General features: G+C 62.3%; 50 protein-coding genes, 4 tRNA genes, 1 rRNA gene and 1 pseudogene (1 of these 56 cut by a window edge). 18 read left to right on the top strand and 38 right to left on the bottom strand.

The genetic code is table 11. The features are described from left to right. From ACF8Q6_RS12495 to ACF8Q6_RS12485, 3 genes are all read right to left on the bottom strand, one after another. A protein-coding gene (locus ACF8Q6_RS12495) for a L,D-transpeptidase family protein (protein ID WP_110159754.1) crosses the window boundary here: on the bottom strand, positions 1-522 show its 5' portion. The gene continues 456 nt to the left of window position 1, outside the view; 522 of the gene's 978 nt are visible here — the first part of the coding sequence; its start codon is at positions 520-522; its stop codon lies beyond the left edge, outside the window. A 113-nt stretch (positions 523-635) separates the two neighbouring features. After that, positions 636-926, bottom strand: a complete 291-nt coding sequence (locus ACF8Q6_RS12490) for a hypothetical protein (RefSeq protein ID WP_003250283.1) — start codon at positions 924-926, stop codon at positions 636-638. 58 nt (positions 927-984) lie between these two features. Further along, positions 985-1,590: an arylesterase gene (locus ACF8Q6_RS12485; protein ID WP_003250280.1), complete on the bottom strand. Its 606-nt coding sequence runs from the start codon at positions 1,588-1,590 to the stop codon at positions 985-987. A gap of 10 nt (positions 1,591-1,600) precedes the next feature. Between ACF8Q6_RS12485 and ACF8Q6_RS12480 the strand changes: the two genes are divergently transcribed. Beyond that, complete coding sequence (locus ACF8Q6_RS12480; protein WP_014753835.1) at positions 1,601-2,287, top strand: ABC transporter ATP-binding protein; 687 nt, start codon at positions 1,601-1,603, stop codon at positions 2,285-2,287. Beyond that, positions 2,284-4,791 (top strand): ABC transporter permease, encoded by a 2,508-nt coding sequence (locus tag ACF8Q6_RS12475; protein ID WP_004576792.1) that lies wholly within the window; start codon positions 2,284-2,286, stop codon positions 4,789-4,791. Before ACF8Q6_RS12480 ends, ACF8Q6_RS12475 begins: the two co-directional genes overlap by 4 nt. A 63-nt stretch (positions 4,792-4,854) precedes the next feature. On the opposite strand, the gene greB is transcribed toward ACF8Q6_RS12475, so the two are convergent. The 4 genes from greB to ACF8Q6_RS12455 form a co-directional block, all read right to left on the bottom strand. Continuing rightward, complete coding sequence (gene greB / locus ACF8Q6_RS12470) at positions 4,855-5,343, bottom strand: transcription elongation factor GreB (protein WP_392491256.1); 489 nt, start codon at positions 5,341-5,343, stop codon at positions 4,855-4,857. 11 nt (positions 5,344-5,354) lie between these two features. After that, the gene (locus ACF8Q6_RS12465) at positions 5,355-5,663 is read right to left on the bottom strand and encodes a hypothetical protein (protein WP_003250272.1); all 309 of its coding nucleotides are present in this window, start codon (positions 5,661-5,663) and stop codon (positions 5,355-5,357) included. Positions 5,664-5,911: 248 nt separating this feature from the next. Continuing rightward, positions 5,912-6,349 carry a DoxX family protein gene (locus ACF8Q6_RS12460; protein ID WP_014861840.1) on the bottom strand — a complete coding sequence of 146 codons (438 nt, stop codon included), beginning with the start codon at positions 6,347-6,349 and terminating at the stop codon, positions 5,912-5,914. A 112-nt stretch (positions 6,350-6,461) separates the two neighbouring features. After that, a complete protein-coding gene (locus ACF8Q6_RS12455) occupies positions 6,462-7,868 on the bottom strand; it encodes a transglycosylase SLT domain-containing protein (protein WP_392491255.1) in 1,407 nt (468 codons plus the stop codon). 157 nt (positions 7,869-8,025) lie between these two features. Here ACF8Q6_RS12455 and ACF8Q6_RS12450 point away from each other — a divergent pair, with 157 nt between their 5' ends. From ACF8Q6_RS12450 to ACF8Q6_RS12440, 3 genes are all read left to right on the top strand, one after another. Then, positions 8,026-8,823, top strand: coding sequence for a TatD family hydrolase (locus ACF8Q6_RS12450; RefSeq protein ID WP_392491254.1), 798 nt, complete (start codon positions 8,026-8,028; stop codon positions 8,821-8,823). A 126-nt stretch (positions 8,824-8,949) separates the two neighbouring features. Further along, complete coding sequence (locus ACF8Q6_RS12445) at positions 8,950-10,428, top strand: methyl-accepting chemotaxis protein (RefSeq protein ID WP_003250263.1); 1,479 nt, start codon at positions 8,950-8,952, stop codon at positions 10,426-10,428. 75 nt (positions 10,429-10,503) lie between these two features. Then, positions 10,504-10,872, top strand: coding sequence for an Mpo1-like protein (locus tag ACF8Q6_RS12440; protein WP_004576795.1), 369 nt, complete (start codon positions 10,504-10,506; stop codon positions 10,870-10,872). A gap of 41 nt (positions 10,873-10,913) precedes the next feature. Here the strand turns inward: ACF8Q6_RS12440 and ACF8Q6_RS12435 are convergent, their stop codons facing one another. The 3 genes from ACF8Q6_RS12435 to ACF8Q6_RS12425 form a co-directional block, all read right to left on the bottom strand. Then, a complete protein-coding gene (locus tag ACF8Q6_RS12435; protein WP_392491253.1) occupies positions 10,914-11,711 on the bottom strand; it encodes an acyl-CoA thioesterase in 798 nt (265 codons plus the stop codon). A gap of 76 nt (positions 11,712-11,787) precedes the next feature. Further along, positions 11,788-12,567 (bottom strand): CHAD domain-containing protein, encoded by a 780-nt coding sequence (locus ACF8Q6_RS12430; RefSeq protein ID WP_392491252.1) that lies wholly within the window; start codon positions 12,565-12,567, stop codon positions 11,788-11,790. A gap of 14 nt (positions 12,568-12,581) precedes the next feature. Beyond that, complete coding sequence (locus ACF8Q6_RS12425; RefSeq protein ID WP_012053067.1) at positions 12,582-12,860, bottom strand: hypothetical protein; 279 nt, start codon at positions 12,858-12,860, stop codon at positions 12,582-12,584. Positions 12,861-13,037: 177 nt separating this feature from the next. Here ACF8Q6_RS12425 and ACF8Q6_RS12420 point away from each other — a divergent pair, with 177 nt between their 5' ends. Continuing rightward, a complete protein-coding gene (locus ACF8Q6_RS12420) occupies positions 13,038-14,078 on the top strand; it encodes a patatin-like phospholipase family protein (RefSeq protein WP_003250250.1) in 1,041 nt (346 codons plus the stop codon). A gap of 116 nt (positions 14,079-14,194) precedes the next feature. On the opposite strand, the gene ACF8Q6_RS12415 is transcribed toward ACF8Q6_RS12420, so the two are convergent. From ACF8Q6_RS12415 to ACF8Q6_RS12365, 11 genes are all read right to left on the bottom strand, one after another. After that, complete coding sequence (locus tag ACF8Q6_RS12415) at positions 14,195-16,066, bottom strand: SurA N-terminal domain-containing protein (protein ID WP_392491251.1); 1,872 nt, start codon at positions 16,064-16,066, stop codon at positions 14,195-14,197. A gap of 181 nt (positions 16,067-16,247) precedes the next feature. Next, on the bottom strand, positions 16,248-16,520 hold the full coding sequence (hupB, locus tag ACF8Q6_RS12410; RefSeq protein ID WP_003250246.1) for a nucleoid-associated protein HU-beta: 273 nt from the start codon (positions 16,518-16,520) through the stop codon (positions 16,248-16,250). Positions 16,521-16,672: 152 nt separating this feature from the next. Continuing rightward, positions 16,673-19,069 (bottom strand): endopeptidase La, encoded by a 2,397-nt coding sequence (gene lon / locus ACF8Q6_RS12405; RefSeq protein ID WP_392491250.1) that lies wholly within the window; start codon positions 19,067-19,069, stop codon positions 16,673-16,675. A gap of 164 nt (positions 19,070-19,233) precedes the next feature. Further along, the gene (gene clpX, locus ACF8Q6_RS12400; protein ID WP_003250242.1) at positions 19,234-20,517 is read right to left on the bottom strand and encodes an ATP-dependent Clp protease ATP-binding subunit ClpX; all 1,284 of its coding nucleotides are present in this window, start codon (positions 20,515-20,517) and stop codon (positions 19,234-19,236) included. Between the two features lie 108 nt (positions 20,518-20,625). Further along, a complete protein-coding gene (clpP, locus tag ACF8Q6_RS12395) occupies positions 20,626-21,267 on the bottom strand; it encodes an ATP-dependent Clp endopeptidase proteolytic subunit ClpP (RefSeq protein WP_003259400.1) in 642 nt (213 codons plus the stop codon). A 91-nt stretch (positions 21,268-21,358) separates the two neighbouring features. Continuing rightward, positions 21,359-22,672 (bottom strand): trigger factor, encoded by a 1,314-nt coding sequence (tig, locus tag ACF8Q6_RS12390; RefSeq protein ID WP_014753846.1) that lies wholly within the window; start codon positions 22,670-22,672, stop codon positions 21,359-21,361. 249 nt (positions 22,673-22,921) lie between these two features. Continuing rightward, positions 22,922-23,221 carry a DUF6388 family protein gene (locus ACF8Q6_RS12385; RefSeq protein ID WP_392491249.1) on the bottom strand — a complete coding sequence of 100 codons (300 nt, stop codon included), beginning with the start codon at positions 23,219-23,221 and terminating at the stop codon, positions 22,922-22,924. A gap of 188 nt (positions 23,222-23,409) precedes the next feature. After that, positions 23,410-23,485 (bottom strand) — tRNA-His (locus ACF8Q6_RS12380). Positions 23,486-23,521: 36 nt separating this feature from the next. Continuing rightward, a tRNA-Leu gene (locus ACF8Q6_RS12375) sits at positions 23,522-23,606 on the bottom strand. Positions 23,607-23,658: 52 nt separating this feature from the next. Continuing rightward, positions 23,659-23,734: transfer RNA gene (locus tag ACF8Q6_RS12370), tRNA-His, on the bottom strand. Between the two features lie 41 nt (positions 23,735-23,775). Further along, positions 23,776-23,852: transfer RNA gene (locus tag ACF8Q6_RS12365), tRNA-Arg, on the bottom strand. A 269-nt stretch (positions 23,853-24,121) separates the two neighbouring features. Here ACF8Q6_RS12365 and folD point away from each other — a divergent pair. Beyond that, positions 24,122-24,976, top strand: coding sequence for a bifunctional methylenetetrahydrofolate dehydrogenase/methenyltetrahydrofolate cyclohydrolase FolD (folD, locus tag ACF8Q6_RS12360; RefSeq protein WP_003250234.1), 855 nt, complete (start codon positions 24,122-24,124; stop codon positions 24,974-24,976). A gap of 142 nt (positions 24,977-25,118) precedes the next feature. On the opposite strand, the gene ACF8Q6_RS12355 is transcribed toward folD, so the two are convergent. The 6 genes from ACF8Q6_RS12355 to ACF8Q6_RS12330 are packed head-to-tail and all read right to left on the bottom strand — an operon-like array spanning position 25,119 to position 31,041. Beyond that, positions 25,119-26,858 carry a carbohydrate ABC transporter substrate-binding protein gene (locus tag ACF8Q6_RS12355; RefSeq protein ID WP_392491315.1) on the bottom strand — a complete coding sequence of 580 codons (1,740 nt, stop codon included), beginning with the start codon at positions 26,856-26,858 and terminating at the stop codon, positions 25,119-25,121. Between the two features lie 39 nt (positions 26,859-26,897). Next, positions 26,898-27,170: a DUF2160 domain-containing protein gene (locus tag ACF8Q6_RS12350; protein WP_392491314.1), complete on the bottom strand. Its 273-nt coding sequence runs from the start codon at positions 27,168-27,170 to the stop codon at positions 26,898-26,900. Positions 27,171-27,182: 12 nt separating this feature from the next. Beyond that, on the bottom strand, positions 27,183-27,983 hold the full coding sequence (locus ACF8Q6_RS12345; RefSeq protein ID WP_003250228.1) for a carbohydrate ABC transporter permease: 801 nt from the start codon (positions 27,981-27,983) through the stop codon (positions 27,183-27,185). Between the two features lie 3 nt (positions 27,984-27,986). After that, a complete protein-coding gene (locus ACF8Q6_RS12340) occupies positions 27,987-28,853 on the bottom strand; it encodes a carbohydrate ABC transporter permease (protein WP_392491313.1) in 867 nt (288 codons plus the stop codon). Beyond that, entirely contained in the window at positions 28,850-29,947 is a 1,098-nt protein-coding gene (locus ACF8Q6_RS12335; RefSeq protein ID WP_392491312.1) for an ABC transporter ATP-binding protein, read from the bottom strand. The genes ACF8Q6_RS12340 and ACF8Q6_RS12335 overlap by 4 nt, the downstream gene beginning before the upstream one ends. Continuing rightward, positions 29,947-31,041 (bottom strand): ABC transporter ATP-binding protein, encoded by a 1,095-nt coding sequence (locus ACF8Q6_RS12330; RefSeq protein ID WP_392491311.1) that lies wholly within the window; start codon positions 31,039-31,041, stop codon positions 29,947-29,949. The genes ACF8Q6_RS12335 and ACF8Q6_RS12330 overlap by 1 nt, the downstream gene beginning before the upstream one ends. Before the next feature lie 223 nt (positions 31,042-31,264). Between ACF8Q6_RS12330 and ACF8Q6_RS12325 the strand changes: the two genes are divergently transcribed. Beyond that, a complete protein-coding gene (locus ACF8Q6_RS12325) occupies positions 31,265-33,013 on the top strand; it encodes a sigma-54-dependent Fis family transcriptional regulator (protein WP_392491310.1) in 1,749 nt (582 codons plus the stop codon). A 106-nt stretch (positions 33,014-33,119) separates the two neighbouring features. Here ACF8Q6_RS12325 and ACF8Q6_RS12320 read toward each other — a convergent pair whose 3' ends face one another. The 3 genes and pseudogenes from ACF8Q6_RS12320 to ACF8Q6_RS12310 form a co-directional block, all read right to left on the bottom strand. Continuing rightward, positions 33,120-34,808, bottom strand: coding sequence for a bifunctional diguanylate cyclase/phosphodiesterase (locus ACF8Q6_RS12320; RefSeq protein ID WP_161773469.1), 1,689 nt, complete (start codon positions 34,806-34,808; stop codon positions 33,120-33,122). A 13-nt stretch (positions 34,809-34,821) separates the two neighbouring features. Next, entirely contained in the window at positions 34,822-35,898 is a 1,077-nt protein-coding gene (locus ACF8Q6_RS12315; RefSeq protein ID WP_370626957.1) for a methyl-accepting chemotaxis protein, read from the bottom strand. 159 nt (positions 35,899-36,057) lie between these two features. Further along, positions 36,058-36,387: pseudogene (locus ACF8Q6_RS12310) on the bottom strand (PAS domain-containing protein); the annotation flags it as partial. A gap of 266 nt (positions 36,388-36,653) precedes the next feature. On the opposite strand from ACF8Q6_RS12310, the gene ACF8Q6_RS12305 reads away from it, so the two are divergent. From ACF8Q6_RS12305 to ACF8Q6_RS12285, 5 genes are all read left to right on the top strand, one after another. After that, complete coding sequence (locus ACF8Q6_RS12305; protein ID WP_003250216.1) at positions 36,654-36,968, top strand: helix-turn-helix domain-containing protein; 315 nt, start codon at positions 36,654-36,656, stop codon at positions 36,966-36,968. A 227-nt stretch (positions 36,969-37,195) separates the two neighbouring features. After that, a complete protein-coding gene (locus ACF8Q6_RS12300; protein WP_012053078.1) occupies positions 37,196-38,506 on the top strand; it encodes a C4-dicarboxylate transporter DctA in 1,311 nt (436 codons plus the stop codon). A 44-nt stretch (positions 38,507-38,550) separates the two neighbouring features. Then, on the top strand, positions 38,551-39,249 hold the full coding sequence (locus ACF8Q6_RS12295) for a FadR/GntR family transcriptional regulator (protein ID WP_003250211.1): 699 nt from the start codon (positions 38,551-38,553) through the stop codon (positions 39,247-39,249). Between the two features lie 16 nt (positions 39,250-39,265). Next, on the top strand, positions 39,266-39,934 hold the full coding sequence (locus ACF8Q6_RS12290) for a GntR family transcriptional regulator (RefSeq protein WP_003250210.1): 669 nt from the start codon (positions 39,266-39,268) through the stop codon (positions 39,932-39,934). A gap of 152 nt (positions 39,935-40,086) precedes the next feature. After that, complete coding sequence (locus ACF8Q6_RS12285; protein WP_392491309.1) at positions 40,087-41,136, top strand: hypothetical protein; 1,050 nt, start codon at positions 40,087-40,089, stop codon at positions 41,134-41,136. 39 nt (positions 41,137-41,175) lie between these two features. Here the strand turns inward: ACF8Q6_RS12285 and ACF8Q6_RS12280 are convergent, their stop codons facing one another. Then, a complete protein-coding gene (locus tag ACF8Q6_RS12280) occupies positions 41,176-41,604 on the bottom strand; it encodes a PACE efflux transporter (RefSeq protein WP_392491308.1) in 429 nt (142 codons plus the stop codon). A 100-nt stretch (positions 41,605-41,704) separates the two neighbouring features. On the opposite strand from ACF8Q6_RS12280, the gene ACF8Q6_RS12275 reads away from it, so the two are divergent. Both ACF8Q6_RS12275 and mcpA read left to right on the top strand, forming a co-directional pair. After that, complete coding sequence (locus ACF8Q6_RS12275; RefSeq protein ID WP_014753854.1) at positions 41,705-42,583, top strand: LysR family transcriptional regulator; 879 nt, start codon at positions 41,705-41,707, stop codon at positions 42,581-42,583. A gap of 142 nt (positions 42,584-42,725) precedes the next feature. Next, entirely contained in the window at positions 42,726-44,612 is a 1,887-nt protein-coding gene (gene mcpA, locus ACF8Q6_RS12270; protein ID WP_392491307.1) for a methyl-accepting chemotaxis protein McpA, read from the top strand. Positions 44,613-44,665: 53 nt separating this feature from the next. Here the strand turns inward: mcpA and ACF8Q6_RS12265 are convergent, their stop codons facing one another. From ACF8Q6_RS12265 to ACF8Q6_RS12255, 3 genes are all read right to left on the bottom strand, one after another. Then, positions 44,666-45,730 (bottom strand): hypothetical protein, encoded by a 1,065-nt coding sequence (locus ACF8Q6_RS12265; protein WP_161773471.1) that lies wholly within the window; start codon positions 45,728-45,730, stop codon positions 44,666-44,668. Between the two features lie 112 nt (positions 45,731-45,842). Continuing rightward, positions 45,843-46,220, bottom strand: coding sequence for a RidA family protein (locus ACF8Q6_RS12260; protein ID WP_003250199.1), 378 nt, complete (start codon positions 46,218-46,220; stop codon positions 45,843-45,845). Between the two features lie 12 nt (positions 46,221-46,232). Next, positions 46,233-47,369 (bottom strand): FAD-binding oxidoreductase, encoded by a 1,137-nt coding sequence (locus tag ACF8Q6_RS12255; protein WP_019752059.1) that lies wholly within the window; start codon positions 47,367-47,369, stop codon positions 46,233-46,235. A gap of 115 nt (positions 47,370-47,484) precedes the next feature. On the opposite strand from ACF8Q6_RS12255, the gene ACF8Q6_RS12250 reads away from it, so the two are divergent. Together ACF8Q6_RS12250 and ACF8Q6_RS12245 are read left to right on the top strand one after the other, a co-directional pair. Further along, on the top strand, positions 47,485-48,078 hold the full coding sequence (locus ACF8Q6_RS12250) for a helix-turn-helix domain-containing protein (RefSeq protein WP_012053085.1): 594 nt from the start codon (positions 47,485-47,487) through the stop codon (positions 48,076-48,078). Between the two features lie 125 nt (positions 48,079-48,203). Further along, positions 48,204-48,989 (top strand): sulfite exporter TauE/SafE family protein, encoded by a 786-nt coding sequence (locus tag ACF8Q6_RS12245; protein ID WP_003250191.1) that lies wholly within the window; start codon positions 48,204-48,206, stop codon positions 48,987-48,989. 3 nt (positions 48,990-48,992) lie between these two features. Here ACF8Q6_RS12245 and ACF8Q6_RS12240 read toward each other — a convergent pair whose 3' ends face one another. Both ACF8Q6_RS12240 and ACF8Q6_RS12235 read right to left on the bottom strand, forming a co-directional pair. Next, positions 48,993-49,532, bottom strand: a complete 540-nt coding sequence (locus ACF8Q6_RS12240; RefSeq protein ID WP_392491306.1) for a histidine phosphatase family protein — start codon at positions 49,530-49,532, stop codon at positions 48,993-48,995. Positions 49,533-49,657: 125 nt separating this feature from the next. Beyond that, entirely contained in the window at positions 49,658-51,892 is a 2,235-nt protein-coding gene (locus ACF8Q6_RS12235; RefSeq protein WP_392491305.1) for a TonB-dependent siderophore receptor, read from the bottom strand. Between the two features lie 440 nt (positions 51,893-52,332). Between ACF8Q6_RS12235 and ACF8Q6_RS12230 the strand changes: the two genes are divergently transcribed. Continuing rightward, on the top strand, positions 52,333-53,532 hold the full coding sequence (locus ACF8Q6_RS12230; RefSeq protein ID WP_392491304.1) for an MFS transporter: 1,200 nt from the start codon (positions 52,333-52,335) through the stop codon (positions 53,530-53,532). Positions 53,533-53,755: 223 nt separating this feature from the next. On the opposite strand, the gene ACF8Q6_RS12225 is transcribed toward ACF8Q6_RS12230, so the two are convergent. Both ACF8Q6_RS12225 and rrf read right to left on the bottom strand, forming a co-directional pair. After that, complete coding sequence (locus ACF8Q6_RS12225; RefSeq protein WP_392491303.1) at positions 53,756-55,564, bottom strand: ABC transporter ATP-binding protein/permease; 1,809 nt, start codon at positions 55,562-55,564, stop codon at positions 53,756-53,758. A 230-nt stretch (positions 55,565-55,794) separates the two neighbouring features. Then, positions 55,795-55,910: ribosomal RNA gene (gene rrf, locus ACF8Q6_RS12220) — 5S ribosomal RNA — on the bottom strand. Between the last annotated feature and the right edge of the window lie 107 nt (positions 55,911-56,017).

The following is a 56,017-nucleotide window of genomic DNA, read 5'->3' as shown; positions in this document are numbered from 1 at the left end:
CGGGCCAGCCGGCACCACCGTCGGCAGGATGTCACCGTCCTCGGCGTGCTCTTTGCGAATCGAAGCGGGCGGCGTCCAGGTTGGGTTGGGCGTCTTGGCGGTGATCTTGGTGTTGGCGATCGGCGACCCCCATCCCTCGCGACCAATGCCCAGCGGGAAGGTGTACACCACGCTCTCCCCCTTGGGGAAGTAGTACATGCGGTACTCGGCCAGGTTGATGACGATGCCTTCGCGCGGGCCCGGCGGCAGAACAAAACGGGTCGGTAGGATGATCTCGGTGCCGGCGCCCGGCAGCCAAGGGTCCACGCCGGGGTTGGCGGCAATCATTTCCAGGTAGCCGAGGTCGTTTGCGGTGCCGATATCGGCGAACGTGTCCTCGTACTTTGCCTTGATCACATGCACCTGGCCGACGATGTCTTCACCGGGCGGTGGCAGTGGCAGCTCCAGCGCAGCAGCGGGGCCCGCTACCAACAGGGCGGCCAGGGACAGGCTACGGGTGACGGCAGGAAAGCGCGGCAACATCCGGTAAATCCTTCGAAAGATGGGTCAAGAGGATCGATTGTACACCCGCGCCGATGCAAGCGGGAGGCATTGGCACGTTGCAAGCGTTTCAGATGATGAAAGGCGCCTGTCGTTCAGCTGCCATGCAGCTCAGGCCACACCGGGCGCATGCCGCGTCGCTGGGCATCGAGGATGGCACGGCACAGCTCACACAGGCGGCCATCGCGGTAGATCGATCGCGGCACCCCCGACCAACGCGGCTGGGCTGGCAGCAGGCCGCCACACAAGGTACGGTCGACCGGCACGCCCAGCTCAAGCTGGCGGGCCACGAGGTGGACGCGGATTTCCTGGCAGGCGAACAGGTCGAGCTGCTCGTCGGGCTCGATCAGTTGGTAGGCATACAGGGACCAGGCAGGGCGCGGCATTTGGAGCACTCGAAACGGGGGGCGCAACATTAGCCGAAAGGCGCCCCCGTTTAAAGCTTCACAGCAAGGGTTTTATCGCTGGCCAGGCATTTTCCAGCAGGCGCTGCTGAGCCCCCTGGGCCGGATGGATGCCATCAGCCTGCATCAGTTCAGGTACGCCCCCTACCCCTTCGAGGAAAAACGGCACCAAGGGAACCTGTTTGTCCGCTGCCAGCTGTTCATACACCTTGGCAAAGGCGGTGGTGTAACGCACACCATAATTGGGCGGCAGGCGCATGCCCAATAGCAGCACCTTGGCCCCTGCCTGACGCGAACGCTCGATCATCGAGGCAAGATTTTGTTGCAATTGTGCAGGCGGCTGCCCGCGCAGGCCATCGTTGCCGCCCAGCTCCAGCACCACCAGGCTCGGTTTATGTGCTGCAAGCAGCGCCGGCAGCCGCGCCTGGCCACCTGCGCTGGTATCGCCACTGATCGAAGCATTGACCACTTTGTCGTCAAAACCTTCGTCCCTGAGGCGGGCCTGCAAGAGAGACACCCAGCCCTGACGGCTATCCAGGCCAAAACCGGCGCTGATACTATCGCCAACAACCAGCAGTGTTCCTGCCGCTGCGCTCTGGGCCAGGCAATACAGGGCCAGACCGGCACTCAACCACCACACTCGCATCGGATTCTCCATGAGCCCCAGCATTCTCGTTGCGCAGAACCTTAGCAAAGTGGTCCCCAGCGCGGAAGGTGACCTTACCATCCTCCACGCACTGTCTCTCGACCTGGCCCAAGGCGACAGCCTGGCCATCGTCGGCGCCTCGGGCTCTGGCAAGTCGACCCTGCTCGGTTTGCTCGCCGGCCTCGACCGCCCCAGCGCTGGCAATGTCGTGCTCGCCGGCCACGACCTGGGGCCACTGGATGAAGACCAACGCGCCCGTGTGCGCGCCGAACATGTGGGTTTCGTGTTCCAGTCGTTCCAGCTGCTCGACAGCCTCAATGCACTGGAAAACGTCATGCTGCCACTGGAGCTGGACGGCCGCCGCGATGCCCGCGAACAGGCTCGCACTTTGCTGGAGCGGGTCGGCCTGGGCAAGCGCCTGAGCCACACACCTCGACAGCTGTCGGGCGGCGAGCAGCAGCGCGTGGCAATCGCCCGCGCCTTCGCCGCGCAGCCTGCGGTGCTGTTCGCCGATGAGCCCACCGGCAACCTCGACAGCCACACCGGCGAACGCATCAGCGACTTGTTGTTCGAGCTGAACAAGGAGCGCGGCACTACCTTGGTGCTGGTCACCCATGACGAACGCCTGGCCCGCCGTTGCCGGCGCCAGATCCGCCTGGACGCGGGCCGCCTTGTGGCGCCGACGGAGGCCCGGTGAGCCGTATGCCGCTGTCCCGCCTGTGTGGCCTGGCACTGCGCCAGTTGCTGCGCGATGTTCGCGCCAGTGAAGTGCGCGTGCTGTTCTTTGCCCTGTTGGTGGCGGTAGCTGCCAGCACCGCCATCGGCTATTTCGGCGCCCGCCTAAACGGCGCCATGCAGCTGCGCGCCAGCGAGTTCCTGGGCGCCGATCTGGTCCTGCAGGGCAGCGCCCCGGCCCGCGAGCAACAACTCGATGCCGGCAAGGCACTGGGCTTGCGCCATGCACGCGTGGTCGAGTTCACCAGCGTGGTCGGCGGCGACAATGGCATCCAGCTGTCCAGCGTAAAGGCCGCCGACGGCGCCTACCCCTTGCGCGGGCAAGTACGCAGCGCTCCGGCACCTTATGCCGAAGAAACACCCGGCGGCGGCCCTGCCCCTGGCGAAGTGTGGGTCGAACCACGCCTGTTGGCAGCACTGGGGCTGGCAATCGGCGACAGCATCGACGTGGGCATGAAAACCCTGCGCATGAGCCGTGTGCTTACCTACGAACCGGACCGCGCCAACAACTTCTACAGCCTTACCCCGCGCGTGATGATGAACCTGGCCGACCTGGAGGCCACCGGCGTGATCCAGCCGGGCAGCCGGGTCACCTACCGTGACCTGTGGCGCGGCGATGCCGAGGCACTGGCGCAATACCGTCACACCGTGGAAAAAGACCTGGCCGCCAACCAGCGCCTGCGTGACACCCGTGATGGCAACCAACAGATCGGCGGTGCGCTGGGCAAAGCCGAACGCTACCTGAACATGGCCAGCCTGGTAGCTGTGCTGCTGGCAGGCGTGGCCGTGGCACTGTCGGCCAGTCGCTATGCCGCACGCCGACTGGACGCCAGCGCCCTGCTGCGCTGCCTGGGCCTGTCGCGCCACCAGGCATTGGGCTTGTATTGCTTGCAACTGGCCATGCTCGGCCTGGTCGCTGCCCTGGCCGGCGCCTTGCTCGGCTGGCTGGCTCAGCTGGGCCTGTTCCGCCTGCTGCACGGCTTGCTGCCGAGCGTGGTGCCCGCTGGCGGCATCGTCCCTGCGCTGGCAGGTATCGGTACCGGGCTGGTGGCACTGGCTGGCTTTGCCCTGCCGCCGATTGCGGCGCTGGGCCAGGTGCCGCCACTGCGCGTGCTGCGCCGTGACCTGCTGCCGATACCTGCGAGCAGTTGGCTGGTGTACGGTGCCGCCCTGCTCGCCCTGGGCCTGATCATGTGGCGCCTGAGCCTCGATCTGCTGCTCACCTTCGCCCTGCTCGGTGGCGGCCTGGTCGCTGCACTTCTGCTCGGCGGCCTGCTGTTGCTCGGTTTACGCAGCCTGCGCCAGCTGCTGGCCGGTGCGCCACTCACCTGGCGTCTGGGGCTGGGCCAGCTATTGCGCCACCCCATGGCGGCAGCAGGCCAGGCCCTGGCATTCGGCCTGATACTGCTGGCCATGGCCTTGGTCGCCCTGTTGCGCGCAGAGCTGCTCGATACCTGGCAGGCACAACTACCCAAGGATGCGCCCAACCACTTCGCCCTGAACATCCTGCCAGATGACCGTGAGCCGTTCATTCAACACCTGCATCAGGTCAATGCCGCTTCAGCGCCGCTGTACCCGGTGACGCCCGGGCGCCTGGTGCAAATCAACGAAAAACCGGTACAGCAGGTGGTCAGCAAGGACTCGGCAGGCGAGCGCGCCGTGCAGCGCGACCTCAGCCTGACCTGGGCCGCCGAGTTGCCCGAAGGCAACGTGCTGACCGCAGGCAGTTGGTGGCAAGCCTTGCCAGCCGACAACGATATCCCCGGGGTTTCGGTGGAGGCGGAACTGGCCAGCAGCCTGAAACTACAGATGGGCGACCTGCTGACGTTCGATATTGGCGGCCAGCAGCGCCAGGCCCGCGTCAGCAGCCTGCGCAACGTGCATTGGGACAGCTTCCAGCCGAACTTCTACATGATCTTCCAGCCTGGCACGCTGCAGGGGCTGCCGACCACTTACCTGACCAGCTTCTACCTGGCACCGGGGCATGACCTGGATGTCGTCGCGCTGTCACGGGCGTTTCCGGCGGTGACCATCCTGCAGGTGGATGCCTTGCTCGACCAGCTGCGCAGCATTCTCGCCCAGGTAACCCTGGCGGTGGAGTATGTGCTGCTGTTCGTGCTGGCCGCGGGGCTGGCAGTGCTGTTCGCCGGCTTGCAGGCCACGCTGGACGAGCGCATTCGCCAAGGGGCACTGTTGCGCGCACTGGGCGCGGCGCGGCCCTTGCTGGTCAAGGCCCGGCGGATCGAGTTCGGCCTGCTGGGTGCGGCCAGCGGGCTATTGGCGGCCGTGGGCTGCGAACTGATTACCTGGGTGCTGTACCGCTATGCCTTCGACTTGCAGTGGAGCCCGCACCCGTGGCTGCTGGTGTTGCCGCTGACAGGGGCACTGCTGGTAGGGGGTGCGGGGGTGCTGGGAACGCGGCGTGCGTTGAATGCCAGCCCGCTGGCGGTGTTGCGCGAGGCTTGAGGCCTGGCTGTCAGCGCTTCTGCCGGGACAGCACATGCCTCAAGCTGACGCAAGACGGGCCAGTCAGTCCGTCGAGACTGACTGGCCGTAACGGATGCTGCTCACATACCAGGTCGCTTCACCGGTAGGTGTATGCACCACCACCTCATCACCCTCCTCCTTCTTCAGCAAGGCACGGGCCATGGGCGAATCGATCGAGATGTAATCGTTGCGCCCGTAGATCTCGTCGTAGCCGACAATGCGAAACTTCATGGTCTCGCCCTCGTCGTTCTCGATCTCAACCCAGGCACCGAAAAACACTCTGCCTTCCTGCTCGGGCGAGTACGCCACCACTTTCACATCTTCAAGCCGCTTGCGCAGGTATCGCACCCTGCGGTCGATTTCGCGCAGCAGCTTCTTGTTGTACTGGTAGTCCGCGTTCTCGCTGCGGTCACCCAACGAAGCGGCCCAGGCAACCTTTTGGGTGATTTCCGGACGATACACCCGCCACAGGTGGTCCAGCTCTTTCTTCAGCGCCTCATGGCCTTCTGTGGTGATGATATTGGTGCTCAATAGCGCATTCCTCAGCGGCGGGTAATCAGGCCTTGACGCGCGATGCGGGTGAGATGGCCGATGACTTCGGCGGCCTCGTCCGGTGCCGGCGCCTGGATCACAGCCAGGTCGAAACGGTCATTGCCATACTGCGCGAGGTGGCAGCCACTGTCGGCGAACTGGATCAGAAAGGCACGCGCCTGCCCCTTGCGCCGTGACAGGCCTTCAAGATGACGCAAAAGGGTGGGTTGATGCCGGCCGCCGAGCAGGATGCGCGGTGTGCGGGACGCCTGGCTGGCAGGCAAAGGGCTCAAACAGACACTGGTACGTGGGCAACTCATGGAGCTTCTCTCCGCCTCGCGAATCCCGCTGGGCAGCGGTGGGAGGCGTCACCGAACCAGCGCTTTAGCGGTATTTCGGACGGCCCGGAGGTGGGGCTTTCCTGCGCCCCGCAAGTAGCTGTTTAAATCGGCGCAGGCGGTATGCTAGAGCGATGAGCCCCAAGTTGCAAGCGACAAGCCGCAAGCAAGAACACGCCGAGTATTGGCCCGCGCTTGCCTGCGGCTCGTAGCTCACAGCGTGCAGCTGATTACCGGGCGATCAGGCGGTCGAGCGAGAAGCGGCCAGCGCCTTCGATCATGACTGCAACAGTGCCGGCCAACAGCGCCAGAGCGAACTCATAGCCGTTGTTGGACATGAACAGGCCGTTGCCGATGTGCACCGAAACGATCGCCACTACCAAGGTCACCGTCAGCGCCAGGGCCGCCGGGCGAGCCAGCAGGCCGACCACCAAGGCCAGGCCGCCGAAGAATTCGGCACTGCCGGACAGCAGGGCCATCAGATAACCCGGCGCCAGGCCGATGCTTTCCATCCATTGGCCGGTGCCTTCCAGGCCGTAGCCACCGAACAGGCCGAAGAGTTTTTGCGCACCATGAGCCATGAAGATGATGCCGACCAGGATGCGGATAACGCTCAAGCCAGCGCCAGCACGTGTAGAGAACAGCGCGTTGAGGGTAGTGTTGTTCATGTCGAAGCGTCCTTGAAGTGGAGCAGTTGTGTGGGTATGGGCGCCATCATAATCAATTCTATTGATATGAAAATCGCAAAAAACCCAACATAACAATCGATAAAATCGATGCTTAACGCTTCACCACGCGCTCCAGTGCCGCGCGTTCGCGGTTGAACGCCAGGTAGTACTTGTTGATGCTATTGACGAAATTGACCGGTCCCATCCCCACTTGCTCCATGGCGATACGTTCGGTCTGGAAAAACCACTGGTTGCCGTTGAGGCCCCGTCGTCGAGCCTCTGCACGCATGGCCTGAACCCGCTCGGGGCCGAGGTTGTAGGCTGCCAGCACAAAGGCCATACGCTCACGCTCGTTGATCTTGGCACTGGCAAAAAACTTGCGCCGGATAAGCGCCAGGTAACGGGCACTGGCCAGGACATTGCCATCTACCGTCGCAGTATTGCTCACCCCCACCCGCTGGGCCGCCGAAGGGGTAATCTGCATCAGGCCATGGGCACCGCCAGTACCGCGTGCAGCCGGGTTGAGCGTCGACTCCTTGAAGGCCAGCGCAGCCAGGTTGAGCCAGTCGATCTGTTGCGCCTGGCCATGCTTCTGCAACACCGCCCGTACCGATGCCAGACGCTGGCGGTCCTTGCTGGCCAACGGGTTGTGTACCCGGTACTGGCGGCGGTAGATGCGCTCGAACGCCGCATCCTGGTTATCTGGCGCGCGGTAGCCTTGCAGAAAGTGATCAACTGCGGCCAACAATTGCGGGGCATCACGCCCGACATACCAGCGCATGGCTTGCGGCGCACCCAGGCGCACCCGGCTGTCCAGGCGCAGGCGCGGCATAACCCGGGCCCAACGCCGGGCAATGGGCTGCTCGACCACGGTCAGGTGGTAGATGCCTGCCTGTACCATCTCCAGCACATCCTCCACCGCCAGCGTCGAATCGACCCACTCCACTTTGATCGGCGGCCGCTTGCGCAGTGCCAGTTGCTGGTTGACCTGCTGGATCAATGGTCCGGCGGCACTGGCGCTGGTCAACGCCACGGTACGCCCTGACAGCTGTTCGACCTTGCTGAAACTTCGCTCGCCTTTGCGCCCGACCAGCATCAGCGGCACTTGGTCGAGTATCGGCGCGCTGCTACGAACACCATTCACGGTAGTGGGGTCAAGCAGCTCGCCTGGCGCGGCCAGGTCACCCTCGCCGCGGGCCAGGGCGCCCAGCAACTGTTCCTTGGCCCGCGGGATGAGCTTTAGCTGGATCTGCTGGTCGTCAGCGGTGCGAGCATTGAGGAAATGCTCCAGGGCACGCAGGCGATAATACTCGATGCCGACTGGCTCGCCCTTGACCTCACCAGAGCTGTTGCGGCTCTGGTTGACCAGCACTCGCAGTACTTTGCTGGTGCGAATCTGCGGCAGGTCACGCACCTTGGCAGGCGGTATGTTTTGCTGCGGCCCCGGCGAGCGCGCCTGGGCGGGACCGGCAAAGGCCAACCCCAGCGTCAGCAGAAAAATGAGCCAGCATCGCTGCATGCGAAAACGTGTCCGTGGTCGGTGAGCGGCATTCATGGGTTGCACCGCCAAGTGATAAACGACGGTAAATGACCACGGCAACAGCATGAAGTTCTTGGTTTTTTCAGAAAAACGCGCTTTTTGCTATGCTGGCCGCCCCGCGGCACGAGATAGCACCATGCAACTGATCGATATCGGCGTCAACCTGACCAACAGCAGTTTCCACGACCAACAGGCCGCAATCGTCGAGCGCGCGCTGGAGGCCGGCGTTACGCAAATGCTGCTGACAGGCACCAGCCTGGCGGTCAGCGAACAAGCCCTGGAACTGTGCCAACAACTGGATGCAAGCGGCGCGCACCTGTTCGCCACGGCCGGCGTGCACCCTCACGATGCCAAGGCCTGGGATGCCGACAGCGAGCGCCAGCTGCGACGGTTGCTGAGTGAACCGCGCGTATGCGCGGTGGGCGAATGCGGCCTGGATTTCAACCGCGACTTTTCCCCTCGCCCGCTGCAGGAAAAAGCCTTGGAAGCCCATCTGACACTGGCTGCGGAGCTGCGCCTGCCGGTGTTCCTGCACGAGCGCGATGCCAGCGAGCGCTTGCTGGCGATTCTCAAGGACTACCGCGACCACCTGACCGGCGCGGTGGTGCACTGCTTCACCGGTGAGCGTGAGGCGCTGTTCGCTTACCTGGACCTGGACCTGCACATCGGCATTACCGGCTGGATCTGCGACGAACGCCGCGGCACCCACCTGCACCCGCTGGTGGGCAACATTCCTCAAGGCCGGCTGATGCTGGAAAGCGACGCGCCCTACCTGCTGCCGCGCAGCTTGCGGCCCAAGCCCAAGAGCGGGCGCAACGAGCCGGCGTTCTTGCCGGAGGTACTGCGCGAGGTGGCCTCGCATCGCGGTGAATCAGCCGAGCACACGGCGGCGCATACGACGGCAACGGCGCGGGCTTTCTTCCAGCTCCCCTGAGTCTCGCGTGTTTCTGCGGGGCGGGTGAGCACAGTTGATATGCATCAACACATGTCTAGGAGGATGAGGGCACAATGATGGCACCTTGCCAATATTGTTTCCGCTCAACTCAGAGAAGACCTGCCCATGGGTGCCTGGCTTAGCAATGTTTCCCTGAAGTACAAGTTCTGGGCCGTCAACGCAGTGGCCTTTGTCACCACCTTGCTGCTGGTGCTGTACGCCGTGCACCTGGAGCAACGCGCACGTGCCGAGGCGGCTCAGAGCCAGGCGGTCGCACAAGCCCAGTTGCTGGCCGCCTGGCCAGCCGGGCAAGCCCTGCCACGCCCGGCCAACGTCATCAGTTGGTCAACCGGGCAAACGCCAACCTACGCCGGGGAGGCGCTCGATGCCCTGCGCAACGCCCAAGGCTGGGTAGCATTGCCGAGCGCCTGGGTCCTCGGCGAAAACCCACTGCGTGGCGCACAGGTGCTGCGCAGTGGCGACCAGCAGTTAGCTGTGCTGGCCCAGTCACCCAGTTTGCGCCAGGTCTTCTTCGATCGTTTCAGCAATTACGCGGTGTGTGTGCTGATCCTGATGCTGGCCATGCTCGGCGCCTCCCAACTGCTGATCCGCTTCCTGCTCAGCCAACTCAACACCCTCAAGGACGTGATGCTGCACGTGGAAAAGACCGGCGACCTGTCGGCCCGCGTACCGCTAGCCAGTGGCGACGAGGTCGGCCAGATGGCTGGGGCCTTCAACGCCATGCAGTCCACCTATCACCGCGTGGTCAGCACCGTCGCCCACAGCGCAGCACAGTTGGACTCGGGCGCTGCACGCCTGGCCGCCAGCATGAGCGACGTACGCCATGGCATGCTCGGCCAGCAGAGTGAAACCGACCAGGCCGCCACTGCCATCAACGAAATGTCGGCGACCGTGCACCACATTGCCCAGCACGCCGGTGCCACCCGCGATTTGTCACAAACCGCCGACACCTTGGCCGGCAGCGGTCAAGCGGTGGTCAGCCGAGTGCAGGATTCGATTTCCGGGCTTTCCAGCGGCGTGCAACAAACTGCCGAGATGATTCGACAACTAGCCGAGGACAGCCAGAAGATCAACGGTGTAGTCAGTGTGATCCACAGTATTGCCGAACAGACCAACTTGCTGGCGCTTAACGCTGCCATCGAAGCCGCGCGCGCCGGCGACCTGGGCCGTGGCTTTGCCGTGGTGGCCGATGAAGTGCGCAACTTGGCCAAACGCGTGCAAACCTCCACGGATGAGATCACCACCATGGTTTCGGCCCTGCAGTCGGGCACCCGCGATGCGGTGGAGTTCATGCAGGAGAGCTCGTACAAGGCCGACGACTGTGTGCGTCAGGCACAGGAAGCCGGTGAGGCGCTGGCTGAAATCACCGGTGCCGTGGCGCAGATGCGCGAAAGCAATACCCAGATCGCTGTAGCGGCCGAGCAGCAAAGCCAGGTAGCCGAGGAAATGAACCGCGCGGTGGTCAGCATCCGCGATGTCACCGAGCGGACCGTGCAGCAGACGGTCGGCTCGGCGACCACCAGCAGCGAACTGGCGACCCTGGCCGGCGAACTGAACAAGGCCATTGGCCAGCTCAAGCTATAGTCACCATAGCCAGCTTCGATTGGCCCCCGCGTGGGGGCCGCACTAAGCTTTGGGCATGACCGAGAGGAAATCCCCATGAGCAAACGCCTGCCCAATCTTCCCGCCTGGCAATGGCGCGGCTACCACCATAATCACCGCCACCCGGCCAACCTGGTGCTGCACCTGATTGCTGTGCCGTTGTTCATTCTAGGGACACTACTGGTGCTGTCCGGCCTGTTCGGTTTCGACCTCGGCCAGATCGCGGTGGGCGTGATTGCCCTGGTCGCCGCGCTGGGCCTGCAGCGCCAAGGCCACCGCCTTGAAGCCCAGCAGCCCGAGCCGTTCGCCAACCGCCAGGATGCCGTGCAGCGCTTACTGACCGAGCAGTTCATCACCTTTCCGCGCTTTGTGGTGAGCGGGGCCTGGTGGAGGGCCTGGCGCGAACGGCACAAGCACCGCCACTGAGCCAGCTGCCGGAGCGCTCCTTGTGAGCCGCCTGGTAAGGATCAGGCGAAAACGGTGACGGTCTGCCGACTCAAGGCCAACAACTCGCCCTGCGCCGTCCACAACGCCGCGGCAGCATGACCATAGCCATCCCGCGCATGCTCGGTTTCCACGCAGTACCGACACCATTCCTGGGTCGAAAGCTTCGCCGTTGGCTGGATGAACTCGATGGTCCAGGTCAGCGTACTGCCCGCAGCAGGCTGCTTGAGAAACGGCATAAGGCTGGGCGGCCACGCATCCACCAACGCCAGCAAGTGCGCCTCGTTCACCGGCTCGTCAGCCACATCCCGCAAACGCACCCAGCCGCCCATCTTGCGCGACTGATTGCCACTGAACGGCAGCCCGCCTATTGCCCAGCGCAGGGCCACGTGGCGCATGAACTCCGGGGTAACGCCTTTGATATAGGGCAACTCCGGGGCCGCCTCTTCGAGCGCAGGCATTTCAATGGCCGGTAACGCCGGCACTTCGACCACCGAAGGGCGGCCTGCACCGAAATTGCCCTGCACCAAAGTCACCACCTGGCCATCCTGAACAGCGCGGCCCAGCAACGTGCTAACCGCCTTGCCTTCGCGCAAAACCTCCACCTCGAAGCGGATGGGCACATCCGCCGCCGCTGGCGCCACGAAGCTGATGGCCAATGAGCGTACCGGGCGGCTGTCGCAGAGCCTAAGGCGCATGGTTTCATACACCATGGCCGCCATCAAGCCGCCAAAGGCAGCGCGCCCCTGGGCCCAGCTGGGCGGAATGCTGACGGAATCCGGGTTGGCGCGCACGGCGTCGAGCAGTTGGTTGAAATTCATTGGCCGGCTCCTGCCTGCAAAGAAAAGGTCCGCTCATCCTAGCCAGCAAACGCTGGCCAATCAGCCCGCATATCGGTCATTTTCCGTGATAACGCCGCGCCAGCGCCTCTTGCAGGGCATCCAGCGTCACATCTGACTGGCGCTCCGCCTCATGCAACTCCTGCTCCCAATCAGCCTTGCAGGGGAGCAGGTCGGCATGATCGCGGGCTTGCAGCAGCCATTGCAGGCGGTCGTGCCAATCCCCCAGGTTGCCCTGTGCCTTTTTCAACAGACGTTGCAGTTTCTTCCCTGCGTGATCGAGTTGCGGGTAGGCCTCGTCGCCATAGCGTGCACGCTTGATCAACAAACGCAGGCGGTGGCGATCGTGAGCCGGGTCCTGCAACGCTTTGTGCAACTTGCGCCACTGCTTGACCAAGCGCTTGTCGATGCGTTTGCCCAGCGACTTGACCAGCCCCTCCCGGCCCGCCGCTCGCAGGAACAATGGAAAGGCGTCGAGAATTGCCAATACCCTGGCCAGCTGTGGGCTGGCAGCGACACTGGCGAAAGTCCTGTCTCGCCCCTCCAGACGCCGCTGGCCGGCTGCCGCATGACCGCGCCTGATCAGCTCGGCCGCCAGCACCTCGCGATCACGCAGCGGCGTGGTAAGGGTCCCCAGCGAACGTGCAGCATCCTCCAGCTGCTCCACGCCAGGCAGCCCACGCAGCGGCCTCAGCAGACTGCGCAGGCGCCGCAAGGTGATACGCAGGTCGTGCAAGGCTTCGCTGTCAGTATTGGCAGCCAGGCGTTCACGACAGGCCAGCAAGCGCACCTGCAAGGTCAGTATCTGGGCAACGACATGGTCGAGCATGGCAGACATACGATGCTCCCTGTTCAGCGCCCGGCGCGAGATTCACGAATGTAGAATCGCGCCTTTTCAGCTTTGCGGGTACAGCTTTCGTAGCCTTCGAACTGCTGCTGGGTCTTGGCCCCCGTCAGCAGTGACAAGGCCTTGGAATAACTTACAGCACCGGCAAAGCCTTCGGCCTTGGCCAGGTCCAGCTCCTTCCAGGCGGCATCCAGCTGGGTCGCGCAGCTGTCACGGTAGGCCGTCTTGCCCGCGCAGCCAGCTAGGGCCAAGACAATCAGTGGAAGGCAGATCCAGGCTTTCATCAGTAATACCTCTATGGAAAAACGGTGGCTGTTCGACGCTCCGACAGCTGGAAAGTGCCATGCCCAGCCGGCTTTGCCTGGCCAGTTTTATTACAGTAGCTCAGCACGATCTACATTGAAGCACAGGCAGCGATGGGTGCATTGTAGGACCATGATGGCACTGGCCGGGGAAAGTTCATGAGCAAACGTGTGGCACTGGTACTGGGATCGGGCGGCGCCCGAGGGTATGCGCACATCGGCGTGATTGAGGAAATCGAGCGCCGCGGCTACGACATAGCCTGCGTCGCAGGGTGTTCCATGGGCGCGGTGATTGGCGGTATCTATGCCGCCGGCAAGCTGGACGAGTATCGCAACTGGATCGAAAGCCTCGACTACCTGGATGTGCTGCGCCTGGTCGACGTCAGCTTTCGCCTCGGTGCGATTCGCGGCGACAAGGTGTTCGGGCAGATCCGCAAGATCGTCGGCGAGATAAACATCGAGCAACTGCGCATACCCTACACCGCAGTGGCCGCCGACCTTACCAACCAGCAGGAAATCTGGTTCCAGGAGGGTTGCCTGCATCAGGCCATGCGCGCCTCAGCGGCCATTCCCAGCCTGTTCACGCCAGTGATGCAAGGCAACCGCATGCTTGTCGACGGTGGCATCCTCAACCCGCTGCCAATCGTGCCGGTGGTGTCCAGCCATTGCGACCTGATCATCGCGGTCAACCTCAACGCCACCAACCAGAAGCAGTACCAGTTGCCGGTGATCGAGCGCCCGGCGGCATTCAAGATGCGCTTTGACGCCTTGTTGAGCTCGCTGGGTTCCCGCTTGCCATTCCGGCGCAAACCGGCGGAAGAGCTGATCCGCATCGAAAAGGAAATCGTCGCCGAGGGGTTGGCACCGCCAAGCCCGTGGCTTGCCGACAGCGCCGACCCGGAAAACCAGCAACCGGCAGCGGCCCCGGAGCGCGAGGGCGCACCGAAGTCGGCCACCGGCTCTTTCATCATCGACAACGTGGGGCCAGCCTCGCTGTTGGACTTGATCAACCAGAGCTTCGAGGTCATGCAGACTTCGTTGGCACAGTACAAGATTGCCGGCTATCCACCGGATGTGCTGATCAACGTGCCCAAGCGGGTGTGCCGGTTTTTCGAGTTCTACAAAGCGCCGGAGCTCATCGCCCTGGGGCGAGAGATTGCACGCGATACGCTGGACAGTTATGAAGGGGTGAAGCGGTAGCACCTGGTTGGCGTCGCCCCTGAAGGCGGTGTGGTCTTCGACAATGACCGTGCTCGCGGCTGGCGAAAACGAAACAGGCCGCACGAGGCGGCCTGTTTCTTCATGCAACGAACACCTTAGTATCGGGTGATGTCTGCATTGGCTTCCAGCTGCTTGCGGTAAGCCGCAAAGTCCTGCTGGCCAGCACGGGACGCGAGGTAGCGGCGAATCTGCTGCTTCTCTTCGTCGGTGGCGGTAGCGCCGTCGTTCACACCCTTGAGCTGCAACACCACCAGGCTTCCGTCACGCAGCACCACACTGCCATACACAGGCTTGTCCTTGGCTTGCGGCTTGCCCAGACGGAACAGTGCCTGCAGTTCGGCCGGATCTATACCGTCCTCGCCACGGGTGACTGCTTCATAGGCTTTCCAGCCTTGGCCTTCGTGAACGCTGCCTGCTGCGATGGAACCGTCACGCAGGCCGGCAATCAGCTTGTCTGCCTTGGCCTTGAGTTCGGCAGTTGCCTTCTCTTTGGCCAGGTGCTCCCTGATGTTCTTGGCGACAGCGTCCAGCGGCAGTTGCTCTGGTTTGCGGTGTTCCTTGACGCGCAGCACCACGGTGGTCTCAGGGTCAAGCTCGATGGCGGTGCTGTTGGCACCCTCATCCAGCACTTCTTCAGAGAACGCCGCCTGCACCACCGCACGGTTGGCGGTAATGCCTTCACCGCCCTCACGGCCGAAGGCCGCGGAGGTGTGTACCTTGAGGTTCAGGTCCTGGGCCGGCTGGGCCAGGTCGGAAGCCTCGTAGGCAGCATCCTGCAGTTGCTTGCTGGCGTCGACATAACGCTGCTCGACCAGCGGCATCTTCAGATCGCGGGTCAGTTTGTCCTTCAGGCTGGCGAAGCTCGGTACTTCTGGCGCCTGGACGCCCAGCAGCTTGATCAGATGGTAGCCAAACTCGGTGCGCACCGGAGCAGATACCTGCCCATCCTGCAGCTGGTACAGCGCCTCTTCGAAGGCCGGGTCGTATACGCCCGGGCCGGCAAAGCCGAGGTCACCACCGCTGGTGGCGGAGCCTGGGTCCTGAGAGAACTCCTTGGCCAAAGCGGCAAAGTCCTCACCCTTGGCCAGACGCTGCTCGATCTCTTCGGCGCGGGCCTTGGCCTGGGCGTCGGTGACCTTGTCGTTGACCTCGATGAGGATGTGCGCGGCATGACGCTGCTCGGCCAGGTTGGCGATTTCCTTCTCGTACTGGGCCTTGAGCTCTTCGTCGGTCACTTTGACCTGATCGAAGAACGCCGACTTCTTCAGCTCGATGTAGTCGATCACGACCTGGTCAGGCGACATGAACTCCTTGGCGCGCTGGTCGTAGTGCGCCTTGACCTCTTCGTCGCTGACCTTGACTGCGGCCGGGTCGGCCTTGAACGTCAGGGAGGCGAAGTCGCGGGTCTGCTTCTCCAGGCGAGCGAAGGCATCGACCTGTTGATCGGTGACGAAGCTGCTGCCGGCCAGGCCGGTGCGCAGTTGGCCGATGAGCATTTCCTCGCCGAGCATCTCGCGGAACTGCATACGGCCGTAGCCCATCTGGCGGATCACCTGGTCGAAACGGTCAGCGCTGAACTTGCCGTCCACCTGGAACTCAGGGGTCTGCAAGATCACCTGATCCAGCGCAGCGTCGGAGAATGCGAACTTGGCATCCTCAGCACCTTGCAGCAGCAGCTTGCGGCTGATCAGCCCCTTGAGTGCCTCCTCACGCAGCAACTTGTCATCCAGCAGCGCCGGGTCGAAATCCTTGCCCAACTGTTGCATCAGTTGACGGCGCTGCATGTCGGCCGCCTGGCTCAGTTCGTTCTGGCTGATGGTCTGGCCGTTCACCTTGGCGGCGTCCTGGCTATGAGTGGCGGCCTGGAAAATGGCTTCGAAACCGGTCAATGCCATCAACACGACGATAAGGCCGATGATGGTCTTGGCAATCCAACCTTGTGAATTGTCCCTGATATTTTGCAGCATGCGTCCCCCAGAAACGGCTGTACCACTGCGTCGACAACCGCGGAGCGTGGGTAGAATCCTGATAAAAGAAAGGCGCATCCGAGGATGCGCCTTTTCTTAGCAAACGTGTCAGGCGGGAACGTTTGCGCCCCGCCTTCACCGTGCTCGGACCAGGCCAGGCCGGGTCCGGCTGAAAGACGACTTAGTTGACGGCGTCTTTCAGGCCTTTGCCTGCCTTGAAACCTGGAACCTTGGCGGCTTCGATCTTGATTGCCTTGCCGGTTTGCGGGTTGCGGCCGGTACGCTCGGCGCGCTCCTTGACCGAGAAGGTACCAAAGCCAACCAGTACCACATCGTCACCTTGCTTCAGGGCGCCGGTGACGGATTCGATGACTGCGTCCAGCGCACGGCCGGCTACAGCTTTCGGGATGTCTGCAGATGCGGCGATAGCGTCAATCAGTTCCGACTTGTTCACTCTAAGTCCCCTTATTTCTCTATTGAGTTTGTTTCTAAGTATGTAATGAAAAGCTTATGAAACGTGTGCTGGGAGGCATGGCGACAATAACGTGCCGCTTTATAGCAAGGCGCCGAAAATACTGTCAAGGAAAGCCCCCCAGCCAAAAACTACTAATGCGTGCTGATTCTTTCCTTAGCATCGCCGTCGCGCTTCTCGTCTTTCGCGACAATCTCCGGAGCCACATCTGGCAAGGGCTCCGGGGCGTATTGCAGCGCAATTTGCAGGACTTCGTCAATCCATTTGACCGGTTTGATCTGAAGATCCTGTTTGATATTTTCAGGAATCTCCTTGAGATCGCGAACATTCTCCTCGGGAATGATCACCGTCTTGATCCCGCCACGGTGTGCCGCCAGCAGTTTTTCCTTCAGCCCGCCAATGGCCAATACCTGGCCACGCAAGGTGATTTCGCCGGTCATGGCCACGTCGGCACGTACCGGAATCTGCGTCAGCGCCGACACCAGTGCGGTGCACATTCCGATACCGGCACTTGGGCCGTCCTTCGGCGTGGCGCCCTCAGGCATGTGAATGTGCACGTCATGCTTCTCGTGGAAGTCGGCGGCAATCCCCAGGCTGCGGGCGCGGCTGCGTACCACGGTCTGCGCGGCGGTAATCGACTCGACCATGACATCGCCCAGCGAGCCGGTCTTGATCAACTGGCCCTTGCCGGGGATGACCACGGCCTCGATGGTGAGCAACTCGCCACCCACCTGGGTCCACGCCAGGCCGGTTACCTGGCCGATCTGATCCTGCTGCTCGGCCAGGCCATAGCGGAACTTGCGCACGCCCAGCAGGTGCTCCAGCTGCTCGCTGGCCACCTTGACCTTGACCTGCTTCTGCCCGGTATGTTCCTTGACCACCTTGCGGCAGACCTTGGCAATTTGCCGCTCCAGGCCCCGCACACCGGCTTCACGGGTGTAGTAGCGGATGATGTCGCGAATCGCCGAGATGTCGACTTCCAGCTCTTCCTTCTTCAAGCCGTTGGCCTTGACCTGCTTGGGCACCAGGTACTTGACCGCGATGTTGATCTTTTCGTCCTCGGTGTAGCCAGGCAGACGGATGACTTCCATCCGGTCCAGCAGCGCCGGCGGGATGTTCATCGAGTTCGAGGTGCACAGGAACATCACGTCCGAGAGGTCGTAGTCGACCTCCAGGTAGTGGTCGTTGAAGTTGTGGTTCTGTTCAGGGTCGAGCACTTCCAGCAGTGCCGAAGCGGGGTCACCGCGCATGTCGCTGCCCATCTTGTCGATCTCGTCGAGCAGGAACAACGGGTTGCGCACGCCCACCTTGGTCATCTTCTGGATCAGGCGACCCGGCATGGAGCCGATGTAGGTACGGCGGTGGCCACGGATCTCGGCCTCGTCACGCACGCCACCCAGGGCCATGCGCACGAACTTGCGGTTGGTGGCGGCAGCGATCGACTCGGCCAGCGAGGTCTTGCCGACACCGGGTGGCCCGACCAGGCACAGCACCGGACCGCGGATCTTCTTGACGCGCTTCTGCACGGCAAGGTATTCGAGGATGCGTTCCTTGACCTCTTCCAGGCCATAGTGGTCGGCATCGAGGATTTCCTCGGCCTTGGTCAGGTCCAGGCGCACCTTGCTCTGAGCCTTCCACGGCACCTGCACCAACCAGTCGAGGTACGAGCGCACCACGGTAGCTTCGGCCGACATCGGAGACATTTGCTTGAGCTTGTTCAGCTCCGCCTGAGCCTTGGCCAAGGCATCTTTAGGCAGACCTGCGGCTTCGATGCGCTTTTTCAGCTCTTCGACTTCATTGTGGCCTTCATCACCATCGCCAAGTTCTTTCTGAATGGCCTTCATCTGCTCATTCAGGTAGTACTCGCGCTGGCTGCGCTCCATCTGCTTCTTGACCCGGCCGCGAATGCGCTTTTCGACCTGCAGGAGGTCGATTTCGGCATCCAGCAGTGCCAGCACGTGCTCGACACGGGTAGTCAAGTCGACGATTTCAAGAATTTCCTGCTTCTGCTCGATCTTCAGGGCCATGTGCGCGGCCATGGTGTCGACCAGGCGCCCTGGCTCGTCGATGCTGTTCAGCGAAGACAGCACTTCGGCAGGCACCTTCTTGCCCAGCTGAACGTATTGTTCGAACTGCGACAGCAGCGTGCGCACGAACACTTCCGACTCGCGCTCGGCAGTGTCGGTTTCGTCGATCAGGGAGACTTCGGCACGGATGTGCCCTTCAACTTCGGAGAAGCGCTCGACCGCACCGCGCTGTTCGCCTTCGACCAGCACCTTGACGGTGCCATCAGGCAGCTTCAGCAGTTGCAGCACGGTGGCAACGGTACCGACGCGGTACAGGGCGTCCTCACCCGGATCGTCGTCGGCTGGGTTCTTCTGGGCCAGCAGAAGGATCTGCTTTTCGCCCGTCATCGCCGCCTCGAGGGCTTCGATGGACTTTTCGCGCCCCACGAACAGCGGGATAACCATGTGCGGGTAAACAACGACATCGCGCAATGGCAAAAGAGGCAAGTCGAGGGTGGTCTTCATGATTTCGCCTCTACAGCGGCCTTATGGCCGGAAACCGGTGGAAATGATGCTTGGACCTAATGTGGGGGCACGCTTGAGAAATTACAAGCGCTTGCACAGGAAAAGCAGAAAGGGGCCCGTAGGCCCCCTTCTTGCTTGCAATCGAGAACCGGCCATTGCCTGAATCAGGCGTCTGGCGCGGCTTTGGCTTGCGGTTCGCTGTTTTCGTAAATCATCAGCGGCTGCGAGGTACCTTCAATGACGCTCTCGTCGATAACCACCTTGCTGACATCCTTTTTCGAAGGAATCTCATACATGGTATCGAGCAGCACGCCTTCGAGGATCGAACGCAGGCCACGAGCGCCAGTCTTGCGCTCCAGGGCCTTGCGTGCAACGGCCTTGAGCGCATCGCTGCGGAACTCGAGGTCGACGCTTTCCATCTCGAACAGCTTGGCATACTGCTTGGTCAGGGCATTCTTCGGCTCGGTGAGGATCTGCATCAACGCAGCCTCATCCAGCTCGTCGAGGGTAGCCAGTACCGGCAGGCGGCCGACGAATTCCGGAATCAGGCCAAACTTGACCAGATCGTCCGGCTCGACCTCACGCAGGGACTCACCAACCTTCTTGCCCTCTTCCTTGCTGCGCACTTCGGCACCAAAACCGATGCCGCCTTTGGTGGAGCGGTTCTGGATGACCTTTTCCAGGCCCGAGAACGCACCACCGCAGATGAACAGGATGTTGCGGGTATCAACCTGCAGGAATTCCTGTTGCGGGTGCTTGCGGCCGCCTTGCGGCGGGACCGAGGCCACGGTGCCTTCGATCAGCTTCAGCAGTGCCTGCTGCACGCCCTCGCCCGAGACATCACGGGTAATGGACGGGTTGTCCGACTTGCGCGAGATCTTGTCGATTTCGTCGATGTAGACAATGCCCATCTGGGCCTTTTCCACGTCGTAGTCGCACTTCTGCAACAGCTTCTGGATGATGTTTTCGACGTCCTCACCCACATAACCGGCTTCGGTCAGGGTGGTGGCGTCAGCAATGGTAAACGGTACGTTCAACAGGCGTGCCAGGGTTTCGGCGAGCAGGGTCTTACCCGAGCCGGTCGGCCCGATGAGCAGGATGTTGCTCTTGCCCAGTTCGACTTCGTCACCCTTCTTGTCACGCTGGTTCAGGCGCTTGTAGTGGTTGTACACCGCTACGGCCAGCACCTTCTTCGCGCGCTCCTGACCAATCACGTACTGGTCCAGGATGCCGCTGATTTCTTTCGGCGAAGGCAATTTGTGCGCGCTGCTCTCGGCCTGGGCTTCCTGCACCTCCTCACGGATGATGTCGTTGCACAGGTCGACGCACTCGTCGCAGATAAATACCGAGGGCCCGGCAATCAGTTTGCGCACTTCGTGCTGGCTTTTGCCGCAGAAGGAGCAATAAAGCAATTTGCCGCTGTCCTCGCCGTTACGGGTGTCAGTCATTCGATCGATCCAATCCGGTAGGCTTGCAACACAAGATGAAGGCAATTGCGGGCTTTTTCAAGTCCGCAGGTAGGCGCTTTCGACGCCCACCTGCTCTGACCCCCCGGTTCAGGAGGCCAGTTGCCGCTTGTCATAGACCGAGTCGATCAGGCCGTACTCGGCTGCGCGCGAGGCGCTCATGAAGTTGTCACGCTCGGTGTCACGCTTGATGGTTTCGAGATCCTGGCCGGTGTGATAGGCCAGCAACTCGTTCAGACGAGCCTTGATATTGAGGATTTCCTGGGCGTGGATCTCGATATCGGTGGCCTGACCCTGGAAGCCGCCCAGCGGCTGGTGGATCATCACGCGCGAGTTAGGCAGGCAATGACGCTTGCCCTTGGCACCTGCCGCCAGCAGGAAGGCGCCCATGCTGCAGGCCTGGCCGATGCAGATGGTCGAAACGTCCGGCTTGATGAACTGCATGGTGTCGTAGATCGACATGCCGGCGGTGACGGAACCGCCCGGCGAGTTGATGTACAGATGGATATCCTTGTCCGGGTTTTCCGCCTCAAGGAACAGCAGTTGCGCAACGACGAGGTTGGCCATGTAGTCCTCTACCGGGCCAACCAGGAAGATCACTCGCTCCTTCAACAGGCGCGAGTAGATGTCGTAAGCGCGTTCGCCACGGGCGGACTGCTCGATAACCATCGGGACCAGGCCGCCTGCGGCCTGGATGTCAGAGCTCTGCTGAATATAAGAATTGCGGGACATGTCCTGCGCTCACTCCCAAATAGTCATGGCTTGAATACGCACAAGCCAGCTCGAAGGCTGGCTTGTGGAGGTTTCCTACGAGAGAAGACCGTTACTCAGCAGCGGCAGGCGCCTCGGCTGGTTTGACGGCTTCTTCGTACGAGACCGATTTGTCGGTCACAGTCGCTTTCTGCAGAACAGTATCTACAACTTGTTCTTCCAGCACAACCGAACGCACTTCGTTCAGTTGCTGGTCGTTCTTGTAGTACCAGGCGATGACCTGCTCAGGTTCTTGGTAAGCCGAAGCCATTTCTTCGATCATCTCGCGAACCTTGGCGTCGTCCGGCTTCAGCTCGAACTGCTTGACCACTTCGGCCACGATCAGGCCCAGCACGACGCGGCGCTTGGCTTGCTCTTCGAACAGCTCGACTGGCAGCTGCTCAGGCTTGATGTTGCCACCAAACTGCTGAACAGCCTGTACGCGCAGACGGTTGACTTCGTTTTCCAGCAGGGCCTTTGGCACTTCGATCGGGTTGGCGGCCAGCAGACCGTCCATGACCTGGTTCTTGACCTTGGTCTTGATCGCCTGACGCAGCTCACGCTCCATGTTCTTGCGAACTTCGGCGCGGAAGCCTTCCAGCGTCGATTCCTTGATGCCGAACTGGGCGAAGAACTCTTCGTTCAGTTCTGGCAGTACAGGTGCCGAAACGCTGTTGACGGTGATGGTGAACTCGGCGGCTTTGCCAGCCAGGTCCAGGTTCTGATAGTCCTCTGGGAAGGTCACGTTGACAACGCGCTCTTCGCCAGCCTTGGCGCCTACCAGGCCCTCTTCGAAGCCTGGGATCATGCGGCCGGAGCCCAGCACCAGCAGGGTGCCCTTGGCCGAACCACCGGCAAACGCTTCACCGTCGACCTTGCCGACGAAGTCGATGTTGACCTGGTCGTCATTCTGCGCAGCGCGCTCAACGGCCTCGAAGCGGGTGTTCTGCTTGCGCAGCACTTCCAGCATGTTGTCCAGGTCACTGTCAGCCACTTCGGCGCTCAGGCGCTCGACCTTGATCGACTCGAGGCCCGCAACAGTGAACTCAGGGAACACTTCGAAGATGGCGACGAACTCCAGATCCTTGCCCTTTTCGAAGGACTTGGGCTCTACAGCCGGGGCGCCAGCCGGGTTCAGCTTCTGCTCGACGATGGCTTCGTAGAAGGAAGCCTGGACCAGGTCACCGAAAGCCTCTTGACGGGCGTCCGCCTCGAAACGCTGACGGATCACGGTCATCGGTACCTTACCAGGACGGAAGCCCGCAATCTTGGCGCGCTTGGCAGTCTGCTGCAGACGCTTGTTGACTTCGTTCTCGACGCGCTCGGCCGGAACGGCGATGGTCATGCGGCGCTCGAGAGCGGAAGTGTTTTCAACAGAAACTTGCATGGATATTCCTCGTTGCACAGACGTTAGCCGGCGTTAGCCCGACTCCAGAATCAAGGGCAAACATTCTAGTGAGTCACGCAGCAGAAGTCACCCCACACGGGACGACTGAAAACAACGCCGGTCGATTAACTTTCAAGGCCCGCACGGCACAGCGCCAGGCCTGCTTCCAACAGGAGCTGCACGGTGCCGGAGGGCGGCCTGCAGCCGAAATACTTTGTCAAACAACTACCCGCAACGCATTCGCCTCCTTTATTGAGGATCAATGTCGTTGAACTGGCAGTATTCCTCCCACTCCAGCCCCAGCGCCTCGGCCACTTCACGGTGCGTTTCCAGGCGCATGGCCTGCAACTGCTCCGGGGACTCAGCAATCAATTGCAGCGCCAGCTCCCAAGGCTCGATACCCTGTTCCTCGGCGGCATCCTCGAACGCCCACTCGATTTGCCGGGCCTGCTCACGCGCATCCAGCTCGCGGATCTCCTCGAGCAACTGCGGATTGGCGTCGGCAAAGCGCTGCAGCGCCAGAGCCTGACGGGCTTCTTTTGCAATCATCGTGGTGTCCTTTGCCGGCCAAACGGGCCGGTGTTTCAACCGGCTGAAATCTAACAGCTTTTATTGGGGTGCCACCAGTGGATTACAAGGGGCAGGAGCTGTTTTGGCTGGGGCGCGGCTCATCACCGCTACGCAGCCCCAAAACAAAAAGGCGCCCGATCTCACGATCAAGGCGCCTTTCAGGAATATGGGGTGGACGATGGGAATCGAACCCACGACAACTGGAATCACAATCCAGCGCTCTACCAACTGAGCTACGCCCACCATATTGCGGTCTTGCGGTACAACCTTACAGAAGCATGGTGCGGACGAAGAGACTCGAACTCTTACAGCTTGCGCCGCTGGAACCTAAATCCAGTGTGTCTACCAATTTCACCACGTCCGCGTAACGCTTAAAACAAAGGCGCCAGATGCTATCGAGGCGCCCTTGAAAAATATGGGGTGGACGATGGGAATCGAACCCACGACAACTGGAATCACAATCCAGCGCTCTACCAACTGAGCTACGCCCACCATATTGCATTACAGCCTACTTGCTTGCCAAAGCTGCCTAATGGCGCACCCGGCAGGACTCGAACCTGCGACCATCCGCTTAGAAGGCGGATGCTCTATCCAGCTGAGCTACGGGCGCTTAAGCTTGAAGCCTAACCGAACGAGACGCTAACAAGGAACTGTTAAACCACTCATTCTGCCCGACTTAGCCAACCAGTGCTAGGCTGTGCCCGACAAGTGCGGCGAATCTTATAGTCGACCCCGAAAGTCGTCAACACCTTTTTCGAAAAAATTTAAATTATTTAAGGGGTTAGGGGATTTGCCCGACCACCCGCCTTTGCCCTTGGCCCATGTCGTGCGAGAATGCACGTTCTTTATTGTTCCTTCTCGATGGTTAATCACGCGTCTATGACTGCACACCTAATCGATGGCAAGGCTATCGCCGCCAGCCTGCGCCAGCAGATCGCTCAACGTGTCGTGGAGCGTCGCCAGCAAGGCCTGCGTACGCCGGGCCTGGCAGTGATCCTGGTCGGCACCGACCCCGCCTCCCAAGTCTATGTCTCGCACAAGCGCAAGGACTGCGAAGAGGTCGGCTTCATTTCGCAGGCTTTCGACCTGCCCAGCGAGACCACGCAACAAGCCCTGACCGAGCTGATCGACCGTCTCAATGACGACCCGGCCGTCGACGGCATCCTGCTGCAACTGCCGCTGCCGGCGCACCTGGATGCCTCGTTGCTGCTCGAGCGCATTCGCCCGGACAAGGATGTGGACGGCTTCCATCCGTACAACATCGGCCGCCTGGCCCAGCGTATTCCACTGCTGCGCCCGTGCACACCGAAAGGCATCATGACCCTGCTGGAAAGCACCGGTCAGGACCTGTACGGCATGAACGCGGTGATCGTCGGCGCGTCCAACATCGTTGGCCGCCCGATGGCCATGGAACTGCTGCTGGCCGGCTGCACCGTGACCGTCTGCCATCGCTTCACCAAGGACCTGGCCGGCCATGTCGGGCGTGCCGACCTGGTGGTCGTGGCTGCCGGCAAGCCGGGCCTGGTCAAGGGTGAGTGGGTCAAGGAAGGCGCCATCGTCATCGATGTGGGCATCAACCGCCAGGAAGACGGCAAGCTGGTCGGCGACGTGGTCTACGAGACTGCCCTGCCCCGCGCCGGCTGGATCACACCGGTGCCGGGCGGCGTCGGGCCGATGACCCGGGCATGCCTGCTGGAGAACACGCTGTACGCGGCAGAAGAGCTGCACAAGTAATACCGCGTGATGCGAAAACGGCACCTTTTGCAGGTGCCGTTTTTTTTGCCCGTGACGAATGACCTCTTCGCGGACGAGCCTGCTCTTGCAAGCGGTTGTCCGCCCCCAGGGGGCGAGGGAAGCCACCACGGTGTTCAGCCGATCACTTCCTGGCCGCCTCCCAGGACTTCAGCAGTTCGTTGTAGCTGACGGTCTCGCCCATGGGCTTTTCGTTGGCCAGCTTGGCTTTCGGCGCACCCGGCTGGTCGAACCAGTACTGGGCGTCCTTCTCCGGATTCAACTTGGGCGCACACGTCGCCTGGGCATTGGAGCGTTGCAGGCGCTCCATCATGCGGTCCTGGTCGCGGGCCAGCCCATCCAGGGCTTGCTGCGGGGTCTTTTCGCCACTGGCGACTTCGGCGATATGGCTCCACCACAATTGCGCCAACCGCGGGTAGTCCGGCACGTTGGTGCCGGTCGGCGTCCACTGCACCCGCGCAGGGCTGCGATAGAACTCCACCAGCCCACCGAGCTTGGGCGCCAACTCGGTCATGGCCTGGGAGTTGATGTCCGACTCACGAATCGGCGTCAGGCCGACGATGGTCTTTTTCAGCGATACGGTCTTTGAGGTGACGAACTGGGCGTACAGCCACGCCGCCAGGCGTTGCTTCTCGGGGGTGGACTTGAAGAAGGTCCACGAGCCGGTGTCCTGGTAGCCGAGTTTCATACCCTCTTCCCAGTATGGCCCCTTCGGTGAAGGCGCCATGCGCCACTTCGGCGTGCCGTCGGCATTCACAACCGGCAAGCCGGGCTTCGTCATGTCGGCGGTGAACGCGGTGTACCAGAATATCTGCTGGGCAATGTTGCCTTGCGCCGGCACGGGGCCGGCTTCGGAGAATGTCATGCCCTGCGCTTCCTTGGGCGCGTAAGCACGCATCCAGTCCACGTACTTCTGCGTGGCATAGACGGCGGCCGGCCCATTGGTATCGCCGCCGCGGGTCACGCTGGAACCCACCGGATGGCAGTCCTCCACGCGAATGCCCCATTCATCGACCGGCAAACCATTGGGCAGGCCCTTGTCGCCGCCGCCGGCCATCGAGAACCAGGCGTCGGTGAAGCGCCAGCCCAGTGACGGGTCTTTCTTTCCGTAGTCCATGTGCCCGTAGACGCGCTTGCCGTCGATCTCCTTGACGTCTTCGGTGAAGAACTTGGCAATGTCCTCGTACGCCGACCAGTTCACTGGCACTCCCAGTTCATAGCCGTACTTCTCTTTGAACCTGGCCTTCAACTCAGGCCGTTCGAACCAGTCGGCGCGGAACCAGTACAGGTTGGCGAACTGCTGGTCGGGCAATTGGTAGACCTTGCCATCGGGCGCGGTGGTGAAGGAAATACCGATGAAATCCTTCAGGTCGAGGGTCGGCGAGGTGTAGGCTTTGCCCTCGTTGGCCATCAGGTCGGTGATCGATTCCACTTTGCCGTAGCGAAAGTGCGTACCGATCAGGTCGGAGTCGTTGACCCAGCCGTCATAGATGTTCTTGTCCGACTGCATCTGCGTCTGCAGTTTTTCCACCACGTCGCCTTCCTGCAGCAGGTCGTGGGTCAGCTGGATGCCGGTGATCTCACTGAAAGCCTTGGCCAGCACCTTGGATTCGTATTCATGGGTGGTGATGGTTTCCGACACAACGTTGATCTTCATCCCGCGAAACGGCTCGGCTGCTTTGATGAACCACTGCAATTCGGCCAACTGCTGTTCGGGGGTAAGGGTCGAAGGCTTGAACTCGCTGCCGATCCATTTCTTTGCCGCCTCTTCGTACTGGTCGGCCCAGGCTGTGCCTTGCACGCTGGCCAGCACCAGCAACGCGGCCAGGGTCAAATGTCGCCTGTTGTGTTTGTTGTCGAACATTGTGATCTCCCGTTTCAGTTATCCCACAGGGCCGCTTGCTCAGCCCCAGCGCAACACCACCGCCAGCCACGCCAGCGACAGCAGCGAGGCCACCCACAATGGCCAGTCGCTGACACCGACCACCAGCAGGTGCAGGTAGGCGCTGGCCAGCAGGCCGATGAACAAACGGTCACCACGGCTGGTGACCAGCGGCAAAAAGCCCCGTCGCTCTACGCAGGGGCGACGCAGTTCAAGCAATGTCATGCCCAGCAACAACAGGCCCACAGCAACGAAGAACAGCGCTGTCGGCAGGGTCCAGGCCATCCAATCCATGCGTTGCCCTCCTCACACCCGGCCCAGGGCGAAGCCCTTGGCCACATGATTGCGCACGAACCAGATCACCAGCATGCCCGGCAAGATGGTCAGCACCCCCGCCGCCGCCAGCACACCCCAGTCGATGCCCGATGCCGACACCGTGCGGGTCATCACCGCGGCAATCGGCTTGGCATTCACCGAGGTCAGGGTGCGCGCCAGCAGCAGTTCGACCCAGGAGAACATGAAACAGAAAAACGCCGTGACGCCGATGCCGGAGCCAATCAGCGGTATGAAGATCTTCACGAAGAAGCGTGGAAAACTGTAGCCGTCGATGTAGGCGGTTTCGTCGATTTCCCTTGGCACGCCCGACATGAAACCCTCCAGGATCCACACCGCCAGCGGTACGTTGAACAGGCAATGGGCCAGCGCCACGGCAATGTGGGTATCGAACAGCCCGATCGACGAGTACAACTGGAAGAACGGCAGCAGGAACACCGCTGGTGGCGCCATGCGGTTGGTCAGCAGCCAGAAGAACAGGTGGCGGTCGCCGAGAAAGCGGTAGCGCGAGAACGCATAGGCCGCGGGCAACGCCACAAGCAGTGAAATCAGCGTGTTCAAGCACACGTAGTACAGCGAGTTGATGTAGCCGCTGTACCAGCTGGCGTCGGTGAAGATCACTCGGTAGTTGTCGAGCGTGAACGCCTGCGGCCACAGGGTCAGGCCGCCAAGGATCTCGGCGTTGCTCTTGAACGACATGTTCAGCAACCAGTAGATCGGCACCAGCAGGAAGAAGAAGTACAGCAGCAGGGCCATTGATTTGCGTGTGCTCATGGCCTAGTCCTTGTCGGCATGGGCCATGGCTGTGTAGAACAGCCACGACACCAGCAGGATGATCAGGAAGTACACCAGTGAAAACGCTGCCGCCGGCCCCAGGTCGAACTGCCCTACGGCCATACGCGTGAGGGTCTGGCTGAGGAACGTGGTCGCATTACCTGGCCCGCCGCCGGTCAGCACGAACGGCTCGGTGTAGATCATGAAACTGTCCATGAAGCGCAGCATCAACGCGATCACCAGCACGTTCTTGAGCTTGGGCAGCTGGATATGGCGAAACACCGCCCAGCCCGAGGCCCGATCGATGCGCGCGGCCTGGTAGTACACGTCGGGGATCGCACGCAGCCCCGAATAGCACAGCAGAGCCACCAACGAAGTCCAGTGCCACACATCCATCACCAGCACGGTGAGCCAGGCGTCGAACGGGTCACCGGCATAGTTGTAGCTGACCCCGAGCTTGGCCAGGGAAGCGCCGAGCAGGCCAATGTCGGCCCGGCCGAAAATCTGCCAGATAGTGCCGACCACGTTCCACGGGATCAGCAACGGGATAGCCATGACGATCAGGCACACCGAGGCCATGCGGCCTTTGGTTGGCATGGCCAGGGCGATGCCTATACCCAACGGAATTTCGATCAGCAGTACACAGGCCGAGTAAATGAACTGGCGCAGCAATGCGTCGTGCAGCGCCGGGTCGCGCAGTACCTGGCGGTACCAGTCGGCACCGACGAAGTAGCGGCTGGACTGGTCGAAGATGTCTTGCACCGAGTAGTTGACCACCGTCATCATCGGCACCACCGCGCTGAACGCGACCAGCAGGAACACCGGCAGCACCAGCCACCAGGCCTTGTTGTTCGGCACCTTGTTGTTCATGGCCCGGCCTCCAGCAGCACATCGTCGACATACAGCATCAGCCACTGGGCCGGCAGGCTGACCCAAGCCTTGTCCACAGGCAACGGGCGGTCCTCGCCCAGCCTCGCCTTGAGCGTGACACCGCCCAGTTCGAGGGTGACGATGCGATAGGTACCCAGGTCTTCGACGTCCAGCACCCGTGCCGGGTAGGCACCCTCGAACGGGCTGTCCCACAGCTGCACGAACTCCGGGCGAATGCCCACCTGCAGCCGCCCGCCCGCCCGTGCAGCCAGGCGCTCGCACAAGCCATCGGGCAGTACCAACTGGACATCGCCGAACACCACCGCGCCCGCCTCGGCACGCACGTCGATCAAGTTCATGCCCGGGCTACCGATGAAATAACCGACGAACGTATGCCGCGGTCGCTCGAACAGCTCGCGCGGTGTGCCGAACTGGACGATGCGTCCGCCGTGCATCACCGCGATCTTGTCGGCGAAGGTCGAGGCCTCCAACTGGTCGTGGGTGACGTAGATCATGGTGATGTTGAACTGCTCATGGATCTGCTTCAGCTTGCGCCGCAGCTTCCACTTCAGATGCGGGTCGATCACCGTCAGCGGCTCGTCGAACAGGATCGCCGACACGTCATCGCGCACCAGGCCACGCCCCATGGAGACTTTCTGCTTTTCATCGGCGGTGAGGTTGCGTGCTTTCTTGCGCAACACGGCAGTCAGCTCGAGCACTTCGGCAATTTCTTCCACCCGGGCACGCACCCGGGCTTCATCGAGCCCCTGGTTGCGCAAGGGGAAGGCCAGGTTGTCGAACACCGTCATGGTGTCGTACACCACCGGGAACTGGAACACCTGGGCGATATTGCGTGCCTGCGGGGACAGCTGGTTGACCGGCTTGCCGTCGAACAGCACCTCGCCATGAGACGGCGTCAGTAGCCCGGAAATGATATTGAGCAAGGTCGACTTGCCGCAGCCTGACGGCCCGAGCAACGCATAGGCACCGCCCTGCTCCCACACATGTTCGAGTGCGTGCAGGGCATAGTCTGCCTCGCTGGCGGGCTGGCGGCTGTAACTGTGCGCCAGCTGGCGCAGGCGGATTTCGGCCATCACCCTCTCCTTGCCTGGCGCAACCCCGGGGCCTGCACCAACCCCCCGGCGCTGTCGAAAACGAACAGCTTGTGCGTGGGGATGAACACGCGTATCGGCGTGTCCACCTGGTATTCGTGCACCCCGGGAAGGTGCAGCACCATGCGCCAGTATTCGTTGCGCACATGCAGAAATGTTTCTGACCCACTGATCTCGGCCAACTCCACCAGCACCGCCAGCTCCAGGTCATCGTCATGGGCCGGCACCAGCGCGATATGGCTGGGGCGCACGCCGAAGCGGTAGTCACCCTCGGCCAGCGGCTCCAGGTCGGCATTGCGGGCGAAGTGCACGGTCTGGGCCAGGCTCACCTCGTTACCCGTGATACGGCCAGACACCAGGTTGATCGGCGGCTCGGAAAACAGCTCGGCAGCCAGCACGCTGCTGGGGCGCTGATAGACCTCGGCGGTGGGCCCGCTCTGCACGATACGGCCTTCGTGCACAAGCGTGGTGGTGCCGCCCAGCGCCAGCGCCTCGTTGGGCTCGGTGGTGGCGTACACAGCTATGCAATGGCGCGCCGCGAACAGCTCGCGCAGCTCCTGGCGCAGGCCTTCGCGCAACTTGTAGTCGAGGTTGACCAATGGCTCGTCGAAGAGGATCAACGAGGCATCCTTGACCAGTGCCCTGGCCATCGCCGTGCGTTGCTGCTGGCCACCGGAGAGCTCCAGTGGCAGGCGTTGCAGGTAGGTTTCGATGCGCAGCATCTCGGCAGTTTCCTGCACCCGCCGTCGGATCTGGTCCTCGGCCATGCGCGCCTGGCGCAGCGGCGAGGCGATGTTTTCGTACACGCTCAAGGTCGGGTAATTGATGAATTGCTGATACACCATCGACACATTGCGCTGACGCACCGGCACACCGGTGACGTCCTGGCCATCCATCAGCACCCGCCCCCGGTCCGGACGGTCCAGCCCGGCCATCAGGCGCATCAGGCTGGTCTTGCCGGCCAGGGTGCGACCCAGCAGCACATTGAACGAACCGGGCTCGAAACGCAGTGTCGCATCGACGATCCACGGCTGGTTGTCGACGCTACGGCTGACCTGCTCCAGCACCAGGGACATGGCGTGGCCTTTTTGTGATTGTTGTCTGCCGGGTACAGCCAGTTCCGTGCCAGTCCTTCCCCAGTGCTCTGGCCCGGGGCCTGGGTGGCAGCGCTGGCAAATAGCGGGCGCGCACGTGAACACAATCACTGCACAACTGGACACTGGCCAGTTTGACAATGAACAGCCGTGAACAACACTGAACGGCGGTCGACCCATGACAACAATCACACAGGACAGGCCCATGGCCGCATCCGCTTCGACCCACACCCGCCTGATCCAGGCTTCCTGGGACCGCTGCCGCGACCACGGCCTGCAGCCGCAGCATGCGCCGGATTTTGACTGCCTGTCCCGCGCCGAGCTCAGCGCCCTGCTGGAGCGGCGCCAAAACCTGCTACGCCTGACCCGCGAGGAAGTGCTACCGCACTATGCGCACCTCTTGGGTAACGCCAGCTACCTGGTGATGCTGGCCGATGCCAGCGGCTGCCTGCTCGACAGCTGGGGCTCGCGGCGTTTCATCGAACCGCGCCAGCACCATGGTTTCAGCGCCGGCGCCCATTGGCACGAACGTGGCGTCGGCACCAATGCCCTGGGCACCACACTGATTTGCGCCGAAGCGATTCACGTCGGCCAGGACGAACACTTCCTGCGTCAGAACCGCTACATGTCCAGCGCCGCCGCCCCCCTGTTCGACGCCGCACGGCAGCTGGTCGGGGTGCTCGATGTAGCCAGCGACGGCTACCTGCCGGCCAGCCAGACGCTTGGGCTGGTGCGCATGATGGGCCAGAGCCTGGAAAACCGCCTGATCCTCGCCGAACATGCTGACCAGCATGCACAACTGATCTTCAACAGCGCCTCCGACAACCTCGACAGCCCTTGGGCCGGCCTGCTGGTGTTCGATGAGCGCGGACAGGTGTTGGCTGCCAATCACCGGGCCGATAGCCTGCTCGGCGTAGACCCGCTGCAGCAAAACATCGAGCAACTGTTCCAGTTACCCCTGCAACAGCTGCTCAGCCATCCCCGACAACAGCCCTTCGCTCTGCAGGCCACCGGGCGCAACCGCTTTCACTGCCAGTGGCACCCCCCACGCGAAACCCCTCGACGCCCCGAAGCCGGCAACGCCGAGCCGCGCCTGGAAAAAGCCTTGAAACAAGCCGGCCTGCTATTGGAAAAGGACATCCCGGTGTTGGTGGAGGGCGAAACAGGCGTAGGCAAAGAAGTGTTCGTCGACACCCTTCACCGGGCCAGCAGCCGCGCCAGGCAGCCGCTGGTCGCCGTAAACTGTGCGGCGATCCCGGCCGAACTGGTGGAGTCGGAACTGTTCGGCTATGACAAAGGCGCGTTCACCGGCGCCCACCACAAGGGCAACCCGGGGCTGATCCGCAAGGCCGACCACGGCATCCTGTTTCTGGATGAGATTGGCGACATGCCACTGCCCACCCAGGCCCGCCTGCTGCGCGTACTGCAGTCGCGCAGCATCCAGCCGCTGGGCAGTGGCGAACCGGTGCCGGTGGATATCCGCGTGGTGTCGGCGAGCAATCGCAACCTGGCCGAAGAAGTGCGCGCCGGGCGCTTTCGCCAGGACCTGTACTACCGCATCGCCGGCCTGACACTGGTGCTGCCTCCCCTGCGCGAACGCGCTGACCGGCGCCAGCTGATTGAGCAGGTGCATGCCCGCTACCGCGAGCCCGGGCAACCTGCGCGGCTGCCCCCGGCCATAATCGACCTGTTCGATCAACACCCCTGGCCGGGCAACCTGCGCGAACTGGTGAGTGTGCTACAGGTGGCGTTGGCCCTGGCGGCCAACGGGCCAGTCGGCGTCGAGCACCTTCCAGCGGGTTTTCTGGCCGAGTCGAAAACACCGGTGCCGATAGCGACTGAAGAGACGGACCTGCAGAGCCTGGTCGAGCAAGCCAATGGCAACCTGTCGGCGGTGGCCCGCCGACTGGGTATCAGCCGCACCACACTGTACAAGCGGCTGCGTGGGCGATGAATCGATTGGCCCTGAAGCGCGCCGCACAGCAGGTTTTCGAAGCCACCCCTGATCGACAGCAGGTGGTGCCCCCGTGCAGCTCAAGACCACGGCCCGCTGATGGCCTTCAAGGGTCACGCCACTGCACTGGCTGCCGGTAGGCCTGCGCCCAGGCTTGCACGTCACTGGCGGGCATCGGCCGGGCGATGCAGTAACCCTGCGCCAGCTCGCAGCCCAGGCCCATCAGTACCCGACCGTGCTCGACACTCTCCAGCCCCTCGGCAATCACCTCGCGGCCAAACGCCCGCGCCAGGCCGATCACCGCCTCCGTCAGCGCCAGGTCGTCCTGGTCATGAAGGATGTCACGCACGAACGACTGGTCGATCTTGATCGTCTGGGTCGGCAAGCGTTTCAGGTAACTCAAGGACGAATAACCGGTGCCGAAATCGTCCAGCGAGAAACGCACACCCAACGCACGGCAGGCATCCAGGCAGCGGCTGACATGCTGCAGGTTGTCGATGGCCACTGACTCGACGATTTCCAGGTCCAGCAGCGCCGGGTCCACCGCCGGGTACGCTGCCAGCAACTGCTGCAGGCGTTCGGCAAAGTCATTGCGCTGCAAATGCCGCGCGGCAATATTCACGCTCAGCGACCAGGGCTGCCCTTGGCGCTGCCAGGCCTGCAACTGGCTCAACGCCTGCCCGATCACCCACTCGCCGATTTCGACGATCAGGTCGGTCTGCTCTACCCAGGGCAGGAAATCGCCTGGCGGCACCACACCACGGCCTGGCCGCTGCCAGCGCAATAAGCCCTCGAAGCCCAGTACCTTGCCACTGCGCAGGTTGACCTTGGGCTGGTAGTAAAGACACAGCTCACCGTTGCGCAGCGCCCGGCGCACGCGCGCCACGGTCTGGTGGGTGGCCTTGAGCTCCTGTTCCTGCGACACGTCGAACAGGTGGTAACGGTTGCGCCCGCGCTGCTTGGCCACATACATGGCCTGGTCGGCGTGGCGCACCAGGGTGTCGGCATCTTCGTCATCCTGCGGGTACAGGGTCACGCCGATACTGGCGCTGAGCGACAGTGTATGCTCACGCACCACACAGGGCGCTGCCAAGGCACGCAATACCCGCTGCAGGGCTGCATGCAGCTGGTGCTCATCATCGACATCGCGCAGGATCAGCACGAATTCGTCGCCCGACAGCCGGGCCACGGCATCCCCACCACGCAGGATACTCTTCAGGCGCTGCGCCACTTCCACCAGCAGCAGGTCACCCACGGCATGCCCATAGCCGTCGTTGACCGCCTTGAAACCATCCAGGTCGAGCATGCACACCGCCAGCGAGATGCCTTCGCAGCGCGAGTAGGCCAGGGCCTGGTTCAGCAGGTCGGACAGGTAGGCGCGGTTAGGCAGGCCGGTGAGCACATCGTGGCCCACCCGCCACTGCAAGGTATGCAGCAGCTGGCGCTTCTCCGTGACGTCAAAGCGGATCGACACATACTTGCGCACCTGGCCTGTCAGCGGATCGACCAGTGGCACCATGGTGCTGTCGACCCAGTACAACGAACCGTCCTTGGACCGGTTGCAGATTTCGCCCTTCCACACCCGCCCGGCGACCAAAGCCCGCCACATGCCGACAAAGAACGTCGGTTCATGCAGCCCGGAATTGAGGATGCGGTGGTTGGCCCCCAACAGTTCTTCACGGCTGTAGCCCGAGATGCTGCAGAACTGCTGATTGACGTAGGTGATGTTCCCACGCAGGTCGGTTTCCGAAAAGATTGCGGCCGCGTCCACGGCCGCGCGATAGTTATCATCCATAAAGCATCCTGCCTTAGCGGTTGAAGCGCTCCACCAGGGCGCGCAATCCGGCGCACACATGTTCCAGTTCGGTACCGCGCGAGGCGGCGGCGTTGGCGCTGTGGGCGCTGTGCTGGGCAATACCGGCTACGCCGTTGATCTGCCGCGAAACATCTTCTGCCACCGCCGACTGCTGCTGCGAGGCGGTGGCCATCTGCTGGCTCATGTCGCTGATGCGCTGTACCGCGTCACGAATGCCATGCAGCGCCTGTCGGGCTTCCTGCACCTGGGCAACGCCTTGCTCGGCACCGTCGATACCTCGGCTGGCGATCGCCACGGCTTCCTCGGCGCCACTGCGCAGGGCATCGATGATGGCCTGGATGTGCAGGGTGGACTGGCGGGTCTTGTCGGCCAATGCCCGGACCTCGTCGGCGACCACGGCAAAGCCCCGGCCCTGCTCGCCCGCACGGGCAGCCTCGATGGCGGCGTTGAGGGCCAGCAGGTTGGTTTGCTCGGCAATGCCGCGGATCATCCCGGCTGCCTCGGCGATGGCGCCGGTCTGACCCGCCAGGTGGCTGACCGCCTGGTTGATCTGCGTCACAGTGCTGGCCAGGTTACGAATGGCCGTGCCGCTGGCGTCGGCCACCTGGCTACCTTGCTCGGCCAGCAGGTGCGCCGTGTGTGCCTCGGCGGCGGTCAACTGCACGTGGTTGGCGACTTCGCCAATGGAGGCGGCCATCTGGTTCATTGCAGTGGCGCTCAGGTCGGTTTCGGCACGCTGCTCCAGCAATGCCGCCTCGGTGCTGCGCGACAACTGCCCGGCATCACGAGCGGCCACGGCCATTTGCCCGGCCAGATCGCTTAGCCGCGTCAATGCGGTTTTCAGGCGTGCCTCTTCGCTGATCAGCATCAGTTGCAACTGCCCGGCAGCACCCGACAGGTCGCTGTAGGTCAAGGCTGCAACCGGGTCGGCGAAGGCACCTTCGGCCCCCTGCACGATCTGCTGCAGCTGCCGCCCGAGGGCATTGCGCGCCCATAGACCGCATGCCACGAACAGCCCCACGGTCAGCCCCTGCCCCACCAGGCCAGGCCACAACTGATTGGCACCCACCGCCAGCAGCCCACCGGCCAGTGGCAAGGCCAGGGCCTGCGTCAGCAAGCTCAGACGGCGCGGCGCCGACAATGTCGCCTGACCGTTGCGCAGCCGCGCATAGAGGGCTTCGGCACGGGCTACTTGCTCCCGCGTGGGGCATACGCGCACCGACTCGTAACCCACGACCCGCCCACCTTCCAGGATGGGCGTGACGTAGGCATTGACCCAGTAGTAGTCGCCGTTACGGCAGCGGTTCTTGACGATACCCATCCAGCTCTTGCCGGCTTTCAGGTAGCGCCACATCAACTCGTACACCGCCGGCGGCATGTCCGGGTGGCGCACCAGGTTGTGCGGGCTGCCGATCAGTTCGGCCTCGCTGTAGCCACTGATGGCGGCAAACTCAGGGTTGCAGTAGGTGATCAGGCTGGCGGTATCGGTAGCAGAAATCAGCCGCTGATCGGGGGGGAAACGTTGCTCGACCGGGGTTACCGGCAGGTTGAGGCGCACGATGAGACTCCATTCGATGACAAGCCGGTACCCAGTACATCGACGGCCATCGGAACCGATTCATGAGCATCCGTTCCAATGGGCAAAAGCGCTTCCTGCCGTTACGGCATGAGGCCGAACGGTACGAGGAAGGTGACGATGACTGACCGGTCAAGCCATGAATTCTACGAAATTCATCACATAAATAAAACAAAGGTGATCGATCATGGCGTTGCGCCACATTGATAGATATCGTTAAGTTCTTGATTCTAAATGGGAATTAAGCGATGACGAGATCAGCTTTGGGTATCGCCCTGCGCCGCTACCGCAAGCTGGCGGGCCTGACCCAGGCACAACTGGCTGAACGAACCGGCTTCGACCCCAAGACCATCAGCCGTTTCGAAACCAGCACCTACACCCCCAGCATCGATGCAATCATGGCGTTTGCCCAGGTGCTGGGCGTCAAGCCCAAGGACTTCTTCGCTGAACCGGACGACGAAGAGGAGCAGCGCGCCTACCTGTTCGGTGTCATCCACAACGCCCCACCCAAAGATCTTGGCAAGCTGATTGCAGCGGTGGATCAGGCACTGGCCAAGCCCTGAGCTATTTCAAGCGCCCCCTTTTACGGCACGCACCGAACTAGAGCATGGCAGGCTGGATTGCCCCACAACTGGTCAGACCGGTAAGGCCAAAAAACCTTGCAATCAGGTATTTTTCGCGCTTTTATGGCCTCGCGCTGAACAAACCGGTAAGACCACAATAATTAAGTCCTGCGCTCTTTCGCCCCGTGCGGCTACCGAAGCAAGGACACCGATCAGAGACTCCTCCCATGCTCAAATGGTGCTCGCGTTCGATTTTCCTGCAAGTCGTACTCGGCCTTGCCCTCGGCATCGCCTGCGGTCTGAGCTTCCCCGACCTCTCCCTGCAACTCAAACCCCTCGGCGACGGCTTCATCAAGCTGATCAAGATGCTCATCGGCCTGATCGTGTTCTGCGTGGTGGTCAGCGGCATTTCGGGTGCGGGTGACCTGAAAAAGGTCGGCCGCATCGGCCTGAAGTCGGTGATCTACTTCGAAGTGCTGACGACCCTGGCGCTGGTGATCGGCCTGGTGTTCGCCTTCACCAGTGGCATTGGCAGCGGTGCCAACATTCACCTGGATCAACTGTCCGCCGCCGATGCCAACGGCTTGGCCGAGCGCGGCCAGCACATCCATGGCGCCACGGCGTTCTTCATGGACCTGATCCCCACCTCGGTGATCGGTGCCTTCGCCGACAACAACATTCTTCAGGTGCTGCTGTTCTCGGTGCTGTTCGGCAGCGCGCTGAACCTGGTGGGTGACTCGGCCGCCGGCATTTCGCGACTGATCAACGAACTGAGCCATGTGATCTTCCGCATCATGGGCATGATCGTGCGCCTGGCGCCGATCGGCGTGTTCGGCGCCATTGCCTTCACCACCAGCAAGTACGGCCTGGCGTCGCTGCAGCACCTGGGCGGGCTGGTGGCGCTGTTCTACCTGACCTGTGCCGGCTTCGTGCTGATCGTGCTGGGCACCGTCATGCGCCTGTCGGGCCTGAAACTGCTGCCGTTGATCAAGTACCTGCGTGAAGAGCTGACCATCGTCCTGGGCACCGCCTCTTCCGACGCCGTACTGCCACAGATCATGCGCAAGCTTGAGCACCTGGGCATCGGCAGTTCCACGGTTGGTCTGGTGATCCCCACCGGCTACTCGTTCAACCTCGATGGTTTTTCCATCTACCTCACCCTGGCGATCGTGTTCATCGCCAACGCCACCGGCACGCCACTGGAAATGACCGACCTGCTGACCATCCTGCTGGTGTCGCTGGTGACTTCCAAGGGGGCTCACGGCATCCCAGGCTCGGCACTGGTGATTCTTGCCGCCACCCTGACTGCGGTACCGGCGATCCCTGTGGTTGGCCTGGTACTGGTGCTGGCGGTGGACTGGTTCATGGGTATCGGCCGGGCGTTGACCAACCTGATCGGCAACTGCGTGGCCACCGTGGCCATTGCCCGTTGGGAGAAGGACATTGACCTGGAGCGTGCGCAGAACGTACTCGACGGCAAGCCTGGCTTTGCCCCCACGCCCCGCAAGCAACCCAATGCCCATCAACAGGAATTCTGAGCGAACGTGGCCGGCATTGATGCCGGCCCTTCCAGGAGCGAAACGTGATCAGCTCATCAACCGTCGTCAACTCAGTGGTGGAAAAACTCCGCCAGGCCCTGGCCCGCGGCCAATGGCGCACCGGCGACATGCTGCCAGGCCAGCGCGAACTGGCCGAACAACTGGGCATCAGCCGCCCCAGCCTGCGCGAAGCGGTAACCGTGCTGGAAACACTGGGCCTGGTGCGCTCGTTACCCGGCAAGGGCGTGTTGGTGCTGGATGCCGATGCCCAGGCTTCGGGCGTGGAAACCAGCGCAGCGGCCAGCCTGGCCGACGTGCTGGAACTGCGCTACACACTCGAACCGTTCATCGTCGGCCTGGTGGCGCAGTCGGCCAACAGCCAGGACATCGGCCAGTTGCGCCTGACCCTGATGGACATGCGCGAAGCGCTGGAGGCCGATGACAGCGAGGCCGGGGTCAAAGCCTACATTGCCTTCCATGAGGCGCTGTTCGCCCTGACCACCAACCCGATTTTCCAGAGCGTGGTGCAGCAGACCGGCAATGCCCTGAAGCAAAGCGCCGACATGCTGCGCAACTCGCCAGAGCACCTGGCCGCGCGGCTGAAGGAAAACGAAGCGGTGGTGCGCGCCATTCGCGAACGCAGCAGCGCCCAGGCCAGTGCCCAGATGCGTCAGCACATCGTGGCCGAAGGGCTGCGCATGGGCATCGCGTTGAATATCCCGGACGAACATCCACATCCATGACCTCAGGAGAGTGCCCATGAACGCCGCCCCCCACTTGCCTGCCCTGCTCGCGGCCGGCGAAACCCGCCTGTCGGCCGAGCAGATTTATCCGCGGCTGTTCGACGCCATTCTCGAACAGCGCCTGCCGCCGGGCAGTCTGTTGCCCGAACAGGCACTGGGCCATGCCTTTGGTGTCAGCCGCACGGTGATCCGCCGCGTGCTGGGGCGCCTGTCCGACCAGCAGGTGGTGGTACAGCGCCCCAGCCACACCGCACATCTGGCTGCACCCGACCCAGACCAGGCACGTCAGGTGCTCAGTGCCCGGCGTCTGGCGGAAACCACGCTGATCACCCTGGCCGCGCAACGCGCCCGGCCGGCGCAGGTGCGCCAGCTACGGCAACTGGTGGAGCGTGAGCGCCAGCACCATGAGCGTGGCGAACGCTGCGCAGCGATCCGCCTGGGCGGCGAGTTCCACCTGAAACTGGCGCAGGTGGCGGCCAATGCACCACTGGCGCGATTTCTCAATGGGCTGGTGCCGATGACCTCGCTGATCATCGCTCGCTACGAAACGCCGTGCTGCGATCACTGCGCGTGGGAAGAGCATGCGGCAATCATCGATGCCGTGGAGCAAGGTGATGCCGAAGCGGCGCTGGGGTTGATGCACAGGCACCTTGACCGTCTGGAGGAAAAGCTGGACCTGGAATAACCCGACCAAACGGACGCGATCGCTCCCACGCAGGCCGCGCTCACGCTACTATTTGCATCTGAGCGGATACGGACGATGGGCTGCACAGCAGCCCCAATAACCCCACCCTATACTTCGAGAACCACCCCAGCCTCTACCAGGGAGGCGGTCGCGTGAGTTCTCGAGTCCTCCTGTTGCTCTGCCTTCTACTGGCCCTCGGCGGTTGTGCCAGCAAGCGCCCCCCTGCCCCGCCGCCGCCCACAATACTCACTCCCGCGGCCTGGCAACGCATCGACCAGGAACTGATAGAAGCCTCGGCCGGTGCCGCCGGCTCGGCCAACGACTATGCCCGGCGCTCCATGCGGGTGTGGAAGGAGCAAGTGCAGCAACGCACCGAAAGCGACTTCATCCCCTGGTTCACGGGTTACTGGACCCAGCAGTGGCTGACCCTCAAGGTGGCCTGGTACAAGCTCGACAGTGGCGAGGGTCGGGAACCGGCAGAAAAACGCCTGGCCCTGTACCTGCAAGAGCAGTATCACGCGCGGGTGATCGAGCCGGTAGCCGAGCAGATCAACCCCGAGGGCATCCGCGACCGCGCCTGCGAACTGTACCTGCAACTGCTCGGCCAGCAACTGCCGGCCATCATCAGCCGTTACAACGCGCCGCCCGAGCAGTTCAGCCAGCGCCTCAACCGTATCCCCGCCATCGCCCTGGGGCCACCGGATGCGCGCAATGCCAGCCTGTATCAGCTGCTGCGGGCCAAGTCACTGGACCAGCAGCCGGCCTGGCAAGCCATGCGCCAGCACTTGCATCAGCAGGCCAGCAAAGGCCCCGGCAGGACCGATGTCGGGCTCAACTCGGTGGCCACCCAGGCCAGCGAAAAGCTTGGCGCCACCCTGGCCCCACGCGGTATCGCCAGTGCCGTGGCATCGGCAGTGGGCAAGGTGGCAGGGGCGATGATTTCGATTGCTGCAGCCGGTTACGGGATGATGACCCATGACCGTGATCACCCGCAGATGGTCGAACAACTGCGGGTGATCCTGAACGTGGCGTTGAACCAGGAATGGCAGGAGTTGATGGAGAACCGCCAGAGCGGGGCCATGGCGGGGGTCTATTACCTGTCGGGGCAGGTTGAGGACAGCTTGCTGGCCAGTGCGCCGCGGCCGGTTGAGCAGCAGGTCGAGCAGCAGCAGGCGCCTTTGATCATTCGCCTGCCACCTTAGTGGCGGCCTGTGCCGGCTCCTTCGCAGCGCAAGGCTGTATCAAGCTGCGGCCAGGGCAGACCTTGGCAAGCCAAACACACGATCAAACGCCCAGTTGTAGGCAAAGGTGTAGCACGGCACCAGGATGATGAACGCCATATCCACCAGCAGCGCCTCCAGCAATGTCATGTCCAGCCACCAGGCAATCAGCGGAATCAAGTAAACCACCAGGGTCAACTGGAAGCCGATGGCATGCACCACTCGCCGCGCCACGCTGCGTCCCCGCTTGGCCTGGCGGCTCTCCCAGTACTCGAACAGGGTGTTGTAGATCAGGTTCCAGAGCATGGCGATGGTGGTGATCATCACCGCCAAGGGCCCGGTATGTGACGCCTGCGTATCTGACAGGTAGGCCAGCCCGAGGGTCGACATGCACAGCCCGATCAGTTCATAGAAAGTCACGTAGAGCAGCTTGCGTTTCAATCCCTGCACCCAGGTTACCTCCAAAGACAAAAAGCGACGCGGCGATCATGCTTCAATGCACTTGACAGCAAAAGTCAGCAGCTGTCAGATCAACTGACAGGAGGCTGCCATGAACTTTTCCAGCGACAACATCCAGCTGTTTCTGGCCGTGCTCGACCACGGTTCGTTTTCTTCCGCTGCACGTGCCCTTAAGCGCGTGCCTTCAGCCGTGAGCATGGCCATTGGCAACCTTGAAGCAGAACTTGGCTACAGCCTGTTCGAACGTGGCCCGCGTGAAGTTCGGCCAACCGCACAGGCCTTGGCCCTGGAGCCACACGCCAGGCTGATTGCCGAACAACTGGGACTGCTGCAGGTTCATGCCCTGGAGTTGTCCCAAGGACTGGAGAGCAGCCTGACCCTGGCGGTGGTACCCGACATCGATCACCGCCCGCTGCTGGCGGCCATCGCCAACCTCGGTGAGCGCCACCCCTTGCTGGACATTGCCCTGCTCAGCGCCCCGCAGGAAGAAGCCCTGCACTTGCTGGACAGCGGTCGTGCCGACCTCTGCATAGCCTTTGCCGGCCTGCAGGTCGATGCCCGTCGCGGCTTCCAGCACATCGGCATGGAGTCGCTGGTAGCCATCCTGTCGCCGGCCCACCCGGCCTTGCGTGAGGGGCGTATCCACTACCTTGAGGACCTGACCCAGGTGCGTCAGATTCTGGTGCGCAGCCGCGATCTGCCTCTGGCTGACCCTCGCCCGCTGATCGGCGCCACACACTGGTCCACCGACAGCTTCGACCTGGCGCTGCAGATGGTTGAAGCGGGCTTGGGCTGGGGTGATCTGCCGTTGTCGCGGGTCGCGCCGCTGCTGGCCAGCGGGCGCCTGGTGCGCCTGGAGTTCCGCAATACACACAACGCGCTGCAACTGCCCGTGCACATCCTGTGGCGCAAACAACAGCCGCTGCAGCAAGCCGCACGCCTGCTGATCGAGCAGTTGGCTGACCCGTGACTGCCGTCCGTCGAAACGCCTGTAAGAAATTTCTCTAAGCACTTCAATCTTTTACCCCTCGAGCCGATATCTCGGTCGACAGGCCCCGCATCGCGTCATGAGCGCGCTGCGCCCTCCCCTCATTGGCTCAAGGTCTCGAAACATGAACCTGAAATTTCGCCACAAGATCCTGCTCAGCGCCTGCGGCGTCGTGGTCCTGGCATTTGCCCTGTTCACGCTCTACAACGACTACCTGCAACGCAATACCATCCGCCAGAATATCGAAGCCTCGGTGCAGCAGTCCGGTGCACTGACCGCCAGCAGTGTGCAGAACTGGATGAGCGGGCGCATTCTGGTGCTGGAGAACCTGGCCCAGGACATCGGTCAGCAAGGCGCCGGCGACACCTTGGCAGGGCTGATCGAGCAGCCGTCCTACACGCGTAATTTCCTGTTCACCTACCTGGGCCAGGCCAACGGCGAATTTACCCAGCGCCCGGATGCCCAGATGCCCGCCGGTTACGACCCGCGCCAGCGCCCTTGGTATGGCGCCGCCGCCAACGCCGGGCAGACCGTGCTGACCGCCCCGTACCAGGGGGCAGTCGGTGGCCTGATGGTGACCATCGCCACGCCGGTGAAAAGCAAGCGCAATGGCGAACTGATCGGTGTGGTCGGCGGTGACGTTACCCTCGACACACTCGTCGAGATCATCAACTCGGTCGACTTCGGCGGCATCGGTCACGCCTTCCTGGCCGACGCCAATGGCCAGGTGATCGTGAGCCCTAACAAAGACCAGGTGATGAAAAACCTCAAGGACATCTACCCAGGCAGCAACCTGCGGGTTGCCGCCGGCATGCAGGATGTCACCCTCAACGGCCAGGACCGCATCATCTCGTTCGCCCCGGTGGCCGGCCTGCCTTCGGCGCAGTGGTACATCGGGCTGTCGATCGACAGGGACAAGGCCTATGCCGCGCTCAGCCAGTTCCGCACCTCGGCGATCATTGCCATGCTGATTGCCGTGGCCGCCATCGCCGGCCTGCTCGGCCTGCTGATTCCGGTGCTGATGAGCCCGCTGACCACTATGGGCCGCGCCATGCGCGACATCGCCGAGGGTGAAGGTGACCTTACCCGCCGCCTGGCCGTGCAGAACAAGGACGAGTTCGGCGAACTGGCGACCTCGTTCAACCGCTTTGTCGAGCGTATCCATGCCTCGATCAGCGAAGTGTCCTCGGCCACCCGCCTGGTGCATGATCTTTCGGAAAAAGTGGTCAGTGCGTCCAATGCGTCGATCAGCGGTTCTGAAGAACAGAGCATGCGCACCAACAGCGTCGCTGCGGCCATCAACGAACTGGGCGCCGCCACCCAGGAAATCGCCCGCAATGCCGCAGATGCTTCGCAACATGCCAGCGGTGCCAGCGAACAGGCGCACGGTGGCCGTGAAGTGGTTGAAGAAGCCATCAGCGCCATGACGGCTCTGTCGCAACGGATCAGCGAGTCGTGCGCGCAGATCGAAACGCTCAACGCCAGCACCGACGAAATCGGCAAGATCCTCGACGTGATCAAGGGTATTTCCCAGCAGACCAACCTGCTGGCACTGAACGCCGCCATCGAAGCGGCCCGTGCCGGTGAAGCCGGCCGTGGCTTTGCCGTGGTGGCCGACGAGGTGCGCAACCTGGCGCACCGTACCCAGGAGTCGGCGGAAGAAATCCACCGCATGATCACCAGCCTGCAGGTGGGCTCGCGCGAAGCGGTGCACACCATGAACACCAGCCAGGTTTCCAGCGAGCAGACCGTGCAGGTGGCCAACCAGGCCGGCGTACGCCTGGCCAGCGTGACCCAGCGCATTGGCGAAATCGATGGCATGAACCAGTCGGTGGCGACAGCGACCGAAGAACAGACTGCCGTGGTCGAGAGCCTCAACCTGGACATCACCCAGATCAACGCCCTGAACCAGCAAGGGGTGGAGAACCTCAACGAGACCCTGCGCCATTGCGACCAGCTGGCCCAGCAGGCTGGGCGTTTGAAGCAGTTGGTGGGCAGCTTCAGGATTTAAACGCCGGGTTCAGGCGGCAACGGCCTATGCCTGTTGTCGCCTGTACCAGCCCCTTATGCAGCCACCGCCTTCCCAGCCCTGCCCCGCCGTACCCAGGCCAGCAATACCGCCGTCATCAGCACAAAGCCCAGGTAACCGAAGAACGGGTACACCTCACCCACCAGGCTGATGAACCCCACCAGGCTACAGCCGAAGGCCACCACCCCGGTCACCACCGAGCCCCAGCGAAACTTCGTCGTGCCCGCCGGCAACAGCCGCGAGAGGAAGGAAAACAGCGTGCCCACCGCGGTGTTGACGATCATGCCGAAGATGATCAGGCACATCACCAGCCCCAGCAGTGGTGACACTTCGTTGGCAATCGACAGCATCGGCATCGGCTGGTCGGCCACACTGTCCAGGCGCGACAGCAGCCCGGCACTCATCACCAGCATCAGGCCGCCTAGCGCTGCACCACCGAGCAGGCCTCCCCACACCGCAGCTTTCTCGCCCTTGGCCGAACCGCCCAGAATGGCCAGGATCGGCGCACCCGCGACGATGTTATACGACACATACAAGAACGCCCCCAGCAGCCAATGGCGGGTGCCAGCCTGTTGCTGGCTGGCCACCTGATCGAGCGCAGCAAAGCTCTGCTCGCGGGTGATCACGGCATACAGCGCTATTGCCGAAGCCACCAGGATCAGCAAGGGGGTGATGGCGCCAATTGCAAGTATCATCTTGCGCACGTCCAGGCACACGATACCGACTACCACCAGCGTCACCAGCACGCTGCCGGTCAGGGCCGGGATGCCGAACTGCTGCTCCAGCAAGGCACCACCACCGGCCAGCATGACCACGGTGACGGCGAACATGAAAAAGGTGATCAACCAGTCGACGAACATGCCCAGGTGACGGCCGCAGATGGCCAGGATCACATCCTTGTGCGAGGTGGCCTGCTGGCGATTGCCCAGCCCCGCCAACGCCATGCCGAGGAAGGTGAACAAGGCGGCGCTGACCAACGCGCCAGCCAACCCCCACACGCCGAAATCGACAAAGAACAACAACAGTTCCCGCCCTGAAGCGAACCCCGCCCCCACGATCACGCCGACAAATGCGCCGGCGATCTTCAGCTGCTCTTGCATGTGAACCTCTGGATTTATTGTTGTTTTGTCGTCGCCGTCGCATACCGTTCGTAGGGGCGGCCTTGCAGCCCATCGCGACACAAGGCCGCCTCTACACGGGCTCTTTGCCCTGTCAGGCGTCGCCGACGAACGCCTGCACTTCGATCTCCACATCCACGCCCAGGGCCAACGCCGAAGCCACGGTGGAACGCACCGGTAGCGCCGCGCCGAAGAACGCCTTGTACACCTCGTTGAAGCCGGCGAAATGGCGCATGTCCGACAGCCAGACCGTGGCCTTCACCACCTGGTCGAGACGCGCGCCACAGGCCTCCAGGCTTTCGGCGATGCGCTCGCAGGCAGCACGGGTCTGGGTCTGGATATCACCGCGCACCACTTCGCCGCCAGCGCTCATCGGCACCTGCCCGGAGAGGAACAGAAAGCCACCGGCCTTTACGGCGCGGGAAAACGGGAACGGCAAGCTGCTGGGGAAACGTTGAATGTCATTGCTCATGGGATGCTCCTTTCAAGGTTGCTGGAAACGGGCCGGGGACAGGCGCTCGGGCGCCACGCCCTGGCTGACAAGGTCGGGACACACGGGCTGGCCCATCAGCAAGTCGGCGGCCAGGCGCGAGGCGCCCGCTGCCGACTGGATGCCATAGCCACCCTGGGCCGCCAGCCAGAAAAACGCGGGTGCATGCGCATCGAAGCCGATCACCAGGTCGCCGTCGGCAACGAACGAACGCAGCCCGGCCCAGGTGTGGCTAGGGCGGCGGATCGCCAAGGTGGTCATGGCTTCAATGTTGTAAATACCCAAGGCCACGTCGAACTCCTCGGGCGCGGCATCCTGTGGCTCAACCGGGTCGGCATTGGCTGGAGACCCCAACAGTTGGCCGGCATCAGGCTTGAAGTAGAAGCTTTCATCGACGCCAATCACTGCAGGCCAGCGGGCAAAGTTTTGTTCTGCCGGGCCGGGGAAGGTGAACGCGCTACGTCGGCACGGTTGCAAGCCGATGCGCGCCACCCCGCACTGCTCGGCCACACGGTCCGCCCAGGCACCTGCAGCATTGACCAGACATCGGGCCTGCAGACGGCTGCCATCAGCCAACTCCACCTGCCACACGCCGTCCAGGTACCAGGCCTGGATCAGCTCGGCGTTGCAGCGCAGTTCACCGCCGGCAGTGCGATAACCACGCAAGAAGCCTTGGTGCAAGGCATGTACATCAAGGTCCATCGCACCAGGCTCAAGCACCGCGCCGGCCAGGGTTTCGCCACGCAGGCTGGGTATCAGTGCCAAGGCCGCGTCCCGGTCCAGCAGGCTGACCTCTGTGCCATTGGCCAGGTTCTGCGCGTAAGTTTGCTCAAGCAGTTCACGTTGCTCCAGGCTGGCCACATACAGACAGCCTCGCGGCTCCAGCAGCGGGTGCTCACAGAAGCCCTGCGGTGGCGCTTCGTAGAAGGCTCGGCTGGCGCGGGTCAGTGCCTGGATCTGTGGGGTGCCGTAAGCCTCCATGAACATGGCCGCCGAACGCCCGGTGGAATGGTAGCCAGGCTGCGATTCACGCTCGACCAGCAGCACACGCTGCTGGCCGGCCAGGCGGTAGCCCAGCGAGGCGCCGGCGATGCCAGCACCGATGATCAGGGTGTCGTAGGTCGGGGTCATGCACGCTCCTGCCAGGCTAATTATCATTTATGAGAATTCTAATATATGAGAATTTAGAAATGCGCAAGGGTCCAAGGTAAGATGCCCGACCAACACCGCATGCCGAGATCCCTGAATGCCTTCAGCTCTACCCCAGCTTGACCGTGCAGTAGTGGGCCAGCGCCTGCGCCAGGTGCGCAAGGCGCGCCAGATGACACTCAAGCAATTGTCCGAAGCCAGTGGCGTGCCGCTGTCCACGTTGTCGAAGATGGAACTGGCGCAGGTGTCGGTCAGCTATGAAAAACTGGCCGCTGCTGCGCGGGCGCTGAATGTCGATATTGCCCAGCTGTTCCGCGCCAGCGGCACGGTCAGCGCCCCGGTGCCGGTGACCGTGGTGGTCGACTCACTGCCCGCAGCGGCGGGTTATTCGACCGGCACCTACGACTATTATCCAATTGCCGGAGATTTCCCCGCACGACGCATGACACCGGCTTATGCCCGCATCATTGCCCGGGAACGCGGCCAGTTCGACGATTTTATTCGCCACCCCGGGCAAGAGTTCGCGCTGGTGCTGAGCGGGCGCGTGCGCATCGAGTTCGAGACCGGCGAAGCGGTCAGCATCGGGCCGCAGGAGACGGCGTATTTCGACAGCCAGGTGGGGCACATCTACCTGTCGGAAAGTGATGACGGTGGTGATGCCCATGTCATGGTGGTGATGACTGATCGTTGATCGGTCGCGCCCGCCCAACGCAAACCCGGTTATAACCTAATAACGAACAAGTCTATTTGGCTATAAAAAAATCTATATGCTGACTGGCATCCGATAACGGGCAAAGTTGGGCAGTCGAGTAGCGTATGGATGTAGGTTCTTTCGGTTTCACCATTGCTGGCCTGGTCGTGGGCTTCATCGTCGGTATGACCGGCGTCGGTGGCGGCTCGCTGATGACCCCGATCCTGTTGTGGTTTGGTATCCACCCGGCGACCGCTGTCGGTACCGACCTGCTGTATGCAGCGATCACCAAAGCCAGTGGCGTCTGGGTGCACGCGCGCAACAAGAACATCGACTGGAAGATCACCGGCCTGCTCAGCCTGGGCAGCGTGCCCGCTGCGGCGCTGACCCTGTGGTTCCTCAGCACCCTGCACACCGATACTTCGGCGCTCAACGCCATCATCAAGCAAGGCCTGGCGGTGGTGCTGATCCTGACCGCGCTGGCCATCCTGTTCAAATCGCGCCTGCAGGCCTTCGCCAGCCGCCATGCCGGTGATCACTACCACCTCAGCGACCGTAGCCTGAATACCCTCACGGTGCTGACCGGCGTGGTGCTTGGAATAATGGTCACCCTCACCTCCATCGGTGCTGGCGCCCTGGGTACAGTGGCGCTGTTCCTGCTGTACCCGTTCCTGGTCACCCGTCGCCTGGTCGGTACCGAAATTGCCCACGCCGTGCCACTGACCTTGGTAGCAGGCCTGGGCCACGCGGGCATGGGCAACATGGATTGGTCGCTGCTGGGCTACCTGCTGCTGGGCTCGCTGCCAGGCATCTATCTGGGTAGCCACCTCACCGGGCGAATCTCCGACCGCGTGCTGCGACCTTGCCTGGCAACGATGCTGCTGCTGATCGGTTACAAGCTGGCGTTCTGAGCCTTAGCCCAGGCGCAACCGCCACTGCCCGGTAAAGCTCAGTTCCAGGCGTGACAGCGGCAGCACGTCGATTCGCTGCCCGGCACTCATCGGACACCCAAGCACCTGTACCAGCATGGCGCGTATGACCATCGGGTGGGTCACGGCCAGCCAGTCACCCGGCCTGTCAAAGGCCGCCAGCCAAGCGGCCAGGCGCTGGCATAGCGCAGCGAACGACTCGCCACCATGCACGGCACTGGCCGGATCCCGCAGCCATTCTGCCAACGCCTGCGGTTGCTCGGCTTGTAGCTGCTTCAACGACACACCCTGCCAACGCCCAAGGTCGCAATCGGCCAAGCCCGGCTCGACCTGTACCGCCCCCGTTAACCACGCCGCCGTCTCGCAGGCCCGCCGCTCTGGCGCACTCAGCAGTTGCACGCCTGATCGGTCGGCGTCTGCCTGTCGGGCTAGCGGCAGGATGCCATCCTCCGTATGGTGCAGGCGCCCGTTCTTCTGGGCCTGGGTCAGGGCATGGCAAATCAGGGTCAGGCGGATGGCTTTCACCAGGCATTTCTCGCAGCGGGCTGGGGTGCATGGTTTAGCACGCTGCGAGACGTTTGGCTGCAACAATGTCGCCGGCCATTCGCGATCCGGTTGACTTGCGATTGGGCCGCAGAGCGGCCCTTTGATCAGAAGTTGATATTCAGCGCAGCAAACACCGCCCTGCCCGGCTGGTTATACGTGTTTGCCCCCGAGCTGCTGGCGTTGCCGCCGCGCAGGATCTGCTTGTCGAAGACGTTGTTCACGCCCACCCGCACGTCGTAGTTGGCATTGAACCTGTACCCGGCGCTCACGTCCACCAGGCCATAGGCCTCGACGTCCTGCTGGGCGGTCTTGTCGTAGTCCTGCTGGGTGCGGTAGTTGTAGGTCGGCGATTTTTGCTTGCCGAAGTAAGTACCCGCTACCTGGAATGACAGCTGCTCGGTGGCGCGCCAGTCGAGGCTGGTGTTGACGGTATATTCCGGGATCACCGACAGCGGGTCGCCCGTTTCGCGATCATCGTTGTCGAGCATCCAGGTCAGGTTGGTGTTCCAGTCCAGGGTCGGGGTCAACTCGATGAAGAAGTTGCCTTCGACACCTTCCACCCGCGCCTTGCCGGCGTTGTCCCACTGAGTCACACGGCTGCCGGTACCCATGGTGTAAAGCACATCGGTATCACCGATGATCTTGTTCTTGTAGTCGTTGCGGAAGTAGGTGGCACTGGTGCGCCAGGTACCCCGGTCGTACAGCAGGCCGATTTCCTTGTTGACGCTGATCTCGGGCTTGAGGTCGGCGTTGCCCTGCAGGTAGCAGCCGCCATTGTTGGTCTGTTGCACGCTGCAGCCATTACCGCGGCTGTACAGCAGGTAGTTGGGGTTGGACTGGTACAGGTTCGGAACCTTGTAGGCACGGGCGATACCACCTTTTACCGACAGCGCTTCGGTGAGCTTGTGCGACAGGTTCAGGCTGGGGCTGAAGTTGTCACCGAAGGTTTCGTGGTGGTCAAAACGCAGGCCCGGCGTAAGGGTGGTGTCGCCAACGATGATGTTGTCTTCGACAAACAGCGCATAACTGCGTGCGGTCACCTTCGAGCTGCTGCGATCGAAGCCCACAAGGCTGTCATTGTTGGTGGGGTCGGAGCTTTGCGGGCGCAACGAACCTTGGTCGTTGAGGGTTTCGTACAGGTACTCGCCGCCCAAGGTAAGCACATGTTCTGTGCTGCCCATGGCGAACGGCAGGTTCACCTCACTGCTCAGGCGTGTGTTGCGCAAACGTGACATGGCTCCACCTTCGTCGCTTGGGGCACCTTCGGTGCGGCCGGCCAAGCCCTCGTTAAGCCGCCAGTTGCGTACGTATTCGTAGGCCAGCGTGGTCTTGCTGGTACCCCAGGTGAAATCACCGAGGTGGGTCAGGTCATAAGTACTGCGCTGCATCACGTTGGTTTCGTGGCCGTAGAGGCTGGAGACGAAGTCGACGTCTCCGCCGCCGTTGCTGTTCATGGTGTCGCCGGCAAAAATGTTGCCCTGACGGCTGTAGCCGGCACTGGCTTCGAGGCGGTGCTCGTCGTTCAGTTTCCAGCTGAGCAGGCCGTTGATGTCCTTGTTGCGAACGCCTTCTCGCCCCGCAACCAGGGCGCTGGTGGCATGCCCGGCGTTGATGTCCAGATCGTCGGCGTCAGTCTTGGCCAGGCCACCGTACAGGCGCAAACCCAGGTTATCGGTCAGGCCGCCACCGAGGTTGAAGTTGGCTCGCCGGCTGGCGCCTTCTGCGCTGTCTTCGGGCAGTTGCGTGTACAGGCTGACGCTGCCTTTCAGCTCGTCGGAAGGACGCCTGGTGATGATATTGACCACCCCGCCCATGGCGCCGGAGCCGTAGCGTGCGGCGGCCGGGCCACGCAGGATCTCGATGCGCTCCACCGCTTCGGCCGGCACCCAGTTGGTTTCACCCCGAGTATCACGGTCACCGTTCCAGCCATAGCGCACAGCGTTGCGCGCGCTGGATGGCTTGCCGTCGATGAGGATCAAGGTGTTTTCCGGGCCCATGCCGCGCAGGTCGATCTGCCGGTTGTTTCCGCGTGCGCCACTGGCACTGTTGCCGGTCAGGTTAACCCCGGGCTCGCGGCGGATGATGTCGGACAGGTCATTGGCCGGCGGGTGACGCTTGATGTCCTCGGCCGTGATGATCGACGTGCCCAGGGCCTGTCGCGCCTCGCGCTCGGCGGTGATCAGGGTGTCCTGGATCACCAGCGCGTTGTCGGCGACGGGCACTTCCAGGACCTCACCCGCACGCCGCTCCTCGGACTCTGCCGCAGTCGCCAGCATGGACGGCGACGCCAGCGCAACGAACGCCAGGGCCAGGCTGTTGGGTGAAGTTCTGCACTGCATGGGTACATCTCCTGCTATTCATGAGCAAAAAGGCACATCCCTGTCGGAAACCGGGAGCCCTCGCCCACCGGCCCCGCACTCAGTTCGGCGGCCAACAGGGGTGGTAAATATAGAGAGTCGCAAATGCGAGTAAATCTTATTTACGAAGTTTACATGTTTGTAACTTAACTTTGCTGAACCGTGATCTTTGGCACAGTAAGGCTTGCGCGCCTCGCTGTGGTAGCAACGGTCTTGCTCAACATTTGATAAGCCTTCGCGGTCGCCTGTAGGAGCGGGTTTACCCGCGAACACCGGCGAAGGCACCCTATGACGGAATGAGCACCCTGCATTCATGAACAGTTCATTCATGTCCACAGGCTGTTGCTGCCATCCACCTATCCGATTTGCATCCTGTGCGCAGGCATCTACAGTTTCGACGTACAACGCTGCGGAGCGCCCAGATGCGTGGCGATGACAACAGCTGCGCAAGCACTGCCAAAAGCCTGCCGAAGATGCCGCGCAGCATCTGGGCGCTGGGCTTCGTGTCGATGTTGATGGACATTTCCTCGGAGATGATCCACGCCCTACTGCCCCTGTACATGGTCAGCGTGCTCGGCGCGTCGGTGATCGCGGTGGGGTTCATCGAAGGAATCGCCGAGTCGACCGCATCGTTCACCAAGGTGTTCTCTGGCGCCCTCAGCGACCGACTGGGTAAACGCAAGCTGCTGACAGTGATCGGCTATGGCCTGAGTGCGCTGATGAAGCCGGTATTTCCCATGGCCTCCGGACTTGATTGGCTGACTGCGGCACGCTTCGTCGACCGTGTCGGTAAAGGCATTCGGGGGGCACCGCGTGATGCACTGGTGGCCGATGTTACGCCGGTCGAGCTGCGCGGCGCGGCGTTCGGCCTGCGTCAGGCGCTCGATACCGTGGGCGCTATCCTCGGGCCATTGCTGGCGATCGTGTTGATGTGGCTTACAGCGAGCCATTTCCAGACCGTGTTCTGGGTAGCTATTATCCCGGCGTTCGTGGCGGTGTATATCCTAGTTGCCTTCGTTCACGAACCTGAAGCCTCAGCTATGGGGCGTCCGGTACGCTCACCGTTGGCACTGCACGCGCTGCGGCGCCTCGGGCCGGTCTATTGGCGCCTGATCGGTCTGGCCACGTTGTTCACCCTCGCCCGTTTCAGCGAGGCGTTTTTGCTGCTGCGGGCTCAGAACATAGGCCTGACACCGCTGTGGGCGCCGGCGGTACTGGTATTGATGGCGATGGCCTACTCACTGTCGGCCTACCCCGCCGGCGTGTTGTCGGACCGAGTGGGGCGCCGTGGCGTGCTGATGACCGGGCTAGGCCTGCTGATCACTGCCGACCTGCTGCTGGCCCTTTTGCCAGGATGGATGGGGCTTGCCTTTGGGGTAACGGCCTGGGGCCTGCACCTGGGCTTCAGCCAAGGCATCTTCTCTGCCATGATTGCCGACAGCGCCCCCGCCAACTTGCGCGGTACCGCCTTCGGCCTGTTCAACCTGCTGACCGGTGCGGCGCTGCTGATAGCCAGCGTGGTAGCCGGATTGCTGTGGGAGAGTGCGGGGTTCCAGGCAACCTTCCTGGTGGGTGCAGGGTTTGCCGTCACCACCCTTGCAGGACTGACGCTGCTGCGCTGAACCTGGCTAGCCTGGCGGTTCACGGCTGCGGCGCACGCAGGTTGAACAGTTCCATCCTGTAACCCGAACGCTCCCGCCGCAGAGGCCGAACGCCTGGGCAGGGAGCGCCGCCTGCCGGTGAAGGCGTTCGAGTGGTTCGGGTCACCAAGGATGTCGGCAATGCACGCAGTGAAGGGGCCAAGCTGATCGCGATGCTGGATGGCGATCTCCCCCTCAAGCCGAACTAGGCCAGCACAGCCTCCTGCTCCAGCAACGACCAACCGCCATGTCCATCCACCTCAAGCCGGTGAGTATGGAACGCTGCCAGCGTGCTGCGGTGGCCGACACTGACCAGCAATGCACTTGGCATTTCCGAGCGCAACAACGCATACAGGGCATGCTCGAGCCCCTCATCCATCGCCGAGGTGGACTCGTCGAGAAACACCACCTCAGGCCGGTTGAACAGTACCCGGGCGAACGCCAGACGCTGCTGCTCGCCCACCGAGAGGATGTGTGACCAGTCACAGCTGACGTCCAGACGCTCGGCCAGGTGGGCCAGGTTAACCTGGCGCAATGCCTGCTGCATGAGCAACTCATCCTTGGAATTGCTGGCTGCCGGGTAGGCAATGACGGTACGCAAGTCACCCAGCGGCAGGTACGGGCGTTGCGACAGGAACAGTGCCTGATGCCCCGTTGGCCGCCTGACCTTGCCTTCGGCATACGGCCAAAGGCCCGCCAGGGCACGCAGCAGCGTGGTTTTACCACTGCCCGATGGCCCTTTGATCAACAAGGCCTGACCGGCGTGCAGGCTCAGGTCCAGGTCGGCGATAAGGGCATGTCCGTCCGGGCGCAGTACCTGTAATCCCGCAATCTGCAGCGCATGCGCCTGGTCTTCGGTCGTGACGCGCGGCAACGCACTTGCCTGCTGGTTGGCATCGAGAAAGCCGGTGAGACGGTCAAGGGTCGCGCGGTACTGCGCGAACGCATCGTACGACTCACGGAAGAACGACAAAGAATCCTGCACCTGCCCAAAGGCCTGGGAAGTTTGCATGACGTCGCCCAGCTTGATCGCCCCACTGAAGAAGCGCGGCGCCTGAAGAATGAACGGAAACACAACGGCAACCTGACTGACACCCAAGTTGAAGCCACTGAACTTCAAGTTCCGGTACACCAATGCCCAGGCATTCACGATCAAGGCAGCAAAACGGCCGAGCAACGTGCCCCGCTCGACTTGCGAACCTTGGTAGAAGGCAATGTTCTCGGCGTTCTCACGCAGACGCATCAATGCGTAACGGAAGTTGGCGGTGAGTTTCTCGTTGAGGAAGTTAAGCCGGATCAACGGGCGCCCAAGACGGAAGGCGACCCAAGTGGCGACGATGACATACAGGTAAACGGCAAATACCATCGCCCGAGGGATCTCTACGCCGGCCACCGTCAACGGTGCCGACAACCCCCAGAGGATGCCGGTGAACGCCACCAGCGAAACCAGCGCACTGACTGCGCCCAGGGCAAGGGTGACCGAGTTGGTGACGAAAGCGTTAACGTCCAGTTCGATACGTTGGTCAGGGTTGTCCACTGGCTCGGCAAGGAACTGGCCACGGTAATAGGCATCGCCCTGCATCCAGTCGTGGGTCAGGCGCTCGGTCAGCCAGACCCGCCACTTGATACTGAATGCCTGGCTGACATAGAAGGTGAACAGCGAGCGCAGCACATGGATGGTGGCCAGCACCCCGAAGACGCCGAGCAGATACCAGAACGCCGCCTGGTCAAGGCCCTGCAAGGCGCTGTAGAAGCCGTTGTACCAAAACGAAAACAGCACGTTCAGGCGAACCGAAAACAGCGTCAGGACCAGCAGCAGGGCAAACACCAGCAACGGCCGCCAACTGCGCCTGAAACTGAAATAGGGCCCGGCAAGCTGCCAGAACTGGCTGCCCCAGCGTGTACAACTTACGGCCAGAGTTGCGGCTGCGGTGAAGCTGACAAGGGTGATGAACGAGGCGATTGCCAGCCAGCTTAGGCTCTCTTGCAGGGCCTGATGCCAGTTCATTTCCATGGTAAGTATCCGTGCTGAGTATTTCCGCGAGCGTAGCATTACGCTGTCATTCGTCAGGTATAAATGACGCACATTTCATGATTTGTAGGAGCGGGTTTACCCGCGAACACCGGCAACGCCGGTGCCATTTACGAAGCTGCCTGCTCCCGGGATTCAAGCAAGCCCAGTTTTTTTGCCCACAAAGACAAAACCCCTACCTGCATGTGCAGATAGGGGTTTTGCGAAATGAATCTTGACGATGACCTACTCTCACATGGGGAAACCCCACACTACCATCGGCGATGCATCGTTTCACTACTGAGTTCGGGATGGGATCAGGTGGTTCCAATGCTCTATGGTCGTCAAGAAATTCTGTTGCCAGAATGTCCAGATGGACAGCCCAGCGAATCCGGATATGCGATATTTGTGGCTTACGAATTTTCGGGTCTTTCGTCTTCACCACCACAATCTGCG

The sequence above is a fragment of the Pseudomonas sp. GLN_2 genome (assembly GCF_043106005.1).
GTDB lineage: Bacteria > Pseudomonadota > Gammaproteobacteria > Pseudomonadales > Pseudomonadaceae > Aquipseudomonas > Aquipseudomonas alloputida.
The sequence above is the reverse complement of the archived record's forward strand: the minus strand, read 5'-3'. Positions and strand labels throughout refer to the sequence as shown.

What these genes read in the sequence shown, in the direction of transcription:
- ACF8Q6_RS12490 (WP_003250283.1), bottom strand. Translation starts at nt 926, where the DNA reads ATGCCGCGCCCTGCCTGGTCCCTGTATGCCTACCAACTGATCGAGCCC.
- ACF8Q6_RS12485 (WP_003250280.1), bottom strand. Translation starts at nt 1,590, where the DNA reads ATGCGAGTGTGGTGGTTGAGTGCCGGTCTGGCCCTGTATTGCCTGGCC.
- ACF8Q6_RS12480 (WP_014753835.1), top strand. Translation starts at nt 1,601, where the DNA reads ATGAGCCCCAGCATTCTCGTTGCGCAGAACCTTAGCAAAGTGGTCCCC.
- ACF8Q6_RS12465 (WP_003250272.1), bottom strand. Translation starts at nt 5,663, where the DNA reads ATGAGTTGCCCACGTACCAGTGTCTGTTTGAGCCCTTTGCCTGCCAGC.
- ACF8Q6_RS12460 (WP_014861840.1), bottom strand. Translation starts at nt 6,349, where the DNA reads ATGAACAACACTACCCTCAACGCGCTGTTCTCTACACGTGCTGGCGCT.
- ACF8Q6_RS12455 (WP_392491255.1), bottom strand. Translation starts at nt 7,868, where the DNA reads ATGCAGCGATGCTGGCTCATTTTTCTGCTGACGCTGGGGTTGGCCTTT.
- ACF8Q6_RS12450 (WP_392491254.1), top strand. Translation starts at nt 8,026, where the DNA reads ATGCAACTGATCGATATCGGCGTCAACCTGACCAACAGCAGTTTCCAC.
- ACF8Q6_RS12445 (WP_003250263.1), top strand. Translation starts at nt 8,950, where the DNA reads ATGGGTGCCTGGCTTAGCAATGTTTCCCTGAAGTACAAGTTCTGGGCC.
- ACF8Q6_RS12440 (WP_004576795.1), top strand. Translation starts at nt 10,504, where the DNA reads ATGAGCAAACGCCTGCCCAATCTTCCCGCCTGGCAATGGCGCGGCTAC.
- ACF8Q6_RS12435 (WP_392491253.1), bottom strand. Translation starts at nt 11,711, where the DNA reads ATGAATTTCAACCAACTGCTCGACGCCGTGCGCGCCAACCCGGATTCC.
- ACF8Q6_RS12430 (WP_392491252.1), bottom strand. Translation starts at nt 12,567, where the DNA reads ATGTCTGCCATGCTCGACCATGTCGTTGCCCAGATACTGACCTTGCAG.
- ACF8Q6_RS12425 (WP_012053067.1), bottom strand. Translation starts at nt 12,860, where the DNA reads ATGAAAGCCTGGATCTGCCTTCCACTGATTGTCTTGGCCCTAGCTGGC.
- ACF8Q6_RS12420 (WP_003250250.1), top strand. Translation starts at nt 13,038, where the DNA reads ATGAGCAAACGTGTGGCACTGGTACTGGGATCGGGCGGCGCCCGAGGG.
- ACF8Q6_RS12415 (WP_392491251.1), bottom strand. Translation starts at nt 16,066, where the DNA reads ATGCTGCAAAATATCAGGGACAATTCACAAGGTTGGATTGCCAAGACC.
- lon (WP_392491250.1), bottom strand. Translation starts at nt 19,069, where the DNA reads ATGAAGACCACCCTCGACTTGCCTCTTTTGCCATTGCGCGATGTCGTT.
- clpX (WP_003250242.1), bottom strand. Translation starts at nt 20,517, where the DNA reads ATGACTGACACCCGTAACGGCGAGGACAGCGGCAAATTGCTTTATTGC.
- clpP (WP_003259400.1), bottom strand. Translation starts at nt 21,267, where the DNA reads ATGTCCCGCAATTCTTATATTCAGCAGAGCTCTGACATCCAGGCCGCA.
- tig (WP_014753846.1), bottom strand. Translation starts at nt 22,672, where the DNA reads ATGCAAGTTTCTGTTGAAAACACTTCCGCTCTCGAGCGCCGCATGACC.
- ACF8Q6_RS12385 (WP_392491249.1), bottom strand. Translation starts at nt 23,221, where the DNA reads ATGATTGCAAAAGAAGCCCGTCAGGCTCTGGCGCTGCAGCGCTTTGCC.
- folD (WP_003250234.1), top strand. Translation starts at nt 24,122, where the DNA reads ATGACTGCACACCTAATCGATGGCAAGGCTATCGCCGCCAGCCTGCGC.
- ACF8Q6_RS12355 (WP_392491315.1), bottom strand. Translation starts at nt 26,858, where the DNA reads ATGTTCGACAACAAACACAACAGGCGACATTTGACCCTGGCCGCGTTG.
- ACF8Q6_RS12350 (WP_392491314.1), bottom strand. Translation starts at nt 27,170, where the DNA reads ATGGATTGGATGGCCTGGACCCTGCCGACAGCGCTGTTCTTCGTTGCT.
- ACF8Q6_RS12345 (WP_003250228.1), bottom strand. Translation starts at nt 27,983, where the DNA reads ATGAGCACACGCAAATCAATGGCCCTGCTGCTGTACTTCTTCTTCCTG.
- ACF8Q6_RS12340 (WP_392491313.1), bottom strand. Translation starts at nt 28,853, where the DNA reads ATGAACAACAAGGTGCCGAACAACAAGGCCTGGTGGCTGGTGCTGCCG.
- ACF8Q6_RS12335 (WP_392491312.1), bottom strand. Translation starts at nt 29,947, where the DNA reads ATGGCCGAAATCCGCCTGCGCCAGCTGGCGCACAGTTACAGCCGCCAG.
- ACF8Q6_RS12330 (WP_392491311.1), bottom strand. Translation starts at nt 31,041, where the DNA reads ATGTCCCTGGTGCTGGAGCAGGTCAGCCGTAGCGTCGACAACCAGCCG.
- ACF8Q6_RS12325 (WP_392491310.1), top strand. Translation starts at nt 31,265, where the DNA reads ATGGCCGCATCCGCTTCGACCCACACCCGCCTGATCCAGGCTTCCTGG.
- ACF8Q6_RS12320 (WP_161773469.1), bottom strand. Translation starts at nt 34,808, where the DNA reads ATGGATGATAACTATCGCGCGGCCGTGGACGCGGCCGCAATCTTTTCG.
- ACF8Q6_RS12305 (WP_003250216.1), top strand. Translation starts at nt 36,654, where the DNA reads ATGACGAGATCAGCTTTGGGTATCGCCCTGCGCCGCTACCGCAAGCTG.
- ACF8Q6_RS12300 (WP_012053078.1), top strand. Translation starts at nt 37,196, where the DNA reads ATGCTCAAATGGTGCTCGCGTTCGATTTTCCTGCAAGTCGTACTCGGC.
- ACF8Q6_RS12290 (WP_003250210.1), top strand. Translation starts at nt 39,266, where the DNA reads ATGAACGCCGCCCCCCACTTGCCTGCCCTGCTCGCGGCCGGCGAAACC.
- ACF8Q6_RS12275 (WP_014753854.1), top strand. Translation starts at nt 41,705, where the DNA reads ATGAACTTTTCCAGCGACAACATCCAGCTGTTTCTGGCCGTGCTCGAC.
- mcpA (WP_392491307.1), top strand. Translation starts at nt 42,726, where the DNA reads ATGAACCTGAAATTTCGCCACAAGATCCTGCTCAGCGCCTGCGGCGTC.
- ACF8Q6_RS12265 (WP_161773471.1), bottom strand. Translation starts at nt 45,730, where the DNA reads ATGCAAGAGCAGCTGAAGATCGCCGGCGCATTTGTCGGCGTGATCGTG.
- ACF8Q6_RS12260 (WP_003250199.1), bottom strand. Translation starts at nt 46,220, where the DNA reads ATGAGCAATGACATTCAACGTTTCCCCAGCAGCTTGCCGTTCCCGTTT.
- ACF8Q6_RS12255 (WP_019752059.1), bottom strand. Translation starts at nt 47,369, where the DNA reads ATGACCCCGACCTACGACACCCTGATCATCGGTGCTGGCATCGCCGGC.
- ACF8Q6_RS12250 (WP_012053085.1), top strand. Translation starts at nt 47,485, where the DNA reads ATGCCTTCAGCTCTACCCCAGCTTGACCGTGCAGTAGTGGGCCAGCGC.
- ACF8Q6_RS12245 (WP_003250191.1), top strand. Translation starts at nt 48,204, where the DNA reads ATGGATGTAGGTTCTTTCGGTTTCACCATTGCTGGCCTGGTCGTGGGC.
- ACF8Q6_RS12235 (WP_392491305.1), bottom strand. Translation starts at nt 51,892, where the DNA reads ATGCAGTGCAGAACTTCACCCAACAGCCTGGCCCTGGCGTTCGTTGCG.
- ACF8Q6_RS12230 (WP_392491304.1), top strand. Translation starts at nt 52,333, where the DNA reads ATGCGTGGCGATGACAACAGCTGCGCAAGCACTGCCAAAAGCCTGCCG.
- ACF8Q6_RS12225 (WP_392491303.1), bottom strand. Translation starts at nt 55,564, where the DNA reads ATGGAAATGAACTGGCATCAGGCCCTGCAAGAGAGCCTAAGCTGGCTG.